General features: G+C 42.1%; 48 protein-coding genes and 4 pseudogenes (1 of these 52 running past the window's edge). 30 read left to right on the top strand and 22 right to left on the bottom strand.

Going from position 1 to position 57,671, the window contains the following annotated elements; genetic code table 11:
- Positions 1 to 181: the end of an MFS transporter gene (locus RMY32_RS15805; RefSeq protein ID WP_322711834.1), read on the top strand. It extends 1,088 nt beyond the left edge of the window; 181 of the gene's 1,269 nt are visible here — the last part of the coding sequence; the start codon falls outside the window, past its left edge; the stop codon is at positions 179 to 181.
- 43 nt (positions 182 to 224) lie between these two features.
- Here the strand turns inward: RMY32_RS15805 and RMY32_RS15800 are convergent, their stop codons facing one another.
- Together RMY32_RS15800 and RMY32_RS15795 are read right to left on the bottom strand one after the other, a co-directional pair.
- On the bottom strand, positions 225 to 3,506 hold the full coding sequence (locus tag RMY32_RS15800) for a tetratricopeptide repeat protein (RefSeq protein ID WP_322711833.1): 3,282 nt from the start codon (positions 3,504 to 3,506) through the stop codon (positions 225 to 227).
- A gap of 41 nt (positions 3,507 to 3,547) precedes the next feature.
- Positions 3,548 to 4,606 (bottom strand): trypsin-like peptidase domain-containing protein, encoded by a 1,059-nt coding sequence (locus tag RMY32_RS15795; protein WP_322711832.1) that lies wholly within the window; start codon positions 4,604 to 4,606, stop codon positions 3,548 to 3,550.
- Positions 4,607 to 5,265: 659 nt separating this feature from the next.
- Between RMY32_RS15795 and RMY32_RS15790 the strand changes: the two genes are divergently transcribed.
- Positions 5,266 to 5,457 (top strand): Dyp-type peroxidase domain-containing protein, encoded by a 192-nt coding sequence (locus RMY32_RS15790; RefSeq protein WP_322711831.1) that lies wholly within the window; start codon positions 5,266 to 5,268, stop codon positions 5,455 to 5,457.
- 139 nt (positions 5,458 to 5,596) lie between these two features.
- Positions 5,597 to 6,271: a VOC family protein gene (locus tag RMY32_RS15785; protein WP_322711830.1), complete on the top strand. Its 675-nt coding sequence runs from the start codon at positions 5,597 to 5,599 to the stop codon at positions 6,269 to 6,271.
- Between the two features lie 5 nt (positions 6,272 to 6,276).
- Here the strand turns inward: RMY32_RS15785 and recN are convergent, their stop codons facing one another.
- On the bottom strand, positions 6,277 to 8,025 hold the full coding sequence (recN, locus tag RMY32_RS15780) for a DNA repair protein RecN (protein ID WP_322711829.1): 1,749 nt from the start codon (positions 8,023 to 8,025) through the stop codon (positions 6,277 to 6,279).
- 325 nt (positions 8,026 to 8,350) lie between these two features.
- Between recN and RMY32_RS15775 the strand changes: the two genes are divergently transcribed.
- Positions 8,351 to 10,342 (top strand): AarF/ABC1/UbiB kinase family protein, encoded by a 1,992-nt coding sequence (locus tag RMY32_RS15775; RefSeq protein ID WP_322711828.1) that lies wholly within the window; start codon positions 8,351 to 8,353, stop codon positions 10,340 to 10,342.
- Between the two features lie 166 nt (positions 10,343 to 10,508).
- Here the strand turns inward: RMY32_RS15775 and cysC are convergent, their stop codons facing one another.
- Positions 10,509 to 11,081: an adenylyl-sulfate kinase gene (cysC, locus tag RMY32_RS15770; RefSeq protein WP_322711856.1), complete on the bottom strand. Its 573-nt coding sequence runs from the start codon at positions 11,079 to 11,081 to the stop codon at positions 10,509 to 10,511.
- Between the two features lie 898 nt (positions 11,082 to 11,979).
- Here cysC and RMY32_RS15765 point away from each other — a divergent pair.
- Positions 11,980 to 13,083, top strand: coding sequence for a TIGR03032 family protein (locus RMY32_RS15765; protein ID WP_322711827.1), 1,104 nt, complete (start codon positions 11,980 to 11,982; stop codon positions 13,081 to 13,083).
- A gap of 64 nt (positions 13,084 to 13,147) precedes the next feature.
- Positions 13,148 to 17,878, top strand: coding sequence for a beta strand repeat-containing protein (locus RMY32_RS15760; RefSeq protein ID WP_322711826.1), 4,731 nt, complete (start codon positions 13,148 to 13,150; stop codon positions 17,876 to 17,878).
- A 105-nt stretch (positions 17,879 to 17,983) separates the two neighbouring features.
- On the opposite strand, the gene RMY32_RS15755 is transcribed toward RMY32_RS15760, so the two are convergent.
- Together RMY32_RS15755 and RMY32_RS15750 are read right to left on the bottom strand one after the other, a co-directional pair.
- Complete coding sequence (locus RMY32_RS15755; protein ID WP_094348415.1) at positions 17,984 to 18,418, bottom strand: hypothetical protein; 435 nt, start codon at positions 18,416 to 18,418, stop codon at positions 17,984 to 17,986.
- Positions 18,419 to 18,582: 164 nt separating this feature from the next.
- Positions 18,583 to 21,567 (bottom strand): valine--tRNA ligase, encoded by a 2,985-nt coding sequence (locus tag RMY32_RS15750; RefSeq protein ID WP_322711825.1) that lies wholly within the window; start codon positions 21,565 to 21,567, stop codon positions 18,583 to 18,585.
- A gap of 194 nt (positions 21,568 to 21,761) precedes the next feature.
- On the opposite strand from RMY32_RS15750, the gene RMY32_RS15745 reads away from it, so the two are divergent.
- From RMY32_RS15745 to RMY32_RS15730, 4 genes are read left to right on the top strand one after another with little or no spacing between them, the layout of a single operon-like run.
- Positions 21,762 to 22,067, top strand: a complete 306-nt coding sequence (locus tag RMY32_RS15745) for a hypothetical protein (protein WP_322711824.1) — start codon at positions 21,762 to 21,764, stop codon at positions 22,065 to 22,067.
- Positions 22,068 to 22,074: 7 nt separating this feature from the next.
- On the top strand, positions 22,075 to 23,337 hold the full coding sequence (locus tag RMY32_RS15740; protein ID WP_322711823.1) for a glutathionylspermidine synthase family protein: 1,263 nt from the start codon (positions 22,075 to 22,077) through the stop codon (positions 23,335 to 23,337).
- A 30-nt stretch (positions 23,338 to 23,367) separates the two neighbouring features.
- Positions 23,368 to 24,639 carry an MFS transporter gene (locus tag RMY32_RS15735; protein ID WP_322711822.1) on the top strand — a complete coding sequence of 424 codons (1,272 nt, stop codon included), beginning with the start codon at positions 23,368 to 23,370 and terminating at the stop codon, positions 24,637 to 24,639.
- Positions 24,640 to 24,653: 14 nt separating this feature from the next.
- On the top strand, positions 24,654 to 25,610 hold the full coding sequence (locus RMY32_RS15730) for an N-acetylglucosamine kinase (protein ID WP_322711821.1): 957 nt from the start codon (positions 24,654 to 24,656) through the stop codon (positions 25,608 to 25,610).
- Between the two features lie 26 nt (positions 25,611 to 25,636).
- On the opposite strand, the pseudogene RMY32_RS15725 reads toward RMY32_RS15730, so the two are convergent.
- A pseudogene (locus RMY32_RS15725) lies at positions 25,637 to 25,906 on the bottom strand (dienelactone hydrolase family protein); the annotation flags it as partial.
- On the opposite strand from RMY32_RS15725, the pseudogene RMY32_RS15720 reads away from it, so the two are divergent.
- Positions 25,898 to 26,203: pseudogene (locus RMY32_RS15720) on the top strand (IS4 family transposase); the annotation flags it as partial. The pseudogenes RMY32_RS15725 and RMY32_RS15720 overlap by 9 nt on opposite strands.
- A 589-nt stretch (positions 26,204 to 26,792) precedes the next feature.
- Here the strand turns inward: RMY32_RS15720 and RMY32_RS15715 are convergent.
- Positions 26,793 to 27,107: pseudogene (locus RMY32_RS15715) on the bottom strand (FGGY-family carbohydrate kinase); the annotation flags it as partial.
- Between the two features lie 147 nt (positions 27,108 to 27,254).
- Complete coding sequence (gene mnmA, locus RMY32_RS15710) at positions 27,255 to 28,310, bottom strand: tRNA 2-thiouridine(34) synthase MnmA (protein WP_322711819.1); 1,056 nt, start codon at positions 28,308 to 28,310, stop codon at positions 27,255 to 27,257.
- A gap of 352 nt (positions 28,311 to 28,662) precedes the next feature.
- Here mnmA and RMY32_RS15705 point away from each other — a divergent pair, with 352 nt between their 5' ends.
- The 4 genes from RMY32_RS15705 to RMY32_RS15690 all read left to right on the top strand — a co-directional run bounded on the left by RMY32_RS15705 (position 28,663) and on the right by RMY32_RS15690 (position 32,167).
- Positions 28,663 to 29,580, top strand: coding sequence for a hypothetical protein (locus RMY32_RS15705; RefSeq protein ID WP_322711818.1), 918 nt, complete (start codon positions 28,663 to 28,665; stop codon positions 29,578 to 29,580).
- 145 nt (positions 29,581 to 29,725) lie between these two features.
- Positions 29,726 to 30,700, top strand: a complete 975-nt coding sequence (locus tag RMY32_RS15700) for a cysteine synthase A (RefSeq protein WP_322673363.1) — start codon at positions 29,726 to 29,728, stop codon at positions 30,698 to 30,700.
- A gap of 152 nt (positions 30,701 to 30,852) precedes the next feature.
- The gene (locus RMY32_RS15695) at positions 30,853 to 31,185 is read left to right on the top strand and encodes a (2Fe-2S) ferredoxin domain-containing protein (protein ID WP_322711855.1); all 333 of its coding nucleotides are present in this window, start codon (positions 30,853 to 30,855) and stop codon (positions 31,183 to 31,185) included.
- Between the two features lie 49 nt (positions 31,186 to 31,234).
- On the top strand, positions 31,235 to 32,167 hold the full coding sequence (locus RMY32_RS15690) for a DUF5331 domain-containing protein (protein WP_322711817.1): 933 nt from the start codon (positions 31,235 to 31,237) through the stop codon (positions 32,165 to 32,167).
- Between the two features lie 94 nt (positions 32,168 to 32,261).
- Here the strand turns inward: RMY32_RS15690 and RMY32_RS15685 are convergent, their stop codons facing one another.
- From RMY32_RS15685 to RMY32_RS15665, 5 genes are all read right to left on the bottom strand, one after another.
- Positions 32,262 to 33,257: a folate-binding protein gene (locus RMY32_RS15685; RefSeq protein WP_322711816.1), complete on the bottom strand. Its 996-nt coding sequence runs from the start codon at positions 33,255 to 33,257 to the stop codon at positions 32,262 to 32,264.
- Positions 33,258 to 33,599: 342 nt separating this feature from the next.
- The gene (locus tag RMY32_RS15680; RefSeq protein WP_322711815.1) at positions 33,600 to 33,929 is read right to left on the bottom strand and encodes a Txe/YoeB family addiction module toxin; all 330 of its coding nucleotides are present in this window, start codon (positions 33,927 to 33,929) and stop codon (positions 33,600 to 33,602) included.
- Between the two features lie 9 nt (positions 33,930 to 33,938).
- Positions 33,939 to 34,226, bottom strand: coding sequence for a type II toxin-antitoxin system Phd/YefM family antitoxin (locus RMY32_RS15675; protein WP_094347188.1), 288 nt, complete (start codon positions 34,224 to 34,226; stop codon positions 33,939 to 33,941).
- A 150-nt stretch (positions 34,227 to 34,376) separates the two neighbouring features.
- Positions 34,377 to 34,559, bottom strand: a complete 183-nt coding sequence (locus RMY32_RS15670) for a hypothetical protein (protein WP_322711814.1) — start codon at positions 34,557 to 34,559, stop codon at positions 34,377 to 34,379.
- A 38-nt stretch (positions 34,560 to 34,597) separates the two neighbouring features.
- Complete coding sequence (locus RMY32_RS15665; RefSeq protein ID WP_322711813.1) at positions 34,598 to 35,086, bottom strand: hypothetical protein; 489 nt, start codon at positions 35,084 to 35,086, stop codon at positions 34,598 to 34,600.
- A gap of 163 nt (positions 35,087 to 35,249) precedes the next feature.
- Between RMY32_RS15665 and RMY32_RS15660 the strand changes: the two genes are divergently transcribed.
- Positions 35,250 to 37,178, top strand: coding sequence for a serine/threonine protein kinase (locus tag RMY32_RS15660; protein ID WP_322711812.1), 1,929 nt, complete (start codon positions 35,250 to 35,252; stop codon positions 37,176 to 37,178).
- Between the two features lie 430 nt (positions 37,179 to 37,608).
- Here RMY32_RS15660 and RMY32_RS15655 read toward each other — a convergent pair whose 3' ends face one another.
- From RMY32_RS15655 to ndhL, 4 genes are all read right to left on the bottom strand, one after another.
- Entirely contained in the window at positions 37,609 to 38,277 is a 669-nt protein-coding gene (locus RMY32_RS15655) for a heterocyst differentiation related protein (RefSeq protein ID WP_322711811.1), read from the bottom strand.
- Between the two features lie 218 nt (positions 38,278 to 38,495).
- Positions 38,496 to 39,341, bottom strand: coding sequence for a tryptophan synthase subunit alpha (gene trpA / locus RMY32_RS15650; protein WP_322711810.1), 846 nt, complete (start codon positions 39,339 to 39,341; stop codon positions 38,496 to 38,498).
- A gap of 155 nt (positions 39,342 to 39,496) precedes the next feature.
- Positions 39,497 to 39,808, bottom strand: a complete 312-nt coding sequence (locus RMY32_RS15645; protein ID WP_322695024.1) for a DUF3007 family protein — start codon at positions 39,806 to 39,808, stop codon at positions 39,497 to 39,499.
- Between the two features lie 24 nt (positions 39,809 to 39,832).
- A complete protein-coding gene (gene ndhL / locus RMY32_RS15640) occupies positions 39,833 to 40,045 on the bottom strand; it encodes an NAD(P)H-quinone oxidoreductase subunit L (RefSeq protein WP_322695023.1) in 213 nt (70 codons plus the stop codon).
- Between the two features lie 1,075 nt (positions 40,046 to 41,120).
- Here ndhL and RMY32_RS15635 point away from each other — a divergent pair.
- On the top strand, positions 41,121 to 42,437 hold the full coding sequence (locus RMY32_RS15635; protein ID WP_322711809.1) for a hypothetical protein: 1,317 nt from the start codon (positions 41,121 to 41,123) through the stop codon (positions 42,435 to 42,437).
- A gap of 18 nt (positions 42,438 to 42,455) precedes the next feature.
- Here RMY32_RS15635 and RMY32_RS15630 read toward each other — a convergent pair whose 3' ends face one another.
- A complete protein-coding gene (locus RMY32_RS15630; RefSeq protein ID WP_322711808.1) occupies positions 42,456 to 43,376 on the bottom strand; it encodes a lysylphosphatidylglycerol synthase domain-containing protein in 921 nt (306 codons plus the stop codon).
- 342 nt (positions 43,377 to 43,718) lie between these two features.
- Between RMY32_RS15630 and RMY32_RS15625 the strand changes: the two genes are divergently transcribed.
- A complete protein-coding gene (locus RMY32_RS15625) occupies positions 43,719 to 44,285 on the top strand; it encodes a DUF6658 family protein (RefSeq protein ID WP_322711807.1) in 567 nt (188 codons plus the stop codon).
- 99 nt (positions 44,286 to 44,384) lie between these two features.
- A complete protein-coding gene (locus tag RMY32_RS15620; RefSeq protein WP_322711806.1) occupies positions 44,385 to 44,975 on the top strand; it encodes a hypothetical protein in 591 nt (196 codons plus the stop codon).
- Positions 44,976 to 45,706: 731 nt separating this feature from the next.
- Here the strand turns inward: RMY32_RS15620 and RMY32_RS15615 are convergent.
- On the bottom strand, positions 45,707 to 46,579 hold the full coding sequence (locus tag RMY32_RS15615) for an S-methyl-5'-thioadenosine phosphorylase (protein WP_322711805.1): 873 nt from the start codon (positions 46,577 to 46,579) through the stop codon (positions 45,707 to 45,709).
- Between RMY32_RS15615 and RMY32_RS15610 the strand changes: the two genes are divergently transcribed.
- Entirely contained in the window at positions 46,578 to 46,862 is a 285-nt protein-coding gene (locus RMY32_RS15610) for a hypothetical protein (RefSeq protein ID WP_322711804.1), read from the top strand. The genes RMY32_RS15615 and RMY32_RS15610 overlap by 2 nt on opposite strands.
- A gap of 120 nt (positions 46,863 to 46,982) precedes the next feature.
- Positions 46,983 to 48,110 (top strand): metallophosphoesterase family protein, encoded by a 1,128-nt coding sequence (locus RMY32_RS15605; protein WP_322711803.1) that lies wholly within the window; start codon positions 46,983 to 46,985, stop codon positions 48,108 to 48,110.
- 238 nt (positions 48,111 to 48,348) lie between these two features.
- Here the strand turns inward: RMY32_RS15605 and RMY32_RS15600 are convergent, their stop codons facing one another.
- Complete coding sequence (locus tag RMY32_RS15600; protein ID WP_322711802.1) at positions 48,349 to 49,581, bottom strand: FIST N-terminal domain-containing protein; 1,233 nt, start codon at positions 49,579 to 49,581, stop codon at positions 48,349 to 48,351.
- Between the two features lie 363 nt (positions 49,582 to 49,944).
- Between RMY32_RS15600 and RMY32_RS15595 the strand changes: the two genes are divergently transcribed.
- The 9 genes from RMY32_RS15595 to RMY32_RS15555 all read left to right on the top strand — a co-directional run bounded on the left by RMY32_RS15595 (position 49,945) and on the right by RMY32_RS15555 (position 56,963).
- A complete protein-coding gene (locus RMY32_RS15595; protein WP_322711801.1) occupies positions 49,945 to 50,190 on the top strand; it encodes a Calvin cycle protein CP12 in 246 nt (81 codons plus the stop codon).
- Positions 50,191 to 50,669: 479 nt separating this feature from the next.
- A complete protein-coding gene (locus tag RMY32_RS15590) occupies positions 50,670 to 51,266 on the top strand; it encodes a DUF3177 family protein (protein WP_322711800.1) in 597 nt (198 codons plus the stop codon).
- Positions 51,267 to 51,303: 37 nt separating this feature from the next.
- The gene (locus RMY32_RS15585) at positions 51,304 to 51,600 is read left to right on the top strand and encodes a hypothetical protein (RefSeq protein ID WP_322711799.1); all 297 of its coding nucleotides are present in this window, start codon (positions 51,304 to 51,306) and stop codon (positions 51,598 to 51,600) included.
- 193 nt (positions 51,601 to 51,793) lie between these two features.
- Positions 51,794 to 52,084 carry a hypothetical protein gene (locus RMY32_RS15580; RefSeq protein ID WP_322711798.1) on the top strand — a complete coding sequence of 97 codons (291 nt, stop codon included), beginning with the start codon at positions 51,794 to 51,796 and terminating at the stop codon, positions 52,082 to 52,084.
- Positions 52,085 to 52,212: 128 nt separating this feature from the next.
- Positions 52,213 to 52,485 (top strand): hypothetical protein, encoded by a 273-nt coding sequence (locus RMY32_RS15575; protein WP_322682313.1) that lies wholly within the window; start codon positions 52,213 to 52,215, stop codon positions 52,483 to 52,485.
- Positions 52,482 to 52,859 (top strand): clan AA aspartic protease, encoded by a 378-nt coding sequence (locus RMY32_RS15570; protein WP_322682314.1) that lies wholly within the window; start codon positions 52,482 to 52,484, stop codon positions 52,857 to 52,859. Before RMY32_RS15575 ends, RMY32_RS15570 begins: the two co-directional genes overlap by 4 nt.
- 142 nt (positions 52,860 to 53,001) lie before the next feature.
- Complete coding sequence (gene cbiD / locus RMY32_RS15565) at positions 53,002 to 54,111, top strand: cobalt-precorrin-5B (C(1))-methyltransferase CbiD (RefSeq protein ID WP_322711797.1); 1,110 nt, start codon at positions 53,002 to 53,004, stop codon at positions 54,109 to 54,111.
- A gap of 228 nt (positions 54,112 to 54,339) precedes the next feature.
- Positions 54,340 to 55,962, top strand: coding sequence for a glutamine-hydrolyzing GMP synthase (gene guaA, locus RMY32_RS15560; protein ID WP_322711796.1), 1,623 nt, complete (start codon positions 54,340 to 54,342; stop codon positions 55,960 to 55,962).
- Positions 55,963 to 56,558: 596 nt separating this feature from the next.
- The gene (locus tag RMY32_RS15555) at positions 56,559 to 56,963 is read left to right on the top strand and encodes a response regulator (protein WP_322711795.1); all 405 of its coding nucleotides are present in this window, start codon (positions 56,559 to 56,561) and stop codon (positions 56,961 to 56,963) included.
- A 356-nt stretch (positions 56,964 to 57,319) separates the two neighbouring features.
- Here RMY32_RS15555 and RMY32_RS15550 read toward each other — a convergent pair.
- Positions 57,320 to 57,532 (bottom strand): annotated as a pseudogene (locus RMY32_RS15550) (cation transporter dimerization domain-containing protein); the annotation flags it as partial.
- Between the last annotated feature and the right edge of the window lie 139 nt (positions 57,533 to 57,671).

Here is a 57,671-nt window from a genome sequence, read left to right as displayed (position 1 = left end):
TAGCGTGTTTATTAGTGCCTCGAATGAATTAGGGGGCTTTGAATCAGGCTTGACTGCTGCCTTGTTTGGCCCAGTAATTTCTGTTGTAGGTGGTGGAATTGGCACAATTGTAGTAGTGATTGCTACGGCTATGATTTGGCCGGGAATTCGTAAATTAGGAGCTTTGCAGGAATATAAATAGAAGTCTTGATCTATATTGTCTAAATTGCATCTCTCACATTATCTCAATCAAATTCAACTTGGGAGAATAAGATGGCACGTAATCGCAAGAAATTTCCTGAATTTGGGTCAATTATTAGTGCCCGATCGCAATACTCCAATGCTTCTTCTCGTTTTCCTAACTTAGTTAAAGCAGAAGTTAGATTAGGGGTGACAATTCTTAAACCACGAATATTAGACAAACTTTCATCAATTTCAAAGCCTTTAGATAATTCCTCAATAGCCCGATCAAAAACTTCGTGAGCTAAAAATGCTTGTCCCATTGCTGTATGTGCCTGAGCAAGATGTTGCCGATCGTCAAGTTCTTCTCCTAACTTGATACTTTGACGAAAGTACATTTGTGAAAGCTCAAAGGCTTTTTCCCCTTCTTGATGAGCCATAACTTGACCTAAACTATTGGCTATGATGGCTTGTCCTCGTTGGTCTTTAAGTTTTACAGCTAAGTCGTAACTTTGTCGGAGAAATTTTTCAGCTTCATTCCATTTCTGTTGTTTTTCTAAAACACCACCCAAGGTATTCAAGACCTTGGCTAAACCCGGCAAATCTTTTTTATCCTCAAAAATTTCCTGACTATGTTTAAGAAGTATTTCGGCTTTTTCAAATTTCCCTTTTAATTTCCAAGCTCTACCAAGGCTGTGCAACACCCATGCTACTTGAATATTAACATTAAGATGGGTAAAAATTTCTTGGCTTCTTTCTAAGACTTCAATTGCTTTGTCTATAAGCATTCGTTGCTCCAAAAGAAAATTCCCATATTGGTGAATTGATATCCCCATTTTATTCAAAATGGAATCTGAAACTTCTTTGTTACCATAGTCTTTTGAGATTTCAATAGCACGATCGTAATATTCATTGGCTAGATCAAACTTCTCTTCTTTTAATGCTACATAACATAAGCTATTTAATGTCAATAGCATTCTTTCTTGATTATTCAACCTCTTTTCAATACTAAAAATACGCAGCAATGTATTATAAACCCGATCAAAATATCCATGATCTTCTGGCAGAGTAGCCAAGGAATTAAGTGTGATGGCTAATCCTCGTTGATTTCCAAGTTCTTCCTCAATCTCAGCAATACGTTCAAGAGTTGTAATTGCTTCTGGAACCTGTCCTATTTCTTTCAGAAGTTGACTAACTTGTGTTAATGCCATAGCTAGCCCTCTGGAAACACCAAGTCCTGTTTCAATAGCAACACAACGTCTAGCTATTGCCAGTGCTTCTTGTAATTTGCCCTGTTGCTGGAGTAATCCCCCTAAACAGTTCAACCCAATCGCAAGTTGAAATTGGTTATTTAGGACTTCGGCGATCGCAATTCCTCGTTCAAAACTCTGCTGTGCTTCTTCTAGTTTGCCCTGTTGCTGGAGTAATCCCCCTAAACAGTTCAATCCAATCACAAGGGATGATTGGTCATTGAGGACTTCGTCAATAAGAATTTGATATCTAAAAGTTTGAATGGCTTCTTCTTTCTTACCTTGTTTCTGAAAGACACGAGCTAATACATTGAGCACTTTAGCTTCGCGTTTTTTCCGAATATCTAGATCCTCTATCTTTTGCAGATCAGTATGTGCAGAATGTAAAATTTCTTCGGCTCGTTCAAATTCTTCTGCAAAAGACCAGTAGCGAGCCTCATGCATTTTGCATCTAACTACTGTATGCCAATCCTGAAGTTGCTCTGCCCAGAACTGAAACCGTGCCATCAAGGTGATTGCTTTTTGCCAGTATCCATACTGCTCAAATAATGGCTGTAGCTTTAAAGCAAATTGGTAGGTTTCCATTTTACTCTGTGCTGTTTCAGCTTCATTAGTCTGCAACCACTGTGCTGCCAGAATTACATCATCTAAATTCGCGGCAACTTCAGCAATAGTAGTTTCATCTCTCAATTCATCAGACTGTAGCCACTCTACAAAAAATTTGGCATGACGTTCTTGTGCTACAGCCAGCAACTCTTGCTTGCGAGCCAACGCCTCCGCATACACCCGCACTAACGGATGCAGCACAAAACGGTTCTCTCCAGTATCTACATAATTCAATAGTGACAAATCATAAAGTTTCTTCAAACAACGTTGAGCTTGCAGATTCCTCTTGCATCCTGTTGCTGCCATTGCTGTTTGCTTAGTAAAGCCTTCTGCTGCACATACGCTTAAGCAAGCAAAAAAATCAACTTCATCCCCTGAAAGCGACTTCAAGCTTAAATTCAATGAAACTTCTACGTTGAGATCTCGATCGCCCTCTACTTTGAGTTCTTCAAACAGTTCATCTTTCTCTTCTTCCAGAGCTTTTGTATAGTCATCCAAAGGCTCACGTTGCCCTCGTAATGCTGCGCCTAGCACCTGCAACGCTAAAGGCAAATTACCAACTAATTTCACCAGTCGCTTCGTCGCCGCCACAGCATTTTCAACTCGCTCAGATCCTAAAATCTTCTTCAACAATTTCAGCGCGTCTGCTTCAGGCAACGGGGGTAAATCAATGGTTTTCTGCTCTCCAATATCTAGAGAGAAAGGCAAATTCCGTCTTCGAGTCGTCACAATTACTGCACAGCGAGTCCCTCCAGGGCGCAATCTTTTAATGCTTGCTTCCTCAGCATTGTCAAATATCAGCAACATTTGACGGTGAGCAAACACCTGTTGCATCAGAGTCGCTGCATCCCGATCATCTTCCGAATCTAGTTTCTCTCCACAACGTCTCACAAACTCACGGGCAATAGTATCCACATCCTTACCATCCACCCGTAACCCAATTATTCCATCTGGAAAATGGTCTTGATGAATCGTTGCAAAGCGGCATGCTAAAGCAGATTTGCCAATACCACCACCACCAGATACCCCGACAATACTACAAACTTTAGAACCCTGTAAATTTAGTAATAGTGCTTCTAGTTGCTGGAGTTGTTCTTCACGCCCTGTAAAATTAGGTGTATCTGACTGTGGCAGAAAAAAAGGGACATGTGATGAGGATTCCGTATTGGAAACTCCCCAAAACTCTTGCTCCCATTTCTCAGTTGTTAGCGCTTGAACATTGTCTGCAAGAGCAGTAAGGATAAGTCTGTCCTCCAACCCTATCCAACCACTCTCGACTAGGTTTCTTAAAAAAGAAACCAGATTTGCCTGCCCTTCAGAGCGCAACTGTTCGATTAATCCAATAAAAAATACAGGCTTAATTCCCTCGTAGCTGATTTGGCTCTCTAGGCGATCAAACCCTAGCGTAGCTAATAATGCTTTACGCTGCGGAACTGTTTCTATATTCGGGATTCCTGACAAAAACTTCAACAGTTCCGGTTTCAAGGGCATCGTAAAGGCTTCCTAGTCAATGGATTTGAGACTTTGAGTTTCTAATTGGCTGCTAAATTCACCAATTCTCTAATCTCTGAGGGCAAATCCGCTAAAATCCTCTCTATTACTATACCTTCGTTTCTAAAGTAACGTCTCTGGGTTGTGGGTTCAGGGATATTACCACCTGCATGATGAAGGGCAACAACCTCCCATCCATCGTTTAAGACTGGCGATCCAGAAGAGCCGTTTAGGGTAGAGGTAACATACTGCACTACATTGCCTCCAATATACTCAACAAAATTATTTTGAAAGGAAATTTCTTTGGGTCGTCCTGCTGGATGCTGAATGATGTTCACTCGCTCTCTGCGCTTGATATTTCTTGATAATAAGGGCAACCATCCCCATTTCTGCCCAGGTTCCCCATCAAGTTGAACCAGGGTATAGTCTAGATTCTGATTGGTATGGAACAATCCACTAGGCTTTGCGTGATATTCTTGACTAGGCTGAGAATGTCCTTGAAAATCATCTTCGTAGTTAAAGCGAAATATGGAATTTAATAATAAATCTGAACTCGGCAAAACATGATTATTTGTAAGCAATAAATCTTCAGCCACTAAAAAGCCTGTTCCTGACCAACGCTCATAACTAGACTGGACTCCAATATAAGCAACTGATCGCGCGACCTCTTGTCCTCTTTGTAAAAAGGCAATGGGGCGTAGCGTATTTTCGCCAATAATCTGTTCCAGAACATCTGCTGTCGTTTCTCCACCTTTCCACTGACCAATATCAGGGAGTGCGGCGATCGGTGTCATCATGTCGTACTTTGTTAGCAACCCATTCAGGAATTCTTGCTGCTGAACCCCTACAAAGCCCTTGAGAGTGTTGAGAAATAGCCCTAGTACCTTATGACTATAAGTTAAACGCCCATAGTTTGATAGATAGCTAACAATTTCACTGACTGCTACAAAGGAAGCACCCGACAGATCGATCATGGGTGCCAACTGCTTCAGACCAGCCAATTCCAGGATTTGTAGACGCGATCGCTCTGTTGCTAACTCTGGTAGATCCTTAAGCAAGGTAATTAAGGACTTGCGATCGTCGATATCTAAATTGATCATTGTCTAATGCTCCGCAGCTCAAAACCTTTACCAGGTTACTCAGCTATATATTTATACTATAAATAAATTTAACCCTTTTTCTATTAAAGGCATTTTGAGTTGCAGATATAAAGCCTGTTTTACTTCTGACTCTTGACTTCTAAACTATGCTGCAATTTGCAGGGTAAGCTGATTTAAATTTATATAAATCTGGCTTGACAAATGGGCATAATTCACGAATTGCCCCGACGACATCTTTATTAAACGAACCGCATACTAAACTTCAAGATTTGCATCTAGGCGATCGCACACATATTACACTGTCGATTGAGATATATAGTAATTTTATTTTATTTGTGAAAATTACAACACTTAGATCCTCGATTTCTCTAAGAAGTCGAGGCTCTCGTTGTTCACGGTTGCAGGAGTTCTTTTATTGGCAATACCTTCGCCAATTTACGAGGCTGAGTTGATATATTAACGTCCTGTTCTCAAAGGTTTGGCATAAACAATAAGTCCTAAAAATTCCTTCAAGGTTTCCTGCAAGCATTTTTTCAGGTATTCCCAGCAGTATCAAGGGTTTTAGCTGACAAGCTACCTTGTATGAGTCATTTTGTCGTTTTTGCCAAAATTTTTGTAGGCTCTTATTTTGGCAAAGGTATTGCTGTTATCGCAGTATTTTGGAAACTGCTGAAGACCCATCTGAAGAGACTGTGCCATTTTTTGGTATTCACCAAGCAGGTATTATTACCCCTGTCCCGGCTTCGGCTCTGATGGTGGCATTTGACACAACAGCTAAAACCAAAGCGGATTTGGTGCGGTTGTTTCAAATTCTGAGCGATCGCATCACTTGCAGATTTACCACCAGCTAACTGCGCTAGTTTTTCCACCTAGTAGTTACCGCGATCGCACTTGAGATTGGCTCAAAGTAATCTTAGTTATGATGGTAGATATAAGCCTTGTTGTTGAGTCTCAATTTTAAATAGTAGATCGTTTTTATAGGTGAGCATTATGAGCAATAACCTTCCAGCAGACGCTGCAAAAGGTTTTAACTTAGGTGAGACTTCGATAAATCAGGAGTCGCCTTTTGTGGAAAGTGACGGATTGCTCTTATATAAACAAAAGTGCAAGACTCCAGAATTCTTAAACTCATGCTTTTACATACATCTATTTGGTGAACGAGTTGTCGTAGATCACTATGTACTGTTGTTTCCTGATTCAGACACTCTCACAGACTACGCTAAGACTCTGATTGACTACGATGCCAAAATCACAGAAGGGCCAGGAAAATGGCCTGATGATTTTTGTCCTGAGCAAAACCTATTGCCCGAAGATGCTAGTATGTACTTTCTCTCAGCTTTAATGCCGTCAGGCATGATTTTGGTACTGCTTGCGCCGAATGCGCCAGATGAAAAGATCGCCAGCTTATTTGAGGAGAAAGGTTTTAATACTGTCCATCACGTTGCCATTCTTGTTGATGATATCTATACAGCAGCAGAGGCATGGCAGAAGAAAGGCTTTATTCCTCTGTCTATGACTCCTCAAGAAGATGGTTCCTTGTGCCAATGGTTTTTCCGCAACTGGGCAGGGCAAATTATAGAGCTAATCTGCCGCCGACATATGGGTAGAGAGACTTTTTCCTGCGAGAATATCGCTGGTTTACGCCTTTCAGAATTGGCAGCCTAAACTTGTCAAGTATCCTTCGCGCGACGGTGGTTAGCAGCTTGTAATAATAGAGATTCTGCAAAAGCGATCGCATCAGTTGCAGATTTACCACCAGCTAACTGCGCTAATTCTTCTCGACGGGTGTTTAAATTATCCAAGGTAGTAACTCTGACAACGGTACGCTGTTCGGCATTATCATTGTTGGCTTTTTTACCTTTTCCTTGATTGATAGTTTGCTTATCTACGCGAAAATGCCGATCCGCCATTGCCGCAACTAAAGGTTGATGGGTAACACATAACACTTGGTTGCGTTGACTTAGTTGGTATAATTTTTCCGCGATCGCTTGGGCTACCCTTCCCGAAACCCCGACATCAATTTCATCAAATACCAATGTCCCGGCTACATCAACTTGAGAAAAACAAGCTTTCAGCGCCAGTAAAAAACGGCTCATTTCGCCACCAGAGGCAACTTCTGTTAAAGGTTGCAGTGGTTCACCGGGGTTGGAACTAAATGTAAAGGTAATTTTGTCTGCTCCCATCGCAGTTGGGAAAGCTGGTAATATTTCAACCAGAAATTTCACCTTTTCCATCGCTAGGGGCTTGAGTTCAGCTATCAAACGCGATTCTAAATTAGCAGCCGCCTTACTCCGCAATTGAGTTAACTGATTACTTGCTTGAGTAAGTTTCTCAAAACACGCTTTTTCTTGCTGTTCTAACTTTTCGATAGATTGTTCACTGTCGTTAAGTTGGGCTAATTCCCCTTGGATACGTTGGTAATAAGCGATCGCTTCTTTTAGTGTCGGCCCATACTTGCGGCAAATTTGCTTTAATTCCTGAATCCGTTCTTCCACCTCTTCCAATCGGTGCGGATCTGCTTCTAAACCATCTCCATAAGCATTAATTTGCCTTCCCACTTCCATTACCGCAGCTTGCGCTTCCCGTACCAACTCCAATAGAGGTTGTAGTTGGTTATCGTATTCCACCATGTCATTTAATGTCGCCTCACTGTCTCCCAATAAATCACCTGCGGCGGGAGTTTCATGATCGTTTTGATACAAAGCCTGATAAACCTTGTAACTCATTTGTTGCAAATCGACGACATGATTCAGGCGTTCCCGTTCTTGTCCCAACTGTTCCAATTCATTAGGTTCGCCCAGATTCGCTGCTCCCAATTCCTGCACTTGATAAGTAAGCAAGTCGAGTTGTTGCAATCGTTCCCGTTCCGATGTCCGGCGTTTTTCTAGTGCTAAATGCGCCTGTTGGTAAGCACTGAAGCTTGCGGCGACTTGATGACGCTGTTGCATCAGGGAGTCACCCCCATATAAATCCAACCAATCGCGGACTTGGGCAAATTGTCCCACTTGTACAGTTTGACCTTGGGCGGTGATTTCCACCAAGCGATCGCGCATTCCTGCCATGATCTGCCGATTTACCAACACACCATTCACCCGCGATCGACTGCGGACATTACTCGTAGTGGCTGTGATTTCTCGGCTAATGACTACAGAATTTTCATCAAGCAAATCTATTTCTTGTTCGGTCAACCAAGCGGCTAGGGGAGGGTTTGAGGTGAAAGTAGCTTCTACCATCGCCCGACTTGTCCCCGTGCGAATGACTCTACTAGAGACTTTACCGCCCAAAGCAGCATCAATGGCATCTAAGATAATCGATTTTCCAGCGCCGGTTTCACCTGTTAACACATTTAGTCCCGCGCCAAATTCTAATTCCAATTGGTCAATTAGGGCAAAGTTTTCAATTCGCAAGCAAAGCAACATCAAGCCAAATTCTCCATGAGGGCAGATGCCGGATACTTCTAATTTACAGGATAATAAGTCTCATCTTTGAGCAACTAGCAATACCTAATACTATTGAACTAGTATGCCCGTTTAAGTGTAGCAGACTAGTGGGGAGTGGGGAGCAGGGAAAGAAGCAAGGGAGCAAGCTTGCCGTGAGCGTAGTCGAACGAAAGCAGGAAGCAAGGGAGAATTTTCCCCTTTGCCCCCGCACCCTGCCCCTCTGCCTCTTTCAATTCCCAATTCCCAATTTCTAAACATATTGTTACAATACTTAATGTGATCGTTCTGACTGGTGGCCTTCTTCATGATTGTTAAGACACTTCCCCCTAGTTCCCGACCGATTCAGGAGGATAGTCGCAACGGCACAAATCGCCGAGGCGACGAACCCGACGTTATTGATGTAGTGCCAGAAGATGGTACATCAACGTTAGTTGTACGCTCACCAAGACTCTTAGCAGCCCAAAAGGTGAGAACAGCAGCCCAACCTGAGACGCTTTACGATCCCGTGGGCATAGCGGCACATTATCAAAATAGAAAAGTACAAGTTTTACGGCGGATTTTTGCCGTGTTGCGGCCAACTCTATCCTTTGTGTTTGGATTGTGGTCAGATAGTAAACGGGGAATTGTCGTCAAAAATGACCGCCGCCGAGCCACTCAGCTACGAGTATTGCTGACCCAATTAGGGCCTGCTTATATCAAAATTGGACAAGCTTTATCCACCAGACCGGATCTAGTTCCTCCCGTATACCTAGAAGAATTAACTAAATTACAAGACCAATTACCGCCTTTTCCCAACGAAATTGCTTACCAGTTTATTCAAGAAGAATTAGGCGCACCTCCAGAAGAGGTTTACGCCGAACTCTCGGCGCAGCCAATTGCTGCGGCTTCATTGGGGCAAGTGTATAAAGGTAAGCTAAAAACTGGTGAAGAAGTCGCTGTTAAAGTTCAACGCCCCGACTTAAGAGAGGGAATCACCATTGACTTGTATATTTTGCGTAACCTCGCCGCTTGGGTGCAGAAAAAAGTCAAACGGGTAAGAAGTGACTTAGTTGGGATTCTTGATGAATTAGGCGATCGCATTTTTGAAGAAATGGATTACATCCATGAAGGTGAAAATGCCGAGCGATTTTTCGAGTTATATGGTCATATAAAAGACGTATACGTACCGAAAATTTACTGGGAATACACCAATCGTCGCGTCCTGACGATGGAGTGGATTAACGGCACTAAATTAACCCAGACAGAAGAAATTAGTGCCCAAGGGATAGATGCTCGTTATCTCATTGAAGTGGGTGTGCAGTGTTCCCTGCGCCAGCTGCTAGAACATGGATTTTTCCATGCAGATCCCCACCCTGGTAATTTGTTAGCGACAACCGATGGCAAATTAGCTTATCTCGACTTTGGGATGATGAGCGAGATTAAGCCACCACAGCGTTATGGTTTGATTGAAGCGATCGTCCACGTTGTCAACCGCGACTTTGAAGGATTAGCAAAAGACTACGTGAGGTTAGATTTCTTATCACCAGAAACCGATTTAACACCAATTATCCCAGCTTTTGCCAGAGTTTTTGCTGATGCCCAAGGAGCCAGCGTTGCCGAACTCAACATTAAAAGCATCACCGATGAACTATCAGCCTTGATGTATGAGTATCCTTTCCGCGTACCGCCCTACTACGCTTTAATTATTCGTTCCCTGGTGACGCTCGAAGGTATTGCAATATATATAGATCCAAACTTTAAAGTTCTCAGCGAAGCTTATCCCTACGTTTCTAAACGTCTGTTAACAGACCCAGCACCGCAATTAAGAGCATCATTGCAAGATTTGCTATTTAAAGATGGCAGATTTCGCTGGAATCGCTTAGAAAACTTGTTAAAAAATGCGCGTAATAGTCAAGACTACGACTTTAATTTATTGCTAAATCAAGGGATAGAATTTCTATCATCTGAACGTGGTGCTTTTATTCGTGACAAGCTAGTAGATGAATCTGTTAACGGACTCGATGCTTTCGGGAAAAATGTTTTACATAACTTTACCTCCTTGTTACGAGAACGGGTAGGATTGACAGCAGTTAATAAAACTCCAGCAGCTACAGTTGAGCAACAACAAACCTTCGAGCATATAAAACGTATATTAGGTATTCTCCGAGAAACAAGAGGCTTTGACCCAGTGCAAATTACATCCCAAATTACTCAGTTATTGGTAAATTCAGATGTACAACGTTTAGGTCAACAAATTGTCAACCGCTTCACGCAGAAAGCTGTGGCCAGGTTAATTCGGCAATTATTGGCATCTTAATAAAAGTTATGAGTTAAAAACTTTATTTAACTCATAAATCATTCATTCTAGAACACCAATCCAGTAATCCTCGAAGAACCTCTCCCCCTACCCTCTCCTACAAGGAGAGGGGAGTTTAGCTCTCCCAACGCTAGTAGGGAAGGGGGCTGGGGGATTAGGTTTTTGATTACTGAATCGATGCTCTAGTAACTATATAACCCAACTCTTCTAGCTTTTCTAAGACTTTAGTTGCACTTTGAGCAACGCTTTCCTGGTTAGTTTTACATTCGACTTCAGGGCAGAGTGGTATTTCATAAGGATCGTCAATACCAGTAAAGTGCTTAATTTCTCCTGCTCTTGCTTTTTTATATAACCCTTTTACGTCTCGCTGTTCACAAACTGCCAATGATGCGTTGACGTAAACTTCAATAAAAAATGGAGTCATTTGGCGCACTTCTTCCCGAATTTCGCGGTACGGTGAAATTGCCGAAACCAATACAATGACATTATTTCTGGCAAGAAGTTGAGCTACAAAGCCAATGCGCCGAATATTCTCTTTTCGATCCTCTTTACTGAAACCCAATCCTTTGCATAGGTTTTGACGTACCGCATCACCGTCCAGAACTTCAACTCTGTATCCCTGTATCCGCAGTTCCTTTTCCACGAATTGACAGATAGTAGTTTTACCTGCACCACTCAAACCAGTGAACCATACTGTCACACCACACTCTTGTTGTCTCATCCTACTTTCGTCGTAAATTTTAAATGGCACACTAAAAAAGTTTTTTAAGTAATTGTGAGTCAAATAGTAATTTTATTTTTATAATCCTTTTTTAGCAGGAATTTCAGCAATTGCAAGGCACCCTATGTCAACCTTGCTACTTTTACCTTTATTGATTTCGAGTGAAAAATCGCATAGTTATACGTATTTAGGCTAAATATTTAATACGAAGCATGAGGATGTATACGACAAGCTACATCTACGCATTTTCTCTACCCTAACAACATAATTTGCCGTTATAGTAACAAAACTTGCCGATCGAGTTTTTAAATTATTGAAGTTTTAACTAATTTTTACATTCAGTATATATACAGTTTATTTTTAAAGAAAAAAGTCTTTATTATAACAGTAGATTACCAAACAATATTTAACGCTAGGACATTATAAAAAACTAAGTTCAAAATATCTGCAAAGTTAGATCCAGTGCAGCTTTATGGCGGTGCGACCTATTTTCTGGGGTCGATTCCTTTAAGTACTGTTTCTGGTAGAAGCTTGTTTATTGACAATGATGGCACGCTTAGTGGTCTGTGCCATCAATTCTGAAAGTTTCGTAGTGAACGATTTATCAGTCAATTTCAAGGGTTTTAGTCCTGACTACAAACTTTCACAACTCATCAAAACTAATGACATCAATCACTAGTACACTTTGGCATAAATTTGTTCACCTTTAACCAGTTGCTTTGAGCAACTTGTCTGCTTAATTGAGGTGATAGCTGGATTTACGCCATGCTGTACTAGTGCTTTGTGCCAGTAATTTTCGAGGTTCGTAGTTGGTAATTAACCGCTCAATTTTAAGGGCTAGAGCCACTGAGTACATTTTGTATTTAACTAAGTCTAAAGTTCCTCAACAAAATTTGAAATTTAATTCAACTGATTTATGTTGTCCACTTTTCCTACTACTACGCCAGAAGAGAATAACTTAATTCAATGTGATGCCGATCAGGGATTTATTTCCTGGCTAAGTCAAACCGGAGGTTCAATTGCCATCACCACCTACCAAGCTGGAAAACTGGCACTAGTAGGCTGGAATGGGGAACAGATAACCATGCTGTTACGCCAATTTTCTAAACCAATGGGATTGGCAGTGAATGGTTCACAACTGGCGCTGGCTACCCATCACGAAGTCTGTTTATTAGCCAATGCCCCCGCCTTAGCTTATGAGTTTTTAGAAGACCAGCCCGGACGCTACGATGCCCTTTATCTGCCACGGATGACATATTTTACAGGCGACCTTAATATTCACGACCTGGAATTTGGCAGAGAAGGGCTGTGGATCGTCAACACCCGCTTTTCGTGTCTTTCTGCTTTGAGTCCAGACTTTAGCTTTGTACCGCGCTGGCATCCGAAATTTATTTCTGAAGTAGTGCCAGAAGACCGATGTCACCTGAATGGATTAGCGATGGTGGATGGCAAACCCAAGTATGTGACTGCCCTCGGTGCGACAGATACCGTCGGAGGATGGCGGTCGGGCAAAGCCAACGGTGGAGTCGTAGTGGAAGTAGAGAGCAATGAAATTATTGTAAATGGATTATCAATGCCCCATTCTCCAATTTGGCATGACGGGTTTTTGTGGTTACTCAACTCTGGCGCAGGAGAAATTTGGCGCATTCATCCAGAATCAGGAGACCAACAAGTAGTTTGTGTACTCCCTGGATTTCTGCGGGGGTTGTGCTGCGTAGGATATTACGCCCTAGTCGGACTATGCCAGATTCGGGAACGGCATATTTTCGGAGGGTTGCCCATAACCCAACGGTTTGAGAAGTTGCTCTGTGGTGTGGCAGTCGTGGATTTACGAAATGGGCAACAGGTGGGAATGCTGAAGTTCACCGCAGGCTGTCAAGAACTTTATGATGTACAGTTTCTTGCTGGTGTACAGCGTCCGATGGTTTTGAATCAGGAACGAAAAGAAATCCGCCAAGCATTTACTGCACCAGAGTTGAATTATTGGCTGCGACCGAGTGCAGTGATTCCTAATGACTAAGAAATCTGTTTAATCAGGCTGTAATTGTTGAAATCAAATTTTTAGTTTTTTCAGAGGTTTTTTCATGAATGAATTCAAAGTCAATACTTACACCAACAATAATCAAATTAATCCCGCAGTCGCAATGGATGCTGATGGGGACTTCATCATTTCCTGGACTAGCAATGGTCAGGATGGGTCTGGCTATGGGGTGTATGCTCAACGCTACAACAGCACTGGTGTGGCTGTTGGGGGCGCATTCCAAGTCAATACCAACACCAGCGGCAATCAAGTTAACTCTACAGTAGCGATCGATGCCGATGGCGACTTTGTTATTTCCTGGCAAAGCCAAGATGCTTCTGGCAGTGGGATATATGCCCAACGCTACAACAGTTCTGGGGCAGCTATTGGGGGCGAATTTCAGGTCAATACCTCCACTAACAACAATCAAGTCAACCCCACAGTAGCGATGGATACCAATGGGAACTTTGTCGTTTCCTGGCAAAGTTATGGTCAGGACGGATCTGGCTATGGAATATATGCCCAACGCTACACCAGTGCTGGGGCAGCTATTGGCGCCGAATTCAAAGTCAATACCCAGACCGCAAACCCTCAATATAACCCCACAATAGCGATGGATGCAAATGGGGACTTTGTTATTTCCTGGCAAAGCTATTATCAGGACGGGTCTTATTTGGGCATATATGCCCAACGCTACAGCAGTGCTGGGTTAGCTATTGGGAACGAATTTCGGGTTAATACCTACACTCAAGGCAATCAATTTAACCCTACAGTAGCAATGGATGCCACTGGGGACTTTGTAATTTCTTGGCAAAGCTATGGTCAGGACGAATCTGGGAATGGCATATATGCCCAACGCTACAACAGTTCTGGGGCAGCTATTGGGGGAGAATTCAAAGTCAATACCCACACCGACGGCAATCAATTTAACCCCACAGTAGCGATGGATGCAGATGGGGACTTTATCATTTCCTGGACTAGCAATAGTCAGGACGGCTCTGGGGATGGCATATATGCCCAACGCTACAACAGTGCTGGGGTGGCTATTGGAGGCGAATTTCTGGTCAATACCTACACTAGCAACAGTCAAACTAACCCCACAATAGCAATGGATGCCACTGGAGATTTTGTAATTTCCTGGCAAAGCGATGGTCAGGACGAATCTGGGAATGGCATATATGCTCAACTAAACAACAACAGTGGGGCTCCTCCGACAATCACCCCTAGTTCTGCTTCTGCCCTGACATACACCGAGAACGCCACTACAGCTATCGACTCAGGTATCACCGTCAGCGACACAGACTCCGCCAACCTGGCTAGTGCCACCGTCAGGATTACCAGTGGTTTTACCTCTGCTGAAGACATCCTCGCCTTCACCAACCAAAATGGGATTACGGGCAGCTACAACAGCAGTACAGGAATCTTAACCTTAATCGGCAGTGCCACCGTTGCTAATTATCAAACTGCACTGCGTTCCATTACTTATACCAACAGCAGTGATAACCCTAGTACTACACCTCGTACTGTTAGCTTTCTAGTTAATGATGGGACTGCTAATAGTACCGCTGTTACCCGCAATATTAATATTACGTCGGTAAATGATCTAGCCATCGCTATTGCCACGAGTTCTGCCTTATCATATACCGAGAGCGCAACTACAGTACTTGACTCAGGCATTACCGTCAGCGATGTAGACTCCCCCAACCTGGCTAGTGCCACCGTCAGCATTACCACTGGTTTTGCCTCTGGCGAAGACATCCTCGCCTTCACCAACCAAAATGGGATTATCGGCAATTACAACAGCAGCACAGGTGTTTTAACTTTAACTGGCAGTTCCACCGTTGCTAACTATCAAGCTGCACTACGTTCTATTACTTATACCAACAACAGTAATAACCCCAGTCTTACACCTCGTACTGTTAGCTTTACAGTTAATGATGGGACTACTAATAGTACTGCCGTTACCCGCAATATTAATATTACGGCAGTGAATGATGCACCTATTGCTACTGCCACCAACTCTGCCTTGGCATACACCGAGAACGCCACTACAGTCATTGACTCAGGTATCACCGTTAGCGACGTAGACTCCGCCAACCTGGTTAGTGCCACCGTCAGCATTACCAATGGTTTTGCTTCTGCTCAAGATACTCTCGCCTTCACCAACCAAAATGGTATTACAGGCAGCTACAACAGTAGCACAGGCGTTCTAACCTTAACTGGCAGTGCCACCGTTGCTAACTATCAAACTGCACTGCGCTCCATTACTTATACCAACAGTAGTGATAACCCCAGTACTACACCTCGTACCGTTAGCTTTGTCGTCAATGATGGGACTGCTAATAGTGCTACAGTTACCCGCAGTATTAATATTACGGCGGTGAATGATGCTCCTGTTGCTGTTAACGACAAAATCACCACAAACAAAAACACACCCGTTATCATTAGCGCTACAAGCCTGTTAAGCAATGATACAGATGTTGATATTAGTGACGTATTGAGCATTACTGGCTTCACCCAACCTAGCCAAGGAAGCTTAGTTAACAACAACAACGGTACTTACACTTATACACCTAGCCAAAACTATTATGGCTCTGACGGCTTTACTTACACCATAAGTGATGGGCATGGAGGCAGTAGCACTGCTACTGTCAACTTGACCATTAGTGAAATCACCCCTCCGATTAATGGCACTTCAGGTGCAGATAAGCTGACTGGTACAGTGAACAGCGATAGCATCTCAGGATTGCTAGGCAATGACACGCTCCAAGGATTAGGTGATAGTGACACACTTGATGGCGGTGATGGCAATGATTCCTTAGATGGTGGTACAGGAACTGATAGCCTCATCGGTGGTAAAGGCAATGATACTTATATTGTGGACAGCATCGACGACACCATTACTGAAGGCTTAAATGCGGGCACAGATTTAGTCAAGTCTTCGGTGAGTTGGGTGTTGGGAGTTAACCTGGAAAACTTGACTCTGATTGGAACCGACGCAATAAATGGTACTGGTAACAGCCTTAATAATATTCTGACCGGAAATACTAGTGCTAACATCTTGAGCGGAGAAGTTGGCAATGACACCTTATTAGGTGATGCAGGCAATGACACATTATTGGGCGGTGTAGGCAACGACATCTTGGATGGAGGTACAGGAGCTGATAGTCTTAATGGTGGAGTCGGCAATGACACTTATATCGTAGACAATCTCGGTGATACGATTACTGAAGGCTTAAATGCAGGCACAGATTTAGTTAAGTCTTCCGTGAGTTTTGTGTTAGCAGATAACGTGGAGAACTTGACCCTGACTGGAACCGGAGCAATAGATGGTACTGGTAACAGCCTTAATAACATCCTGATTGGAAATACTGGTGCTAATAAGTTGAGCGGAGGAGATGGTAACGATAGTCTCTTTGGTAGCTCAGGCAATGACACATTATTGGGCGGTGCAGGTAATGACACCTTGGATGGAGGTTTAGGAACTGACAGTTTTGATGGTGGAGCCGGCAATGACATTTATACTGTAGATAACCTGAACGATTCTATTACTGAAGGCTTAAATGCAGGCATAGATTTAGTTAAGTCTTCGGTGAGTTTTGTGTTAGCAGATAACGTGGAAAACTTGACCCTGACTGGAACCGGAGCAATAGATGGTACTGGTAACAGCCTTAATAACATCCTGATTGGAAATACTGGTGCTAATAAGTTGAGCGGAGGAGATGGTAACGATAGCCTCTTTGGTAGTTCAGGTAATGACAGTTTGTTAGGCGGTGCAGGCGATGATACTTTGGATGGAGGTGCAGGGATTGATACTCTCAATGGTGGAGCCGGTAATGACATCTACACTGTAGACAATGTTAGCGATATTATTACCGAAGGCTTTAATTCAGGCACAGATTTAGTCAAGTCTGCTGTGAATTGGGTATTAGGAGAGAACTTTGAGAACTTGACCCTGACTGGAAGCGCGACAATTGGTACTGGTAACAGCCTTGATAATATCCTGGTCGGAAATGCTGCTGCGAACACCTTGAGCGGAGGAGATGGTAACGATAGCCTTTTTGGTAGCTCAGGCAATGACACCTTGTTGGGTGGTACAGGCGATGACACCTTGGATGGAGGTACAGGAATTGATAGTCTCAATGGTGGAGTCGGCAATAACACTTATATCGTAGACAATGTTAGCGATATTATTGTTGAAGGCTTAAATGCAGGCACAGATTTAGTTAACTCTTCGGTAAATTGGGTCTTGGGAGATAACCTAGAGAATTTGACTCTGATTGGAACTGGGGCAATCACTGCTACTGGTAACGGTCTTAATAACATCCTGATTGGAAATACTGGTGCTAATACGTTATCAGGAGGAGATGGTAGTGATAACCTCTTTGGTGGTTCAGGTAATGACAGCTTATTAGGCGGTGTAGGAAACGATAGCCTCTTTGGTGGAATTGGTAAAGATACGCTGACTGGTGGAGCTGGACAAGATAGCTTATATCTGACTGATACCCGCACTGGAGGCTATGATACTATTACTGATTTTACTGTTGGAGATGATACTATCTTCATTTCTAAGGCGGAATTCGGGCTGACCCAATCTCAGGATACGACACTCGATTCGGGCTTATTCCGACTTGGTACGATCGCTACAGCTGCAAGCGATCGCTTCATCTACAATCAAAGTACGGGTAATCTATTCTTTGATAAAGATGGATTGGGTGGTACAGCGCAAGTTCAAATAGCCCAGTTATCGAATAAAGCACTGCTTAGTAATGCAAATATTACTGTGATTGCCTAACTTTACTAAGACAATTAACCTAGCATAAACTTATGTAGAGACGTGAATTTCGCGTCTCTATACGCCTTTGGGGTGCTGTGGCTTTATAAGCAACACAATTAGCTTTTAACTTTCCTCTTGAGAATAACCGTTTTTTTCGCGTTTGAGGCTTTCTTCTAAAGCTTGAATTTGTTCGCGACGAGCTTCCAATTCTAAGGAACGCCGCGCTAAGTCTTGATTTTGTAATGTCAGGGATTGTCGCCAATGTTCTGCTCGTTCGGCTTCGTGCTGCAAAAATTCCGGGGTAATGCCGATGGTGAGGTAGTTTTGTACCAGGTGGAGTACCCAGTTGGTGGCGTCTTCTAGTCTTTCAATGTCGCCTGTAGGGGAAAGTTCTACTAGAACAAGCAAGTTCTCACTCATGATCTTTCCCTTTCCCAACAGAATGAAAGCTTCTTCGGGAATTATCGCCCACAAGTTATCAGCTTCTTGACGCGCCAATAAGCGTAACTGGTGCTGGTCTAAAAAATCGTTTTTACGCACCTGGGCTAGATATAGCATGAGGGTCGCTTCGCTCCAATTCAAAATTCAAAATTCAAAAAAAATTTAATAAAAAAATAAGTGCCAGAATGGATATTTGGATCTTGTTAATTGGTAATGGGTAATTGGGAATTATTAACACTTCCATTACCCATTACAGTTATCCTAAGCCACGCAGACTATGCCTACGATAACCCCTTGAGGCGATCGCGCAAAATTTCAGCTTGCTTCTGTGCTTCTGCTAAGGCATCCCGCGCCCCTTGTACCACATCAGCTCTAGCTCTATCTACGAAACTAGGATTGTTTAATCTGGTATTCAGGGATTGAACTTCGGCTTCAGCTTTACTTAAGCTTTTTTCTAGCTTGGCACGTACAGCTTCAATATCTACCACACCGCTTAGAGGAATTAGCACCTGTATTGTACCAATTACACCTGCGATCGCATTTTCTGGTTCTTGTGGTTGTTCTAATTCTTTCTGCGGAAAAAACTGTCTCCATAACTTTTGTCTAGCTTGAGCAGTGAGTAAATTTTGGCTAACAAACCACGCTGTGTAACCAAAACCAACTAGTTCAAAGAAAGTTCCGATGATGGGAATATCATCAATGGCATTTCCCGCAGCTAAAGCCACTCTACCAAAGACAATGGCCACGATAATTAAGCCAATTGTCTTCAAACCTCTTTGAGGTTTTTTCGCAGCAACAGTTTGGTTTTCTTGCTTGTCGGTAATAGTTAAAGTCTCAACCTTCGCCAAATCTTTAATATAAGACTGTCCAGCAGTGAGAATTTCCCGCTCCTTCTCGCTTTCAGTTTGCAAATTCGCTGTCACTTTTACCCCTGGCTTAATATCCGCCTCAGCCCGCAAATTCCGAATTGTGCGGATAGTAGCAATCAGTAATTCAAACTGTTCTTCTAAAGCTGAATCAATTAAATTTGCATCTACCTGGGGATAGATTTGTAATGGCAGAGTTTGCGGTGAATCTGCTGAATGTTGGGTGAGAGTTTGCCAAATTTCTTCGGTAATATGAGGCATAAAGGGATGAAGCAGTTTCATAATCCCTTCCAGTATGTAGCCGAGGGTTTGCTGTGCTACCCGCCGCGATACTGGATCGGCATCTGCTTGCAATCTGGATTTCACTAGTTCAATATATTGATCGCAGAAATCACCCCAAATAAACTCGTAGAGTCCTTTTGCTGCTTCCCCTAAACCGTAATTATCGATGTAATTAGTGGTTTCTTTGACAACTTGATGATACCGCGAGATAATCCAGCGATCGCTCAATTCGGTAGCTACTGGATTCCCCAATTGTTGCGGTGTCTGTCCATCCAAATTCATCATCACAAATCGGGCAGCGTTCCACAACTTATTTGCAAAGTTGCGGGATGCTTCCACTGATGCTGATTCATCCTTTTTGCGATCGTATTCTAAGCGGATATCTTGACCAGCACCAGCCACTTCTCGAATTAAGGTATACCGCAGGGCATCAGTACCATATTTGTCAATTAATAACAACGGGTCAATGCCATTACCTTTGGTCTTTGACATCTTCTGACCTTTTTCATCCAGCACCAAGCCGTGGATGTAAACCGTTTGGAAAGGCATTTGCTGCGTAAAATGCCCAGCCATCATTGTCATTCTGGCTACCCAGAAAAAGATGATGTCAAAGCCTGTTACCAAAGTGGTAGTCGGGTAGTAAGTTGCTAAATCTTGAGTTTGTTCCGGCCAGCCCAAAGTCGAAAACGGCCACAGTCCAGAAGAAAACCAAGTATCCAGCACATCTGGGTCTTGTTCTAGCTTGACATTTTCGCCAAATTGTAATTTTGCTTTATCCCAAGCTTCGGTTTCGGATTTCGCTACTACAAACGGCGTATTATCGGTAATTTGTCCATCCGTTTCACTGACAGCGTACCAAGCCGGAATTTGGTGTCCCCACCATAATTGACGAGAAATACACCAATCAGTGAGTTTTACTAGCCAATCACGATAGACCTTTGTCCAGCGTTGAGGAACAAACTCTGGAGAAGTTTGCTGGTCGAGGAATTCGAGAGTTTGGTCAGCTAGCGGGCGAATTTTGACGAACCACTGAGTCGAGAGGAGGGGTTCAATAGGTACTTTACCGCGATCGCTGTAGGGAACGGTATGTTTATAATCTTCTATCTTCACCAAAAAGCCATCTGCTTCTAAGCGAGAAACCACATTTTTTCTAGCAACAAAGCGGTCTTGTCCTTGAAACTCCCCAGCGTTGGCGTTGAGAGTGCCGTCTTTGTTCATAATGTTGATGAACGGCAGATTGTGACGCTTACCCATATCAAAATCGTTCGGGTCATGGGCGGGAGTTATCTTTACGCAACCCGTGCCGAAAGTGGGATCAACGTATTCATCCCCAATAATCGGAATTTCTCGTTGTAGAATTGGCAGAGTTAGAGTTTTGCCAATGAGATGTTTGTAGCGATCGTCATTGGGATTAACCGCTACAGCTGTATCGCCCAGCATCGTTTCTGGTCGAGTTGTCGCCACCTCTACAAAACCGGAACCATCGGTGAGGGGATAGCGGAAGTGCCAGAGATTTCCATTCACCTCTTGATTTTCCACTTCTACGTCAGACACAGCCGACCCAGAAGCAGGACACCAGTTAACTAAATATTCACCACGATAAATTAAGCCTTCCTCGTAAAGGCGAGTAAACGCCTCCACAACAGCCTTAGATAAACCCTCATCCAGGGTAAACCTTTCCCGTGACCAGTCCACCGAGACACCCAAGCGTCGTAGCTGATTCAGAATCGTTCCCTCAGACTCCGCCTTCCATTGCCAAGCGCGTTCTAGGAATTTCTCGCGCCCCAACTCGTAGCGAGTCTTACCCTCTTTTTTGAGTTGCTTTTCCAGCATAGTATGCACCGCGATGCTGGCGTGGTCAGTTCCGGGTAGCCATAGGGTATTACGTCCCTGCATCCGGTGGTAGCGCACGAGGGTATCAATCAACGCACTTTCAAAAGCGTGACCCATGTGCAAACTGCCAGTGACATTCGGCGGGGGAATGACGATGCAGTAGGGTTCGCCGCCTTTGTTGGGGTCAGCTTTGTAAACTTGGTTGTCTTCCCAGAATTTTTGCCACTTGGCTTCAGTGGAAAAGGGGTCGTAGAGACTGGGGAGATTGGGAATAGTTGCGGTCATGCGGGGCAAACTAACTATGGAAGGACTCTAATAAATTTTGCCACAGGGTTGGAGAGGGTTTGTTTAGCAATTCTCTAAATCGTGGATATACCCCTTAAAAAATCTATCTGGAAATGCGAAATCTATTTTTGACCCTTGTAGTTATCTTGCATAAATTCCGTAGCTGACATCTGTATATTCATCCAGAAAGACTCATGAAATTGAAACCAGGTTTATTTCAACTCATAGTATTCGTTATGACTGTATCGCTACTTGCTTCTTGTGCGACAACCCCAGAAGCAAGACAGTCAGATTGTATCTCCACAACGTCGCCAAATAAACAAGCTAATAACTGTTCTCCCTCATCTAATGGTAGCGGCAGATCAAGTGGTTACTCTGGTGGGAGTAGCATTAGAAGATTCGGTTCTGGTGATTCATCGGAGGCCGGGACTTCTAGGGGTTCTGCCAAGGGCCGTAGTGGTTTTGGTAGTTTCGGTCGCGGTGGTCATGCGGGTGGATAAGAGAGTTATGAATATTTTCAACAGTCCTCAACGAAAGCGTCTATTTCAGTCGATGAAAATGGGTTGGTACAACTTTGCTCCTATTGAAGAAGGAACAGGCATACCTCTAACTGACCAAGAAACACCTTACGCTCTTTATTATTGCCATAAAGTTTTACCGCAGACGATACAAGAAATTCAGCAAGCATCGGAATTAGTCGGTAGTGTTTTAACGCAAGTGTGGCAAATTATCCGCACTCTTGATGAGGATACACTACTTTACTATGGATTTCCGGAAGCTACCATCAAGTTAGTTAAATATGACTTCCTCGCACCATTTTGTATGCGTCTTGACTGGTGCTGGAATCAAGAAAAAGGGATAAAAAAAGTAGTAGAAACTAATCCCCAAACTCCTAGTTTTTGGTTTGAGTGTACGGATGGCAATAATAAAGTCGCCAGACATTTTGAATTGCAAGAACCAGATTTAGATGCTCAAAAACTCTTAAAAATAACACTTAATCAGCATGTAAATAGAGCCGCATTAAATTTGGGTAAACCAGTTACAGACTGTCGCATAGCATTTACAGCTTTGAATAATGCCGAAGATTTAGGTACTATGCGATGGCTAAGAAATTACTTGGAGTGCAAAAGTACCATTTTACCCTTAGAATATCTTGGCATCAAAGATGGTGAGTATCTATTTGACCAGAGAACAAAAAAACCCATAGATATACTCTTTATGTGGTATCCATTGGAATGGCTAATCCATGATACTGATGAAAAAGGCGAAAGATTATGGCCGGCTCTCGAGCAACTAATTTTTGATAATAAAATTGTGATTGTGAACTTTGGTTCTGCTTTTGCACTGCAACCAAAGAGTATATTTGCCCTAATTACAGACTTGGGATATGACTTTTTTTCTAACAAAGATGCTGGTACAGTCTGGGAATATTTTCCGAAAACATCACTGAGTGCAACAGCAATAGGTAATTCATACTTTGCTAAACCTATTTTAGGAAGAGAAGGTGAAGGAGGATTTGCAGTTAATTCAGGAAATATCTCTGTGCGTAGTAGTAATAATGACCCTTGGTATACACAACAGAATTATGTCTATCAAGAGTTATTAGAATTTCCTAAATTAGAAATTGATGGCAAGTCAATGACTCAAGTTTGGGGAGCTTGGCTATATAACAATGGTAATGACAAATTTATATCTGGAGGTGTAGGAATCCGCCTTTCTGAAGGGGAAATTACAGATAACTTATCCTATTGGTGTCCTATTGGATGCTAATTTTAATAACACCAATAATTAGAGGCAAACATGAAACCTCAAACTACCACCCCTTCGCCCTGGATATACATACCCACCCTCTACTTTGCCTCTGGCATACCTTACATCATTATCAATACAGTTTCAGTAATCTTTTACAAAAAGCTCGGAATAGATAATACTCAAATTGCCTTGTGGACAAGTTTTCTCTATCTACCTTGGGTCATCAAAATGTTTTGGGGCCCAATTGTCGATATTTATTCTACCAAACGTCAATGGATACTTTATACCCAATTTGCGATGTTCGCTTGTTTGGGTTTGATAGCTTTCTCCTTGCAACTGCCAAATTTCTTTTTCATCTCCCTTGCAACATTAACAATAGGAGCATTTATTTCTGCAACTTATGACATTGCCACAGATGGCTTTTATCTGTTGGCTTTATCTCCAGAACAACAAGCCTTATTTGTTGGCATTCGCTCACTGTTTTATCGAATGGCTGTCATTTTTGGCTCTGGAATATTAGTAGTCTTAGCAGGTCAGCTTGAAGTGTTTCTGAATAATATTCCTTTAAGCTGGACTATAACTATTGGTTTCTCAGCTTTAATTTTAGCAATCCTGTTTATTTTTCATCGCCTAATTTTACCCTTACCTGAATTAGATAACCAACGACAAATAGAAGCTAGGGAAAATATACCTTTTTGGTCAATCATCAGCTCATATTTTGCTCAAGATAAAATTCTAAATATTTTAGCATTTATATTGCTTTACAGACTTGGCGAAGCAATGCTTGTGAAGATAGCCTCTTTATTTTTATTGGATAAACTGGAAGTAGGAGGCTTAGGGTTATCAACATCAGATGTCGGGCTAGTCTACGGGACATTTGGGGTAATATCCCTAATCTGTGGAGGAATTTTAGGAGGCTTGCTAATTTCTAAATATGGATTAAAAAAATGTTTATTCCCTATGGCTTTAGCATTGAATTTACCAGATATTTTTTATGTGTATATGGCTTACACGAAGCCTTCACTAACATTAGTCTATCCCTTGGTTTCCTTGGAGCAATTTGGCTATGGTTTTGGATTTACAGCTTTTAGTGTTTATTTAATGTACATTTGCCAAGGCGAATATAAAACTTCTCATTTTGCCATATCTACTGGCATTATGGCTTTAGGAATGATGTTACCCGGATTAGTTAGCGGTTATCTGCAAAAAGCACTTGGCTATCCATTATTTTTTGTCTTGATTTGTTTGCTGACCATTCCTGGGATGATTGCTCTCTTTTTTATTCCTTTAAAAGAAGAAACAAAGCGTCAAAATAATTAAGATTATTGCAATCCATGAGTTATGTTTTGGGAATAGATGGCGGCGGTAGCAAGACTGTTTGTGTCTTGATGGATGATTTGCGTCAAGTGCTAGGTCGTGCTGAAGCAGGCCCATCTAATTATCAAAGTATAGGTATCGAAGCAACTTTACAATCTATTCAATGTGCAATTCACAATGCGGTTGAGGCAGCAATAATTACAAATTCTGTGAATATTGATGCGATATGTTTGGGTTTAGCAGGTGTAGGTCGTGTAGCAGATATCGAAGTAGTAAAAGGTTTTGTTAAAGAGTTAGAGAATAACAAATTGCCTATTAATTGGGCGTTACAGCCAGCGAATATTGTAATTTGTAACGATGCTTTAATTGCTTTAGTTGGTGGAATTGGTCAGCCTGTAGGAATTGTGGTTGCAGCAGGTACTGGTTCGATAGTTTTCGGACGAAATCATGAAGGAGAGACTAAGCGAGTCGGCGGCTGGGGGTATATTTTAGGAGATGAAGGTAGCGCTTATAAAATTGCGATCGCAGGCATGAACGCAGCATTAAAATCTTATGATGGACGAGAAATATCAACGAGTTTGATAGAGGGTTTCAAACAGCATCTTGATTTGGAAAATATAGAAGATTTAGTAGAAGTAGTATATCGCCGAGAATGGGGAGTTAAAGAGATAGCAGCTTTAGCACCAGTTGTAGATTTTGCAGCAGCGTCAGGTGATATAGTAGCGAATATGATAATTGATGATGCTGTAAAAGAGTTAGTAAAAGCTACATCTACAGTAATTGATGCAATTTTTACTGCCGACTCAGTTTTAGAAGTAGTCACAACGGGAAGTGTCTGGCGCGGTAGATGCAATATCCATGAAAGATTTGCAGCATCTCTTGTTAAGAAGTTTCCTAATGTAAAGGTAATTTTTCCCAGGTATGAACCTGCTTATGGTGCTGGTTTGTTAGCGTTGCAGACAACTCAAAATTGACGCGAAGAAAGCAATAATATAAGTTTTCAGTCTGCAAATATGCGCCCCAAGAAAGTTACTATTTCAGACCAAGCTGCGGTGCTAGCACTAGAATCATAACGATAACCGTCGTCGCGCATGAATGTATGTTCTGCTTCATACAAGAAAACTTGGTGAGGGATGTTAGCATTCTCAATTGCTTTGATTATGGTTTGGCGATCGCTATCTGGTATATGAGGGTCAAGAGTACCAAACACCATTAGCATCTCACCTTTGATTTCATTTACCCTCTGGATTGTATCGGCTACCTCTTTACCGTTGAAGCGCTAGAAATCCAACCATCCGCAGGACAAGAACCAATTCATTGGTGGTTGTTGACCACACATGAAGTTGTGTGTTTGGAACAGGCACTGCGAGTGATTCGGTGGTACGGATGGCGATGGAAGATTGAACAACTTTTTGCCACCCTCAAAAAAGCTGGATTAAATTTAGAAGCAATACAGTTAGAGTCTAGTATTGCTGTCCAACGCCTCACAATCCTTGCTTTATCCGTAGCCGTGCGAACCTTACAAATGGTTGAAGGGCACGACAATACTCAGCTTTCTGCCGAGCTTACCTAAACCCATCTGAATATGCCCCGGTCGAAGCCTGATATTTCCCAGAGTCCTCTGTAGTTGCGAACACTTTCGCCGCTCCACCCCCGGATACTCTCATAGCTTCTTCTTCACCTAGCTCGCTAATAATGCCAAGGTCGCTAATATTGTATAAACTCGCTGGCGCCTGTTTTTGATGCATTACTAGTTCCTCACAAATTATATTTCAATATAAAATTAACAGTTTATTAAACGCTTGTAAACTGCTTTTTTCAACCATCCTACCTTTCCCACTTTTACAAACAAAACTTTAACTCACTGCTTTTTTCTTTCATCTTACTAAACCCACTTTTTTACACAAAGCGACTAGTCTGACGAATTCACCCGTTAAAAAAGCGAGGCTAGACTATCTTAAACTCCCACCGATAATAATAAAGGGGATAGATGACATTCGCTTGCTGCGAAGCACCCATACCCGAATAGCTGCCCAGATCATGAACCTGGAATCTATAGTCCGGTATCTAATAATCACAGTATCGACCGAGATATGTAGATTGTCACTGGGATAGATACTGATTTACGAAATACCTACGAAAAGATTGTTACACAATTACTCCTGTTCACCCTTAATTCCGCCTCCCATAGCCAACAGCGCCGTTCCATAAGCTGCTTCTGTGTACACTGACGCTACTACAGGAACCTGCAAATGACGCGTCCTAATCGCAGTCCAAGTGTCATTCGCCGCACCACCGCCAGCAGTATAAACACGACTCAATTTGTCTGCTCCCATTTGTTGTAATAATTCATACCCTCGCGCTTCTATGCGGGCAATGCTTTCTAATAAACCATGCAAAAATTCCACTGGGTTATCTGGGCGTGGTGACAAACGTGGGGCTAAATTGGGATCGTTAATCGGAAAGCGATCGCTTTAATACACTGTATGTACACCGTAGCCTTAAAAGGCGATGATTACGAAAATTATGGTTTTGTTGATGAAAAGAGTGTATCATCCAAGACGGTTTGGTTAAGGGAAGAGACGCGATAAATCAACGTCTCTACAAAGGGGTGATTCTTAACTAAACTGTTCAATAATTCCGCCACCTAACACTTTCTCGCCGTCGTACCACACCGCCGCTTGTCCGGGGGTGATACTGATTTGGGGTTCATCAAACACCAAACGCACACGGGAGTTTTCCAACGGAATTACTGTCACTGGTGTAGCCGTTGAACGATAACGAATTTGCACTTCGGCATGAATTGGGGTGGATGGTTCGGGAATGGAAACCCAATTTACCCGATTTACAGTGCATTCTGGCTGAGTTACCTTGGTGCGATCGCCTACTACTACTTTATTATTTTCCGCATCTAATTCAATCACATAGAGCGGTTCAGCAGCAGCAATCCCCAAGCCTTTGCGCTGCCCAATAGTGTAATGATGCACACCATCATGCTGTCCCAAAACTTTGCCTGTAACATCGACAATATCGCCTGTTTTGGGAGCTAAATATTTATCCAAAAATGCCCGCATGGAACCGTTACTTTCCACTAAGCATAAGTCTTGACTTTCTGGTTTATCAGCAGTTTTGAGTCCGTATTCAGTTGCAATGCGGCGCGTGTCAGTTTTTTCTAGTTCGCCTAGAGGAAATATCGTTGCTCTTAGTAAATCTTGAGACAAATCATAAAGGAAGTATGACTGATCTTTGTTGCGGTCAACAGCCCTTAATAACTGGTAACGTCCAGTTGCTTCGTCATAGCTAATTCGGGCATAATGACCAGTGGCAATGCGATCGCACCCCAATTCTTCACGAGCATACTGCACCATTGGCCCAAACTTCACCGTTTTATTGCACTGGGAGCAAGGCAAAGGCGTAATCCCAGCGCTGTAACCAGTTACCAGGTAATCGACAATATGCGTCTGAAAGACATCTCGAATATCCACAACCTGATGGGGAACACCCAATTGTTCACAGATATCAGCCGCGTCGATCATACCTTCAGAGCAACATTGACCTTTGCCTTTCATTAGCCAAAGAGTCAAACCAATCACTTCATAGCCCTGATGGTGCAGGATAGCTGCGGCGGTGGAACTGTCAACGCCACCAGAAAGACCAACGACGACTTTTTTCATACAAAGCACGACACGATATGCGTGGTTGTCCAATTGTAGCATATACTCTTCAAAGCCTTGCTACTAAAGCGCTTCAGTTTTAACGTCACTGAATTAGCGTCGGCATAGCCATCCTAGACATCGCTATTTACTCTTTCATCTAAGATTAATTACAGATGTATTTTTTGCCACGCAGATGAGGTAACTTTACGTTAACGCTATATAGTTGCTACAACGGTGAACTAATTAGTTCTTGATGAAAATTACTTAAAAATATTTTGATTACTTTCTAACTATTATGTCGAGAGGAATATCAAGTCAATTTATCTCATTTCAGATGTTGCGCCGAAATTCTCAGGGTTGGAAGCCCACTATGGCAGTTCTCTTTTTGTTAGTGGGAGGATTGTTAGTACTGATTCCCGACTCTACCCCAGCACAAGCACAAATTTCCAACAGCAACCTCTTACTGGCTCAAGAAGGTGAGATTTTACCGCCACCACCAATTCCCTTTGGTCAACAGCCATCACCGCAGTTACAACCAGCTCAACCACAGGACTTCAATCAACCGGAAGCGAACTTTCAGCCTATCCAAACAGTACAAGACACTCAATTTGAGCAGAATTTTCAGCCTTCCCAACCATTACCGAACAATCAATTTGAGCAGAACTTTCAGCCTTCTCAACCATTACCGAACAATCAATTTGAGCAAAATTTTCAGCCCTCTCAACCTCCACAATTTAGTCAATATAACCAGAACTTTGAGCGCTATTTAGTTTATGTTGATGGTAGTGATTTCCAGACACTACAAGCCATACGGCAGATTGAACCCAGTGCTTACATTCGCCAGTTCCAAGGTCGGACTGTAATTCAGTCAGGAGTTTTTAACAGAGTAGCCAACGCCCAACAACGGGTGAATGAGCTACAGTCACGAGGCATATATAACGCCCGAATTATCAGCTTTGGTAACGGACAAGAAATAAATGCAGACAATGGCAACTATAACTATAGAGACGATCGCAATAATATAAACGCTAATAGGCGAGTCTCTAGATATTATGTCGCCATTCCCACCACTTCCGAACAGTTAGGAGCGATCGCAGCACAACTTAGGCAGAATTTAAGCCAATTTACGCAAGATTTAGGACGATCCGGCGGAGTCATCGAAAGGACGCAACCACGAGGCCCGCACGTAGCAGTCGGGCCTTTCCAAAATCGATTTCAAGCTGAGGAATGGAACAAATATATCCGAAATATCGGATACGGTAATGCCAGAGTTTACTACGGAAAGTAAATAAGTCAGGAGTTAGGAGTGAGGGAAGTACACCAACGGCAAGCGCTCCAATGTAAGTATTATAGAATTTTAGGCAAATCAGTTGTAAATCATGTGACAGCTATCAGCCAAAATTTTTATAGAGACTCACACAAGTACAGTCAAAATGGATATAAAGAATGGCTTCGTTGGCGCTGTTGGCAACACCCCTTTAATTCGCTTAAACAGTTTTAGCGAAGAAACAGGGTGTGAAATCCTTGCGAAAGCAGAATTTCTCAATCCTGGAGGTTCCGTCAAAGACCGCGCCGCACTTTACATCATCGAAGATGCCCAAAAGAAAGGTTTACTTAAACCTGGTGGCACGGTTGTAGAAGGAACCGCTGGTAATACTGGCATTGGATTAGCACATATTTGCAACGCCAAAGGCTACAAATGCCTAATTATTATTCCCGATACCCAGTCACAAGAAAAGATAGACGCGCTGACAGCATTAGGAGCAGAAGTTCGTCCCGTCCCCGCTGTACCTTACAAAGACCCCAACAACTACGTCAAGCTATCGGGCAGAGTAGCTGCTGAGTTGGAAAATGCCATTTGGGCAAATCAGTTTGATAATTTAGCCAACCGCCTCGCCCACTACGAAACCACAGGGCCGGAAATTTGGACGCAGACAGATGGTAAAATAGATGCATGGACAACTGCAACCGGTACTGGTGGTACTTATGCTGGTGTAGCATTGTACTTAAAAGAACAAAATCCAGCAATTAAATGTGTTGTAGCCGATCCGCTAGGTAGTGGACTTTATAGCTATGTCAAAACTGGCGAAATCAAAATAGAAGGAAACTCCATCACTGAAGGTATCGGTAACGGTCGTGTCACAGCCAATATGGAAGGCGCACCTGCTGATGATGCCATTCAAATCGATGATCAAGAAGCTTTGCGAGTAGTTTACCAACTGCTGAGGAAAGATGGGTTGCTAATGGGCGGCTCAACGGGTATTAATGTTGCGGCAGCTGTTGCCTTAGCAAAGCAATTGGGGCCAGGACATACCATTGTCACCATCTTGTGTGATAGTGGTTCCCGGTATCAGTCGCGGATATTCAACCCGGAATGGCTAGCCTCAAAAGGACTTTCAATAAATTAGTTATTAGTTATTAGTCATTTGTCATTAGTTATTAGGCATTAGTCACTTGTACTAAGCCTAATCGTTGGCGCAGCCTTTCCAAGAGTTGATTGGTCATGAGCTTCCGACTTTTGACAAAAGACAAATGACGAATGACAAATGACAAAGAACAAATGACAACTCAACCATCAAACTTCCCCACAATAGACCAACCCTCTTCTTCTAAATGTGTGCGGGTTTGTCAAAATCGTACTTGTAAAAAGCAAGGTGCGGCCAAGGTTTTAGCAGCTTTTACAGCTTTGCCAATCCCTGGTGTAACTGTAACGGCTAGCAGCTGTTTAGGACAATGTGGCAATGGCCCAATGGTGCTGATATTACCCGATATGGTTTGGTATAGCGGCGTTCACCCTGATGAAGTATCTCTACTGATAGAAAATCATTTGCTAGGTGGTCAAAGAGTCAAACAGATGCTCTATTATCGGTTTCATCCCCAGAAAGAAAGCTAAATTTTTAATATTAAGCTCTGCAATCTTTTTGACTGAAGTGAGGCATCCAATGAATATCCAGCAGCTGCGTCAATCCTTAAAACAAAAGTGGCTTATTTACTACAAGCAAAATATTTCCTGGCTGGTTAAAATGCGAATTTGGGCCACTTACGATGGTCTGCGCCGCCCTTTGTCCGGTTTTATTTTGGCAACACTGTCTGTTTTAGAACCCCAGTTTGATGAAATACTTGCTTTTATGGTGGATCTCAATAACGATCCAGATAAAATAGTCGCTGCTTTAGGTCTTAACTTCAATCCCGATGAAGAGTTACGTTTAATCAAATCAGACCATTCTATGGCTATAAGCCAAGTTGAAAGCGAGCCGCCAGATGAGAAGCATTCTGAGGATAAACATCTATCATCGGCTGTAACTGCCAGCAAGATTGCGCTTCATTCTCTTGCTAAGACTCTAGATTCCAACTTGTCACGCACCGATGAACTTGTGCCATCAATTACAGCTACCACTGAAGTAGTTCGCACACGCAAACTTGAGTTGATAGTAGCAAATGCAACTAAAATTGCTCCAGATACTCCGGCAAAAACTTCATCCTCCGGTTTACTAAGGAAATATCAACCAGTACGCTGGCACTCTGGTCAGTTACCTTCAGGAGCATCGGCGACAATGACTAGTGAGGTTAACAGCAAAGCCAAAACTATGCCATCTGTGGCGTTAGCTACTGAGGTTAAAAGCAACGCACCACCTGTCCGAATCCCTGTGGGTGCATCGTTGGCAATTACCACTGAGATTTCTAGTAATGGTAAACCAGGGCGATCGCTAGCAACTACTACTGAGGTTAAAAGTAACGGTAAACATCCGAATATTAACTTACAAGAGGTTAAGAGCAAAATAAATTTACCAACTACAAATGCCCGTAGTATAGCTTCTTGGGTAGATGAATTTTGTTACGGCGCTAGGGAGAAAGAGAAAGATATCTTGATTTGAGTTACAGCAAAAGCCTTGGTGATTAGGATATCAACAGATGATAAAACTTAAATACAAAAAGACTTTCCACCCAGTCCCCAGTCCCTTGCTATAATTACGGATATTCGTGAGAAACAAACGGGATTTCTATGACTTCACCCTCAGTTTCTCCCACTTTGACTTTTAAACCTACACCACCAGCTTTGGTGCGAATGTAACCTAGTCCAAAGTAACCATCAGCGGTTTGGGTGTAACTAGTAAGTTTGCCAACCTTTTCATCTGCAACCGCGATCGCACTTCCAACTTCCACAGGGGCATTGAGGCGGATACCCAAAAGGTGTTGTTTTACACCTTTATATGTATTTAACCGAGCAATAGTTTCTTGCCCAATATAGCAACCTTTAGTAAAAGAAATTGTTTGCCACAAACCCACTTCTAGAGGATTGTAATCATCTGTGAGTTCCGCATCTGGGGCGGGGCGGCCTTGTAAAATTCGCAAAGCATCCCAAGCGCGATCGCTCATTTCTACCGCTCCTGCTTCTAACAGTTTGTTCCACACTGTTTCTTTGTCAGTATAAGGGAAAGTTAAGGTGTATCCGGGCGCAGCTAACCCGCTACCTACAGCAATCCGCACTCCTTCAGCCGGAGCGATCGTGTATACTTGGTGACTACCGTAAGGTTGTCCAATAAGTTCGCCAATACCCAACTTTTCTAAAACAGCGTCGCTTCCTGGGCCAATCAGGCTGAAGGTATTGGTGTATTGGGTAATATCAGATAATTCCACCTTGTCGGCATAGAAAATATATTTATCCAGCCATTCCATCAAAAACTGGCGACGGTTAGGTGAAACTAGCAAGATTACCGCATCTTCTCTAACGTAGGCGGTTACTAAATCAATTGTTCTGGCTGTGGAAGTAACAAAAACCGTATCACAACCTTGTCCTGGCTTGAGTATTTGGAAATTATTAGTACTTTGGTTGTGTAAGAAATTGAGGCGATCGTCGCCAGCTACTTTAATCCGTCCCCAAGCGGTGCGATCGCATATTGCAACCCCAACTCTGGCGGCTTGGATAGCTGCTGCGTCTTTATCGTCAAGTATAGATGTTGGCATAGCGATCGGAAATTGCCCTGTTTGAATGTTGTCGCACTGGAAATCTTAGCAAATAAGCGTTTGCGGCTTCAATCTACCTCCGGTTTTCTTCTAGCCTATAATCAAAATCTTATCAACATCGCGATTTTGTGAAAAACATTAAAGCTGTCGTTAGCAAAATCATTCTTTTGTTGATGAAAATCATTATTTTGTGAAGAACGTTAAAGCTGTCGTTAGTAAAATCATTATTTTGTTAAGAACATTAAACCTGTCGTTACGACATTAAGTTCTGTCGTTATGAGAGTGATAACGGCGATTCATGGCGATCGCTCTTTTTTAAGATTAGATTATTTCATGATGAAATTAGCGATCGCTATAATGGTATCGTGCCTGAATAAACTCGATTCGGTCATCACTTACTACGTAAACAATCCGGTCAGTTTGAGTGATTCGGCGCGACCATACATTTGCATCATAGTATCTCAATCTTTCAGGATTGCCTGTACCTTCAAAGGGATTCCGCCTAATCTCTTCAACTAAAGATAAGATGCGGAGTGCAGTTTTTCTATTTGTCTCTACCCAGTAGGTAAGGTCTTCTAGAAATCTCCGGTCAAAAACAAGGTTGCGTTCTAAATTATTCTCTTGAGAAACTTCAGATTGGGGAAGTGCATCTGGTTCTAAATTATCCGACATTGAATTTATTTACTCTTCTTCGTAGAGCGAGAACTCTTTACGCAACTCGTCTATAGTTTGGGGCATATTAGTCTTAGCCTTAACACGTTGTAAAGCATCTAAAAGACGTGCTGCATTCTCAGGTGACTGGAACAAATATGCTGTCTCTATAATGCTATTAAGTTCCGCAGTAGGTATGACGGATACACTTTCTGCACCTTCACGATTAACAACTACAGGTTCACGAGTGCTAATTGCCTCTTCGTAAATTTTTTCAAAATTATTGCAAGCTTCGGTATAGTTTGTTTTATTAGACATTTTTTGTTCCTTAATTTATCTGTTACTCTTTGCTGGCAGGTAACTAAGAGTTGCTTCAGCTAGAATTTCTTGAATGATGGTTAAAATTTCCTCTTTCGATTCTATGTGCTTTGCTAGAATTTGAGCGGTTTATTCCAGTACTTACTCAGATCATAACTTGGCTAAATCTTGCCGCAAACTCTGCCCAATATAAAACTTGAGCAAGGCTTCAGGTGACATATCTTGACTGGCTGCTACTTTTTCGAGCGATCGCAATGTATCTATTGGTATCTTTATTGATACTGTTTCTGTAGCACGGGGTCTTAAATGTAGTTTTTGTTCTTCTTCGCCCACACAAGTGGGCTTTGTTCGTGTATTCTATTGTCAGGGCTTTAACCTTCTGGCAATTTAGCAAACGCCTGCTCAACTAACTTCTTTGACTTAGCATCCAAACGCAGCCAATCGACTTCACCGAATTCATCGATTAAACTAGTATCAATATCAGCAACTTCTTTCTGTGGGGTGTATTCAATAAAACACACCTGATAACACAGTTCCCACAAATCGATACTCGCTTCTTGCTGTTGACGCTGCAAACGTAGATGATATCCTGGATGGGGCATCGGCAGACGAGCCAGAGTTCCTCTGATTTCATCTGCTTCTTGGGGCGTTGCAGTTTCGATTGCTTGCAATAGCTCACTCACCAATGCTTTGATTTCATCAGTGGTGCTAGGCGGCCAAATCAGGACATCATGGTAAGTTCCCGTCCAGGAAGATTCATCAAGCTGCTTGCGGATATTGTCGATAACGCGAATGAAAGCAGGTTGCATGAGGATTTCAGCCTGCTGCCATGCAACTGGATTTGTTATTTTAGGTGGCATTGGTAATAAACAGGGGCACTAAAAGAAAAATAAACAGTCTGCGTTTATTAAAAAGCTGCGTTTTTAATCTAAATCTTTTCTCAAGATAGCGGATTTCAATGAAGAAAATTTGGAGATATTTATTACCAGCTGGAAAATTAGGTAATAACTCTGGGGAGGGAATATGATCGGCAAGCTACTAGACCATCGTTACCAAGTAATTAGAGTCCTCGCGATGGGAGGATTTGGTCAAACATACATTGCCCAAGATACTAGGCGACCAGGCAATCCTATCTGCGTTGTCAAGCATCTCAAACCCGGAACTGACCCCAGAGTTTTTGATACTGCTAAACGCCTGTTCAGCAGTGAAGCCGAAACTTTAGAAAAACTGGGCAACCATGACCAAATACCGAGGTTGCTAGCGTACTTTGACGAAAACCAAGAATTTTATCTAGTACAAGAATATATTGAAGGACATACCCTAGCTGAGGAACTTATACCTGGTAAGCGCTGGAGTGAAAGCCAAGTAATTCAACTGTTGCAAGAAGTTCTAGAAATTCTGGAATTTGTCCATCGCCAAGGCGTAATTCACCGCGACATCAAACCGGATAATATCATTCGCCGTGCCTCAGATAATAAGTTAGTTTTAGTTGATTTTGGAGCAGTGAAGCAACTGCGTACACAACTGGTAACAGTGGGCGGACAAGCATCTGCGACAGTGGTTATCGGTACTCCTGGCTATATGCCTACAGAACAAGGGCAAGGTAAACCCCGTCCTAACAGCGATATCTATTCCCTTGGCATCATCGCCATTCAAGCATTAACAGGATTACAGCCAACAGAATTGCAAGAAGACCCGGAAACGGGCGAAGTTATCTGGCAGCATTCAGTAACCGTGAACCATCGACTGGCGGCAGTGTTGTCCAAGATGGTGCGTTATCACTTCAAAGACCGCTATCAAAACGCCACGGAAGCACTGCAAGCGTGTAAAGAAGCGATTAATCCAGTATCTGTACTTTCCACACCTGAAGAAGCCGCCAACAATTTTAGTTACCAAACAGCTAAATCTCAGCCTCAAGTATCTCGGCTGCAAACTATTGCAGTTGCACCAGCAAATCCTATCCCTGCCAAACCTGAGCGTAAAGACTCTAGTAAATCCGACCCCTGGCCGATATTAATTGGTATATTACTGGCGGGTGGTGCAGCTGCCTTGGTAGCAAATGTATATCCAAATGTGAAAAATTTTGCTTTAAATCTTACAGGTAAGGATACGGCTTTAGCAAACAAATGCTCGGCTGTTGTTGTCGGAAATTCTAATATCCGTTCTGAACCTAGTTCGATAAATTCTGATAATATTGTGCAAACTGTTGCTAATAACACCAATTTCGAGGTGACTGGCAAGCGAACAAAAGCAGGTTGGATAGAAGTTAAGCTTAAATCTGGTCGTTTGGCTTGGGCACACCCGACCGTGATAACTAATAATCAGGAATGGGGTTCTTGCCTACGGGAAAAGGGCATTGCAACTAGGATTGTAGATGATAGTAGCTTGATTGCGACTCGAACTATTCCGCAGCCAAAACCAAAATCGAAGGATGTGGTAACTCCACTACCAGAAAAGCCGAAGAAGTCAACTGACGATGCTGAAAAATCACAACGATCGCAGCCTAATGATAACAGTGCCAATATTGTAGAACAAGCAAAAAAGAAGTATGATTCCGGGGATATAATTGGAGCGATCGCACTTTTAAGATCGGTTCCGGCAAATGCTGCTTCTGGTATCCAAGAGACGAGCAAAATGATTGCCCAGTGGCAGTCAGATTGGGCAAAGGCGGAGACAGTATCTAATGAAATTAATAAAGCAATAGATGATGGTAAATGGGATAAAGTTTTAGATTATAGAAACCATCCAGAAAAGTTGCCTAATACTAAATACTGGCGAAATAGAATAGAACCATTATTTAAACAAGCAGCCGAAAATCTGGCAAAACAGGCACTAACTCAGCTAGAAAATCAAGGTAATCAAAAAAATACCCAACAGAAACTTCCCGATCCTAAGCAACCTGAAACCACAGAGAGTCCCAATACCACACAAACTCCTAAAAGCAGCTTTTAAAAGTTATCAGTAAACACAGTTCTCCTCGTCTCCAGCTTCTTCTGACTGGGAATGACTAATACTAATTCTGTATAAAGATGCGTCAAACTATATGAGGAACGAACCGCATAGATGCCAAGAGCGAACTTACAGAGTAGGGCGCATTCGCGCAGCGTCTCGTAAGAGTTAAATACAAAGAAGAAAAAATTTGGTGCAGCCTCACAAAGAAATGGTATAGCAACAGTCAAGGTGGTTAGGACATCAACAGACGATAAGACTTAGACACAAAAAGGCTTTTCACCCAGTCCCCAGTCCCCAGTCCCCAGTCCCTTGCTATATAAAGTAGGGCTGCCACCGTCCAGATTAGCAGTATTGGCCTAATAAATCTCGTTCCCAAGTTATACCTGAAAACGAGATTTTAAATAGGTATTTATCTGTGGTTTTATTTTCCCTATCCGTGCATTTCGTCGTATTCTTGGGCTTCAACTCGTCTTGCTTCCATCCGCGAAGCAGGCAGAAACTCAGCACGACGGACTGGAACCAAAGGCGGTGTATTTCCTTGGTAAGGGTGAATAACTTGTACAGTCCGGGCTGGACGCTGCCGTGGTGAGAACAAAGCCAATACTCCAGCGACAACAACACCACCACCAATAGTGAGAGTTGCGCCTCCCACAGCCCAAAGCACAGGTGAAGACCACCAATTATTTTGCGGCTGGAATGTTGCTGCTGTTTTTGGTTGGTTATTTTGCTGGGCTAATTGCCACTGCTGCTGAGTATTGAAATTTTGAACTTGGCCTTGGAGTTGTTGATTTTGCAACTTTAGCTGTTCATTGTCGTTTTTTAAACGCTCCAGTTGCATCTGCGTGTTCAGCTTCTCCATCTCTAGGCGCTGGTCATTATTAGTACCAGTCGGTGGTTGAACCTGATTGGGATACATTGGTTGACCATAAGGCCCGTAAGGATACATTTGTGGTTGCATTCCTTGAGGCGCGACTACACCTGGGATTTGTGGAGTAACAGCAAAGTTAGGTTGTAGAGGGGTATTTGTTCCTTTGAGCAATACGAGAGCCGCCAGCCCAGCTACGGCAACCCCACCGATAAACGCCATACTCTCACTCATCGCCTTTGCTCCTCGATTGCGACGTAACTATAATCATTTGTGACCGACTCACTCTCACACTCATAAATTATGCCTAGTTAATTTCACATAATACTCAAACTATAAGCAACTCTATCAGCTAGTTTTTTTACATCATCATATCTGATGTTAATATTCAAGACCATAATGGTCAAATTGTCTACCAAATAAGGAGATAAAAACTATACTGTTATACTTTTTTAATCTACTTTCTGGGTCTCATCAAGAGGAGTATTTGTGCTGGTGTTAGTAGTCTTGATGGCTGCCTTGAGACTTTGGCAAAATTGGGCGATCGCCGAAAGTCCTTGCTCTGGTGTGCCTTGGGCTAACCGTTTGACAACAGCGCTACCCACGATCGCACCATCTGCGCCCCATTCCCTTACCTGTCGGGCTTGTTCGGCTTCAGATATGCCAAAGCCGACTGCAATCGGTTTATCAGTAACACTACGAATTTGTTTGAGTAAATCAGACACGCGGTTTTCCAGTTGCGATCGCACCCCTGTAACCCCAGTCACACTGACTAAATAAATAAATCCTTGAGAAGAACGAGCGATCGCTTCGATCCGTTGGGCAGAACTGGTGGGAGCTACCAACAAGATTACGTCAATTCCCATCTCACTAGCTGCTTGCAACAATCCTGTTGCTTCTTCTAAGGGCAAATCAGGTATTACCAATCCTGCAACTCCAGCAGCAGCAATTTGCTCAAGAAATTTTTCAATCCCTCGATGCAAAATTGAGTTGTAATAGATCAACAGAACAATCGGCGATCGCAATTTGGGGGTAATCCCTTGCAGCATTTCTAGCACCTGCTCTAACTTCGTACCCCTTTGCAAGGCGCGGGTAGCAGCAGCTTGAATGACTGGCCCATCAGCCAGAGGATCGGAATAGGGTATACCCACTTCTATAATGTCGGCTCCACTACGATCTAGAACCTGCAAGGCTTTTGCTGTGGTTTCTAAATCTGGATCGCCAGCAGTGACAAACGGAATCAGAGCGCACTCACCATTGTGCCCAAGAGTTTTAAAGCAATCAGAAATCGCAGTCATTGGTCATTGGTCATTGGTCATTGGTCATTGGTCATTGGTCATTGGTCATTGGTCATTGGTCATTGGTCATTGGTCATTGGTCATTGGTCATTGGTCATTAGTAAAGGACAAATGACTAATGACAAAGGACAAATCACAACTGACCAATGATAACTTTACACCTGAGATTGCTTTTCTTGTTCTATTTCGGCTTGAATTCGTGCTAGTTCTTCGGGAGTAAGCTCGTCTAGCCGCTTTTGCAGAAAGTCTTGCTCATACTGTTCCCGCTGTTGGTGGTAGGTCATTTTTTGTCCCACCGCACGGAAAAAATAGGTGGCTAACCAGCCAACTAAGGCACTGACTAGCAAGACTTGGCTCCAGATGCCAGCTTTTTGATTATCCAAACCAACTAGCTGTAATCCTAAGTATGCCAAACCGCCAGCAATAAAAACACCCAAGCCAATTCCAATCGCGTCAATCCGTCGCATGAGAGTTATGACCTACCAATCTCGTTAAACTTGAACTTGTCGCCGTTGGGGTCGGAAATTTGCAAACGGCGATAGAACCAACAGACCCGGAAAGAAGAAAAACACCAAAAAGTACATAAAGACACGCTCAATGGAGCCACTCACATACCAACGCTGCTTCAGATACAGCAAAACAGCAACGGGGATTACTAGAAGGTAAGCTCCAGCCAAAATCAGATATAGCAGGGCGACAATCATAACTTTCAAGTCTTAAGCATCTGTTTTCCATCATAGGCTGAAGAGACAAACTCAGAGAAGTATAGTCATAATGCTTTCAACATAACTGCGCCAAAATTCCTCGAAACCGCTAACGAAGAGGCGAAAGCGCAGCTTTGGCGGGCTGAAGTACTTTTACTGAGGACGATTCAACGGATTTCATGACAAAAGCTAATATCATGCTATTATGTGAATCCACTAGCAAAAAATGCTCTAGTCAAACAAAATCGAAAACCTCTCTGAAGCGATCGCCCAATCTGGAAAAAATATTTTCAATCTAGTTGGACAAAAGACACAATTGATGGTGGAATAGATAAGGAGGTATTTGCTACCTCTAAAAAATAACTAGTTACACTAGTTGCCAAACACCTTTGGGGGTGTGGCGGAATGGTAGACGCTACGGACTTAAATAATTGAGCCTTGAAGGAGAAATCCCTCAAGTGGAAGCTCTCAAACTCAGGGAAACCTAAATCTGGTGACAGACATGGCAATCCTGAGCCAAGCCCAAAAATTTTAGATTTGCGATTTTAGATTTGCGATTAGTCTTCAATCCAAAATTCAAAATCTACAATCCAAAATTGAGGGAAGGTGCAGAGACCCGACGGGAGCTACCCTAACGTTAAGTCGAGGGTAAAGGGAGAGTCCAATTCTCAAAATCTGAACAGGCTATTGTCATCAGGTAGCAGTGAAAACTGCGGGAGAATGAAAATCCGTTGACCGTAAAAGGTCGTGTGGGTTCAAGTCCCTCCACCCCCACTAAAAATTTAAAATACTTAAAGGCTTCGGTAGAAAATATGGGCGGGTTGTATCTAAATGTATAGATCGACTCGCTCATATCTATTTATGTATGATATTTTCTGGTTATAAATAAGTAATTTTACTGAACTATTTGATGAAGAATTAAACAATTTATCTTTAATACTTTATTTATAACCCTAGTTAATCAAATTTATGTAAAAAGATGACTGAATTTCTGAAGAAGAGATTGATGCTCCTGTTCGCCAAGGTTAAGCTGGTAATAATATGAACAGGAAGCCTTTTTGTCCTGATAACTGAAATGACCGCTAATCGTTTATCAATTAGTCAGGAAAATTCCGATTGTGTTACATCTAATTCTAGACAATTAGATGTGCAAACTGCCCAAGAAGAGGTTTATAGCTTCTTTGTGGAAATTGTCAATAAATTGCCACCAGAAGATGTTTTACGAGAAGTCAAAACTTTATTTATAGATGGTCTTGATTGCGAATATTCCGATTATATACCTGGAATATATAGCGTATTTTTAGATGATAATGAAGAAGAATTATACAATACACTTAAGCGGTGTTGCTACATCATAATTAATAACTGGAAAACTAACCGAAAAGACAAATATATCCAAGATTTAGTTAATTTATTTGTTCATGAAAATCTGAAAATAAAAGACAGTAATCCTCCAGTAGTAAAAACTTGTAAAATCTGGCTAGAGAAGTTTGCCAACAGCAAAGATTACAAGGATCTGAAATTATTTGTTACTAAATATGAAGAATCATCTAAAGGTCATTGGGCTAATCGCTATACTTCGTATTTATTGATCGATCAATCTGTTAATAATAAGAACCCTAAAGAGCAACAAGAAGCTGCTAGAAGGCTTTCTAAACAGATGAAAGACAAATTTAAGTTTGAACTAGCAATGTATATTGCTCGTTCTCAATCTGCTGTTTCAAGCACAACACGCTATAAAAATCCCAGTATTTTGGGAGATCAAGCTCTGCGCTTAATAAAAGCAATTGTCTTAAAGAAAGGCGTATTTAGCCATGATAATATCGCCCATATATTTATTAAGCAAACGGAAAATAAAACTCTGAAAGAATTTAAAACAAGTCTAGAAAAATACCTATTTTTTCCTGTAGAAAATCAAGAATCAGTCGAAACTTGGCGGCGGCAGTTTGCACATAGTTTATCGTTATGGAAGACAGATTATAATCAAGAAATTATCACTAAAGAATTGTTCTTGAGAACCTGTAATCGAGTGATTGATTACTTGACAACCGAAAACTCTAAAGAACCTTCGCAATTATTTATTTTATTAATTGGTCAAGGTCATGCTCTCACCCTAGTAATTATATTATTAAAGATTATTTTGATTTGTAGAAATTCTCGGAGACATTTAGAAACCCGGATTGCTCATTTGATTCGTTTTTACGAAAAATATTCCGAAGAGGAATGCAAAGGAGTAATAAAATTTATCGAGATTTTTAATATTACGTTCGCAATTTATGCAGAAAATGTAGAATATAACTTGATTAAGATGGAAGAAGAGGAACAAAGCAGTAATCAGCAATTAAATCTGGATAGTTATCGTGTGTTTTCACAAATGAAAGTAGATAGATAAAAATGAGTTTTGCTTGATTCAGGATTTCGCAAGGCGTTCATCTAACCAAGCTAAAGCAGCACCCGCAGTTTCAGCTAGAATACTAATGAGGCGATATAGAGCGATCGCACTAAATACTAAGGCAGATGGAAAGTGGTGTCGTAAAAGTTCATACGCAGTCGCTTCAAACACACCTAACCCACCAGGCGCACCAGGTATAACAAACCCCAACAACCAAGCGCAACTAAAAGCCCCGAATAACAAAGGAATTTGATTCGCATTCAACGAACCCAAGGCGAACATAGTTAGTATAAACCCAGTGGCGCGTAGTCCCATAAAGCCCACTTCTCCCAACAAAGGGCGCAAAGGGTAGCTTTTAACACTGAAGGGAACGGTTGATTGAGTGTTAGCAGCAGACTTTTTTGCTTTTAATTTATACAAAAAACGAATAACGGGGTTCAAAAACCACGGATGAATTGCACCAAGGACTACAGCTAAACTCAGAAATTGTAGTATTTGGATAACAAGGGTACTATTAGCTGCTGCAAATTGGCTACTGCATAAGACAATGATGATTAAAGCAGCTGCTAGCATGAGTAGCGGTTCTAGCAAAACGCTTAAGGTGGCCGCACCTGTAGGAATATCGGCATTTTTAGCAGCGACAATTCGTCCGTAGTGATGCCAGATATTGCCTGGTAAATACTTTGCGATGTTCGTTTTTAGGTAAACTTGGATGAATTGAATAGATGATACAGGTTGATTTAACTCTTGCAAAATCCAAGTCCAGATCCAGCCTGCCCAAGTATGAGCTAGTAAAGTTACCCCTGTTGCGATCGCCATAATTGCCCATCCGACATCATCAATGCGGATAGCTCTCACCTCAATCCAATTATCCTTCAGAGCTTTTCCTAAAAAAAACAGCGTTCCCCCCAAAATTATCCAGCGTAAAAATTGCTTCATAAATTTAGTCATTTAACGTTAAGAGCAACAAAAGCTGAATACCTCAAATCTTATGGTGTATCAGCTATATATCCAAATATTTTGAAGTATCAAACAACAATATGTAGTTCTTTTTACGAGAATTATATTACTTTATTTTATATCTCTCTGGAGTTAGATAAAAATATTATTTTTGTACTCATTAAAATGTAGCCTGCGCTAGAGGCAAAGAGCATTTTACTATTCATATCCTGAATACAGGTTATCAAAAGTGAGCGAACCAAAACAAGCACAATAACTTGCTGACCAATCCAAAGATTCAGCAAATTCTTAGTTTATTAATATTTTGGTAAGGAGGGCTAAGTGAACGCAGTGAGAGTATTCTTCAAACAAATAAGATTGCGCCAGATATTAACTATCTTTTTAGCTGGACTATTGTTGATAGTTAGCACTGCTTGTAGTGGGGCAAATGCTCAAGGTGCAAATCCACAAAATCCTGCTGTACAAGCCGGTGGAGCAAACAACCCTTATAAGAATGGTGGAGACAAGTATAGCAACTATAGAATGTCTACCGATCCGAAAATAGCAAACCCAAAAGCCAATCAGGGACGTGACCAAGCTAGCTTACAACCAAGTTCGCAATTGTTGATTGCTACAAATACAGAATCTGAGATCCTTTATCCTGGTGGCGAGACACCAGCAGGTCGAGTCCAGAAAGAAGCAGAACTGCCATTCATCACAGATAAAGATTTCCGCCAGCCTGAACCCGGTGGTTTGATTCAGAATGAATCAAATGTAGGAGAGCGGGTTAAAAATCGGCTTGAGACTGTAAAAGAAGCTGTTGAAGAAGCTTCCGGCTTTTTGAACAACAAGGCAGATGAAGCTAAAGCAAGACCTGAATTACAGCCAAATCCAGCAGTAAACAGATAAAAATCTTGTTTTTTCTGAATGCTTTGGATGTAAAATTAATTCCTAATGCCATCTTGGTTGAAGTTTAACTTAGTCACAAAAATGCAAGGACTTAGAACTATGAGAAAAGCAATGAATTGGCTGAAAAATATTCGTCCCTTGAAAGTTGTAACTGTTTTTTTAGCAGGAATCTTTCTATTTATGGCACAGGCTTGTGGTGCTCCAGGAATAGCAACACAGCCACCACAACCTGGCGATCAAGCACCTAATGTTGAACGATACGATGCCACGAAAGATTATCCTCTGAATTCTCCCACCGGTGGAATAAATAACTTTAGTGATGTAGATCCCAGAGCGACAGATGAAAAGGCAGCTAATGACAAAGCTGAGGCATTAGTGAAAAATGCTCAAAAGAATATTGACCAGAAAGGGGTTAACAGTCCAGGTGAATATATCCGTAACTTCAAGGAAGGTACACCCTTAGGTCAAAGAGGGAAAAATCTGGGTGAAGATATAGGTAGTTCAGCGGAAGAACTTGGCAAAGGTCTTGTTAAGGGAACTCAGCGAGGAATTGAAAATATCAAGGGTAATACCCAGAATGCTGCTGAAGACGTGACGACAAATGTTCAGCGTGGAACTGAGGATGCTGGTAAAAATATTAAGCGCACAGCTGAGGATGCAGGCAAAGCAGTTAAGAAGACAGTCGATTGAAATTAAGCTGATGCGCTTCTAGATTGTACATTTTGACGTTAAGACTGTCCTAAGTCAATTGGTCATCTGTCCTTTGAAAACAAATAACTAATGACAAGGCTCACTCCTTTAATATACAACTTGAATGCGTAACAGCTTAGTCATCGAATCTCTGGTAAAAATATAAAAGCGCCCACAGATTAAAGTCTGGGGCTACTAAAATAAAGCCTGCATAAGCAGGCTTTATTTTAGTTTTATGTGGGCAGGATTTAAGATCGCGTGAGTTCGATGAACCTCTCCCTGCCTTGAACTAAAGTTTAAGTCTGTCCCTCTCCGACTCGGAGAGGGACGGTTTTGCGTAGTAAAACCAGAGAGAGGTCTTTTGATTAGATTTTAGTAATGAGCGATCGCCTGTATGATAGGTAATAATGGTGCGTCACTCAATAGCCTGTCGTAGCGATCGCTCTTGCTCTAATCTAAATACAGCATTTCATTAATTCCTAGCGAATTAATGAAAGGCAATACCTTGCATTGTTAATGCGGTGGCCGCCTTGTTAATACATCGGCTTGCATTCTTAATACGTTCTTTTGCATTAAAAACGCTACGCTTTTACGCAAAACTGTATTAAGTAAGAAACTGCGTAAGCGTAGCCCTTCTCCTGTCGCAGACGCTCTTGCTAGCTTGCTTCCACGAAGAGTACGGCTGCGCTCAGGAACCACCCGTCATAAACATCGCTCATTCATCAGCAACACTACAAATACTTCTGCAACAATAACCCTAACTTTTCCTTCGTCGCTGCTGGTGCTTTATCCAATTGAGTCAAAATCGCATACTGTAACGCCGAATGCGCCTCACTGGTTGGCGGATTTTCACTCAAGCGCTGCACAGTTTCTTGAATCACCTTTTGAGCATTCACAGCATTTCGCAGCAAATTACCAATCACCATCTCCACCGTCACACTGTCATGGTCTGGATGCCAACAATCATAATCTGTCACCAGCGCTAAGGTTGCATAAGCAATTTCCGCTTCTCTTGCCAACTTCGCCTCTGGTAAATTCGTCATCCCAATGATTGTTGCACCCCAACTGCGGTAAAGATTCGATTCTGCCTTAGTAGAAAAAGCTGGCCCTTCCATGCATACATAAGTGCCGCCGCGATGGAGAGTAACTTCTGGTAAATTGAGAGATGCGATCGCATCTGCCAACACAGCAGCCAAGTTCTTACAAATCGGATCGGCAAAGGCAATGTGAGCCACAATTCCCTCACCGAAAAACGTTGAAATCCGATTTTTCGTTCTGTCGATAAACTGATCTGGCACTACCATATCCAGTGGTTTCGCCTCTGACTTCAAGGAACCCACAGCACTAGCTGAAATTAAATACTTCACACCCAATTGCTTCATCGCATAGATATTAGCGCGAAACGGTAACTCAGAGGGTAAAAGCGTGTGATTGCGGCCATGACGCGCTAAAAAAGCTACCCGTGTACCATCCAAAGTCCCCAGAATCAAAGCATCAGATGGTGAACCAAAAGGAGTCTCGACTTGCACTTCTTCGATATCTTTAAGCGCATCCATTTTGTAAAGACCGCTACCACCTATAATCCCAATACTAGCTTGAGCCATGATTCCGAACCTGTTTTTTACCGATCTGCTCAGTTATTTTATCGAAAAGGGAAGTAGCAGAAAACAAAGCGATATCTACGATGAGATATGCGATCGCATTTCGTGCCACTTAACACTATTGAATTATTATCCATTCATTTCATTATTTATTCAGGTACAGGTAGTAGCGATCGCCCAGTTATTCAAGGGTTCATTAATAATTTTTACCAATCAAATTTACGATAATTTTTGGAAATTAATGGTTATGATTAGCCCTGAAGTTAATCGTCACCATAGTATGTAATCAATGCTTAATGTATATAAATGTTAAGTATACGCACTCCTACGCAGGGAAACAAAGCAAGCGTTATACTTTTGAGAAAAGGCTTATTTTAACCCCTGCTTTTAACATTTTCATAAATCAATGACTCTCAATTTTCGCTTTGCGGTAGTCAGCGACTTACACCTGGCACTTCCTCACACAATCTGGGATCACCCTAGCCGGTTTCATCTGGTAGAAGTAAGTATCTCAGCATTTAAAAGTGTACTAGAACATTTAACACAACTCGATTTAGATTTCTTGTTGTTGCCAGGAGATTTAACCCAGCACGGCGAACCAGAGAATCACGCCTGGTTACAACAATGTTTAGCCCAGCTACCTTTTCCCGTCTATGTTGTTCCTGGTAATCATGACGTTCCCGTGCTGTTGGGCGATCGGCAATCGATTGCTTTTGCCGATTTTCCCTACTATTACACAAAGTTTGGCTACGAAGATCCGCAGCAGATTTACTACATTCGTCAGTTATTGCCTGGAGTTAAGCTGATTGGACTGAATTCTAACTCCTTTAATGACCGGGGAGAGCAAGTGGGGTATTTGGATGCCAAACAGCTACGGTGGTTAGAAGAGGTGCTAGCGGCATCTGGCGATGACTTAGTTTTGGTGATGGTGCATCATAATGTAGTGGAACATTTGCCCAATCAATCGAACCATCCACTGGCAAATCGCTATATGTTGTCCAATTCAGCAGAACTATTGCAGCTGCTGAGGCGCTACGGAATCAAGTTAGTATTTACAGGGCATTTGCACGTTCAGGATATTGCTTACTCTGATGGGGTATATGATATTACCACTGGTTCTTTAGTTAGCTATCCTCACCCTTATCGAGTGCTAGAGTTTCATCGAGATAACCAAGGTAAAGAATCGTTGCAAATTTTATCCCATCGCGTAGAGTCACTGCCTGAGTTCCCCAACTTGCAACAGTCATCAAGGCAGTGGATGGGCGATCGCTCTTTCCCTTTTTTAATTAAGCTACTAACTCACTCTCCATTAAACTTACCGTTATCACAGGCAAAAGAATTAGCTCCTGGTTTGCGCGACTTCTGGGCAACTATTGCCGATGGGGATGCGGTGTTAGATTACCCTCATTTTCCTCCAGAAGTGCGGCGCTACATTCAGACATATAGTGCATTACAATCCCATCCAGGCATAGCCACTGCTGGAAATTTGACGATGATTGATAATAACAGCACACTTGTACTGAATAAGAGTTAGGAGTGATTCAATTTTGGATTTTAGATTTTTACAAAGAAAGGCAATCCAAAATCCGGCGTTGCACTGTCAGCATACCAAAGGTGCGGCCAAAATCTAAAATTGTCTGAATTAGGAGTGAGGAATTATATCAAGTCCGGTTGAACACATAATTATTAGGGCTGACGCAGGGCAGAAGGGAATAATTAATAACCGACGCCCAATGACAAATGACAAATGACAAATGACAAACTTAAACTTATTACTGATTTTGGCGACAAATTCCAAATGCTGAGGTGTAGGCGTGTAAAAAGGTTCTGCCACCAACAGGGCCGATTTCACCGCCACAGAAAAAGCCACCTATAGGAATATCGTTAAGGTAGCGCTGAAATAATTCAGAATCGAAGTTAGGTTTACCATAGAGTCCTTCACCTCGTCCCAGACAAGAAAACATCAAAGCAGCTACAGCTGAGGGTTCAGATTCTCGTTGGTGTTGATAACTTTGGAGGAGTAATTCGAGGTCTTCAGCAGAGGCTTGGGCATCGCGGAGGTGGAATTGCAGTCTTTGACCAGGACGGACGCGATCGCCAATTGCGATCGCCCCAGCATTTGGATCGACTCCAAGAATACCACGTATTAAAAAGTCTCCTTGCTGCAAAGCCAGCTTAAATTCATCCATCGCCACACCAACAAACAGAGAATGCTGTGCTAAAATCCGTTCTTGTTCGCTGAGACTAGCAATCAAATCTCGCAACACCACTAGAGGCACTTGCTCATCTAACTCTAGAATGATATTGCGATCGGCTTTTGTAACTTGCAATGGCTTGCCAATCGGTCGGCATCCTTGAGCGACAATCGTTTCCAAAACAATATTGCCAGTCAAAGCTATACCAACAGTGCCCTCACGATACAAGTTTTGCTGTTCTTCACCGTTAGTATCGTTACAAAAAAGGGCAACACGACCACCCATACCTCCACCACTAGCCTGTCCCCCGACGATCGTCGATCCTGGATAAGCAAAATCCAGCCCCTGCAACAAATCATTGATTCCAGAGGCGAAAGAACTAGACAACAAGATGAACTGCGGTGTCGGTGATGGTGGTACACCAATCAAATCAAGCCAAGCATCTGGCGAACTGTCTAAATCAGGTAATTCTTCAGCAACAACATGAAAAACTTGAATCTTCACCCCTGGAAGGTGTGCTAAAGTCAAGCTAATAGCTGGTTCAGCTTCTAATTCTTGGGTTTCTCCGTTAACTGTTGTCCCAATTACACCACCACCACTACAGCCAATTAGCACAGGGACAGAAAGTTTCTCAGCTAACAAGGGTAACAGTCGGGAATACTCGCTCGTAAAAGCAGACGAAATGAACACCAGTCCTAAATCCGCAGGTGCTGTCAACGATGAAACAGATCGTTCTACCACATCTGTAACAGCGGCTTCCAGAGAATGACGGGTTGATAGGGCATTTGCCCACTGCATTTGGTCTGCCATGAGTTTTGAGCTTCTTTCTCTTTTTGGGCTAGTAGATTTTGACTTTTTATTTTGGGAAGAATTGCATCTTACAAGATATTGATGCCAGCCCTTTGTCTCCTCCATCCCAAGAAGCTGGGGTTGTCATTCCCTAATATAGGCATCTAAATATATTGTATGATTATTTATCTATGCTACTAATTTCAGAAAATCTTAAAAAATAAAGGTAAATGCATTATAGATAAAGTAGCTTGCTGTATTGGTTATAAATCAATGGCTAAAAAACTAACTTACCATCGGCTAAATGGTTAGAATGGTTATTAATCAAGCGAAAAACTGCCATTTTCTATACTAGTATTAACAACACATAACGAGACTAAAGCAATGACCAACATCCAAGAAACAGCAAAAAGCGACATCCAAGACCAAATCCAACAAGAAGTGGAACAAGCGCGTACTGTCTGCGATATTAACGGTAGCAACTCACCAGAGTGTGCTGCTGCTTGGGATGCAGTAGAAGAATTGCAAGCCGAAGCTTCCCATAAGCGCCAAAGCAAGCCAAAAAATTCTCTAGAACAGTATTGTGATGACAACCCAGATGCCATTGAATGCCGGGTTTACGACGACTAGAAATTGAGGTAACTGGATTTTATGTTGCTTGGTTAGCAAACAACCAGCATTGACTAAAGAAGACGCCCAGAGTAGAGGACGTGGAAACTCACCAATGTCCTCCACTCGCAAGCGTTTTATTTGGAGCTACCGATTTTAGTCGTGGAAACAAAAAATAAATTCCTTATTTTAATCAATAGGCTTTTTCCAAAGGGATAAGTTGCGATTTTCATAAATTAAACAACCAATTAATTGGCACTAGGGGCGTACATATGTACGCCCCTATAAATTTTTTGTAATACTCGTGACTTCTAGTCATACGAGATTCAATAAACTATTATCAAGAAGAATTCAGGATGAATTGGAGTCCAACTGACTCTTGAATAAAAGGGTTTAATAGCCCTGCCTTATTTAGCAGTCTACAATCAGTTAGTGGTATAAAATCACACTTAATTTATTCAGACTCCTAACTTCTTTTTATCTATTGTTTGAGAAAAAATATGGACTTTGATATTTGGTTTCGACCTTTCGTCTGGATTGATTACCGACTGGCAGTATTATTCTTGGTAATTATTCCGTTAATTCTTCTGATTTGGGCATTTGTACAAAAAGCAGAAGGTATACAACGCTTATTGGCTATATACTGGCGAGTATCAAGCTTGGTAGCAATCACGGTTTACTTAATGATTGCCCAATATCCAGTTAGCTTTATCTCTGGGTTAATAGCTCAGATTTTGATCCCGATTTCGCTGTGGTTCTGGGTGGATATCAACGATGAAATCGAGTATCAAACCAGTGGTTCTTTGAAATTGATTTTTACCTCTTGGCGCTGGGCGACAACTGTTTATTGTTTTTTGGGCGCACTAGCATTTATACCTTTTTTGGGTTGTGCTTTTTCTGGCAATATGCTGAAGACTCCCTATTGTCGTGTCTGGTTCGAGGCTCCGTTGCTATTCAAAGAATATTTCCATGCTAACAGCAAGGCTGAATTTTTAGGTTTTCTTGGCATAACTAGTTTAGTAATTTATGTGCTTTACTTGAGCTATTTTGTTCTGATTAAGCTGGGCAAACAGGGACGTTCAGCCACACCACATTAACCATCGTTGCACCACCATACCCCTACTCTAAAAAAAAATGAATTCCATTGGTAAGCGACTGGAACAATACACTGCTAAACGCACCAAAGAAGTCCTAATTGTAACGGTGGAAATTGCCGATGAGCAAGATACAATTGCTATTTTCAAAGGCTTTTCCAGTTCTTTAATGCGTCCAACGGCATTTGATGCAGATGTACCAGTTCTACCAGATGGGGCAAACATCCTCAACATTGACCGAGTAGCCAGTCCTTACAATCCTGAAGCACCTCGTTATATTCAACAAGGAATTTCTTGGGAAGCGATGGAAGCTCTATTATCAGAAGTAGGAGTCTAACTAATTACTAATTCGTAATTCGGAATTTTGCTGTAATTAACTAAAATGCCTACTGCTGCTCAAGTAGTAAGTTTGCATCGTAGCCGAACAACTGTGCTGCACTTGAACGTAGTGACTATCGTTAGTTGAGATAAAAAGCCTGTTTGCGTCCGGTGAGCGTAAGCGTTAGACCGATAATAAGCATCTTAAAATTATGCCTGTTCATATTTATAACGACGAAAGTGATGACATAGGGACAATAGGTGAGTGTAGTCCCGGAGAGTGGGAGCTATCTACACAGATTGGCGAACTAGAAGAATGGCTCAAAACAAATCATAAAGTGATTCCTAAAGGAAAGTATGTAGCAGATATTGGATTTAAGGTACATAAGAATGCTACAGGTGGCGGTGCTGTAATTTCGGCAGAGATGATTCGTATTCTGGATGATTTAGGGATGGAAGTCTATCTATCTGAATATGGTTATGATTTTAGCGATGTGGAATGAAGTAGGAAAATTCCAGTCCTGATCCGTTTATTGGGTAGCTTGGCTCTATCTAACCGTAGGCCTGAGCGAAGCGAAAAACCCTTAGCCTAAAATAGAAAAATTAGAGGCGTGAACACGAGGCTATTTCTATGACAGTTCGCCAACCCTGCTACGGCAAAGAAGAATTCGCTCGACGTGGCGATGAGATTTATGAATCTCAGGTGCGCTCACAGGTTGAAGCAGATAATCATGGTAAGATTGTGGCGATCGACATCGAAACCGGAGCTTTTGAAGTAGATGCTAGTGAAATAGCTGCTTGCGATCGCCTCGAAGCCCGTCACCCAGACGCTCAAATCTGGATTGTCCGCATTGGTTCTCGCCATGTTCGTCGATTCGGCGGACGCGTGAAAAAAGCCGTATGATCGCCGGAATCGTTAACGCGGATTTTGAACCGATTATTTCACTTTCAGTTTGTGGTTCCGATGGCAAAATTTACACACAAGATGCGATTGTAGACACAGGCTTTAACGGTTGGCTTTCACTGCCTCCAGATTTGATTGCTCAGTTGAATCTGAGATGGAAGAGGCGAGGACGAGCCATTCTTGGAGATGGGAGTGAATGCGTTTTCAATGTCTATGAAGCAGTTTTAGTTTGGGATGAAGATATTCTGACAATCCCGGTGGATGAGGCTGATTCAGAACCACTCGTCGGGATGTCCCTGATGGAGGGTTATCAGCTAATGGTGCAAGTATTTGAAGGCGGTCGCGTCGAACTCAGCAAAGTAAACACAGTCTAAATTGCCCATTGCACGCCGACCGTATTGAGGGAGGTAAAGAGAGAACGTTATCCTAAAGGAAGTAAGCTACAGTTGATGTCTAAATTGCCGTCTAAAACTGTCTTTATTTTTGAAGAATTATTTTGACTTTTAAATTTATAAAATGTCCCGTTCTGGATACACACTACCAGTATTTGCGTGCGCTGCTGCTGTTGCAGCTTTACATTGGTTACACGATCGCCAATCCCTAATTTTAGCATCTATAGATTTGATTGAACCCGCTCAAATCGCAGAAATCCCCATTGAACAGGTAGCAGGATTATCTGAGAATACCGCTTTAGCAATAACTCGCAGCGATCCCGGTGATAATCTCGATTTGACTAAAGATACACCGATTTGGGCGCTGGTGGAATGGCGCGAACAGGGTGACGATCCAGTAATTATTAAAGGTGGAGAAGGAATTGGTAGACAATTAGATGACAAGCCGGCTATTTATGCTTATGCTCAAAGGCTGTTGCAAGAGAATTTGCAACGAATGCTAGCACCGGAAGAAAAAATCACGGTGACGATTATTCTACCTGAAGGGCGATCGCTTGCTGTTCGGACTTCAAATTCTGCCTTTGGTGTAGTTGAAGGACTTTCTCTTTTAGGCACAACAGGCATTTCTCAACCTTTGAGTACACCAGATCAGCTTGCAGTTTTTCGGGCTGAACTACAAAATAAAGCCAGTCGTTTTGAGAGTTTAGTATTTTGTATCGGGGAGAATGGCCTAGATTTGGCGCGTAAACTAGGGATTAATCCCGAACAATTGGTCAAAACCGCTAACTGGCTTGGCCCAATGTTAGTAGAAGCTGATGTGCTAGGCGTGAAAGAAATTTTATTATTTGGCTATCACGGTAAGTTGATGAAACTGGCTGGAGGGATTTTTCACACCCATCACTACTTAGCTGATGGACGGCGGGAAATTTTGGCAGCCCATTGTGCGATCGCAGGTTTAAAATCACCAGATGTCCAAGCTGTATTTAACAGTGCAACCGCTGAAGCAGCACTAACATACTTAAAATCCCTAGATGCTGCAACTAGTAGTAATTGGGTAAATAAAGTTTACAGTGCGATCGCCGAAACTATCGATCTTCGTGCTCAAGAATACATCCAAAGCCATAGCGAAAGCGGCACAAAAGTAACAGTCTGTGGCTCTATTCTCTTTGATCGCGATCGCAAAATTATCGTGAAGAGTAAAACTGCTGGTCTGTTGATGGGAAAATTATGTTAATTTATTATGAATAATCGTAAACAATCCAAAAAAATAATCCTTTAAGTAACCACTCTAGGGTAGATTTATCGTTTTAATACCATCTCCAACTCCGAGGTTTGACAAATGCACGTAAACTAGCGTTTGTCAAGGCTTTCTATACCATTATCAGCCTATCCAGGCTGGATAATAGCATCACCATAAACCACAAAGCATCTATTTATCCTTAACAGATATAACACTCCCGTCATGAATACAGCGGTGACTCTACTAACAGAACAAGCGCCCCAAACATTGGAAAATTTTGGGCGGCTTGATCGCCAATTGATTGTAATTTTGGATTTTGGCTCTCAATATTCTGAGTTGATTGCCCGTCGCATCCGCGAAACTCAAGTATACTCGGAAGTTTTATCCTATCGCACTACTTCTGAACATTTGCGCCAACTTAATCCCAAGGGAATAATTCTCTCAGGTGGCCCAAGTTCAGTTTATGGCGATAACGCTCCCCATTGTGACCCAGAAATCTGGAATTTGGGAATACCCATTTTGGGTGTTTGCTATGGGATGCAGTTGATGGTAAACCAACTTGGTGGGGAAGTGGCAAAGGCCGATCGAGGTGAATACGGCAAAGCCTCATTATATATTGACGATCCCACAGATTTGCTTACTAATGTTGAAGATGGCACTACCATGTGGATGAGTCATGGAGACTCAGTTATCCAAATGCCATCAGGGTTTGAATTGTTAGCACATACAGAAAATACTCCCTGCGCTGCGATCGCCGACCACGAAAAGAAACTTTACGGCGTTCAGTTCCATCCAGAGGTGGTGCATTCTGTTGGTGGCATAGCATTAATCCGTAATTTTGTCTACCATATCTGCGATTGCGAACCAACTTGGACAACAGCGGCTTTTGTTGAAGAAGCAATTCGAGAAATTCGTGCCAGAGTTGGTGAAAAGCGGGTGCTGTTGGCGCTGTCTGGTGGAGTGGATTCTTCTACCCTGGCTTTCTTGCTATACAAAGCGATTGGCGAGCAACTGACTTGCGTGTTTATCGATCAAGGCTTTATGCGAAAATATGAGCCAGAGCGATTGGTAAAGCTGTTTCGAGAGCAGTTTCACATTCCTGTTGAATATGTTAATGCCCGCGATCGCTTTTTGGCTAAAGTTGCCGGAATCACAGATCCTGAAGAAAAACGCCGCCGCATCGGACACGAATTTATCAGTGTATTTGAGGAAACATCTAAGCGCCTCGGTCACTTTGACTATCTAGCTCAAGGAACTCTTTATCCAGATGTGATTGAATCTGCGGACACCAATGTAGATCCCCAAACTGGTGAGCGGGTAGCGGTGAAAATTAAGAGTCATCACAATGTTGGCGGTTTGCCCAAAGACCTAAGATTTAAATTGGTCGAACCACTGCGGAAACTATTTAAAGATGAAGTCCGTAAACTTGGGCGTTCCATTGGTTTACCAGAAGAAATTGTTCAACGGCAACCTTTTCCTGGGCCTGGTTTAGCAATTCGGATTCTGGGGGAAGTTACATCTGAGCGGTTAAATATTTTGCGCGATGCCGATTTGATTGTGCGGCAAGAAATTAACCAACGCGGTATGTATCATGATTTCTGGCAAGCATTTGCTGTATTGCTACCGATTCGTAGTGTTGGCGTTATGGGAGATCAACGTACTTACGCTTACCCCATTGTTTTGCGGATTGTTACCAGTGAAGATGGCATGACTGCTGATTGGGCAAGAGTGCCTTATGATGTCCTGGAAGTGATTTCTACTCGAATTGTGAATGAGGTAAAAGGGGTGAATCGCGTGGTTTATGACATTACTTCTAAGCCACCTGGAACTATTGAATGGGAGTAATCAAGCTTTGAGTTGGTCTTTAAAGATGCGAGAAATTGCGTCTCTACATCTAGGTTTTGAGCCGATCTGAACTGTATTGATTTAAAAATGACAATGCCGACCTGACTAGTTTTAAGATTCGGCATTGTCTATTTTTTTGACTTTTTTCAAGCTCTATCAAAATCCAAACCCAATACTTTTCGGGTAAGGGTAAAAGGAGAAAGGCAAAGGGTTTTAATTTACCTTTCCCCTTTGCCCTTTAACCTTTCCCCAGACCAAAAAAGAGATTATTGGGTTTATCCGAAGAGTATTGAATCCAAACCTGTTAGTAATAAAGCAGTCAGTAGTTAGCAAGATTATTTTTAAACTTTAACTATTCGTTAAAGTTAATTTTTTAATGTAAAGGAATTTAAACAATAACATAATTTTATCCGGTCAATAATTATCAATACCAGTGAATAATTAAGTATCAATTAAATGGTAACTAGACAAATTGAGTTATATTCTAGGAAAATAGGCGCGATCGCAGTAAAATTACCAATGGTGTGGCGATCGAGATAAAAAATAAGTAGCTTATTGGAAATACATTTCATTCGATCAACATTAATGGAGATGTTATGGAACCTGCCCTTCCCCTTGCTGGCTTAAACATCCTCGTAGTTGATGATGATGATGATAGCCGCTTTTACATTACTACTGTGTTGGAAGCTGATGGAGCCACCATTATGGCAGTTGCATCGGCAGCGGTAGCATTGAAAGTATTACCTGAGTTGCAACCAGATGTCTTGATTTGTGATATCGCAATGCCTGATGAAGATGGCTACACCCTTATCCGCAAGATCCGGGCACTAAAGCCTGATATTTATGGAAAACTTCCAGCGATCGCTTTAACTGCTTATGGTGATAGCGAGTATCGTAGCCGTGCTATAGAAGCGGGTTTTCATACTCATGTGCCTAAACCAGTCGATCCCGGAGAATTAGTTGCGATCGTCGCAGATTTGGTTGCTTCTTATAAGAGTTAATACAAAGATGCAGTCATTTGTCGGTTCTTATTTGTTATTTGCCTTATCTGCCCCATGTTCCTCATCTAAAAGTGAATTGGTTATTTGAGAGTTACAGGTTTTTTTGGGTGTAAACCTGATGTATTTAGATGGAAGTTTTCTCATCTACACACCAACTAAAATTCACCTTTGATTAAAAATAAATAAACAATTATCTATTTAAGTCTGTTAGTTTATTTATCTGTATACTCTCCCATTTTTTTATCTGCTCGATTTGAAGCGATGTTATATTTGACAAAGATTCTAGACTAAAAATGAGTTTTCTTTTTCTTAGGTTTGCGAGCATTATAAAAAGCCGTAATTTTCAATTTCCTAAGCTATTTAAATCCAGTTTCAAAACTAATTTGCTCAGATTTATATGCTGGTGGTTCGACGTGAATTAAAATTCTCACTGGACGAAATCGTTCTTCTAATCGGCTTTCTACTTCTTCGGTGATGTGGTGGGCAGTTTCTACGTCTGATGCATCCACTATTAAATGCATTTCAATGAACACTTGACGACCAAGAAGGCCGCGAGAAGCGATCGCGTGATACCAATTCTATGTGAGGCTGCATAGAACTGTAGAATAAAGGGCGGGAAAGAATCAAAACTAGAAGTAAACAATGGCACGTCCTTTCAATCTAGAAATATCGGAGAGTGCTGAGTATTTGTCCAAAAGTCTTAGCAAG

The sequence above is a fragment of the Nostoc sp. ChiSLP03a genome (assembly GCF_034531215.2).
Lineage (GTDB): Bacteria > Cyanobacteriota > Cyanobacteriia > Cyanobacteriales > Nostocaceae > Nostoc.
Note: the sequence above shows the minus strand (reverse complement) of the source record. Positions and strands in the feature narration are given on the sequence as shown.

Bases quoted from the DNA above. Each gene is read 5' to 3' on its own strand.
- RMY32_RS15800 (WP_322711833.1), bottom strand. From the start codon at position 3,506: ATGCCCTTGAAACCGGAACTGTTGAAGTTTTTGTCAGGAATCCCGAAT.
- RMY32_RS15795 (WP_322711832.1), bottom strand. From the start codon at position 4,606: ATGATCAATTTAGATATCGACGATCGCAAGTCCTTAATTACCTTGCTT.
- RMY32_RS15785 (WP_322711830.1), top strand. From the start codon at position 5,597: ATGAGCAATAACCTTCCAGCAGACGCTGCAAAAGGTTTTAACTTAGGT.
- recN (WP_322711829.1), bottom strand. From the start codon at position 8,025: ATGTTGCTTTGCTTGCGAATTGAAAACTTTGCCCTAATTGACCAATTG.
- RMY32_RS15775 (WP_322711828.1), top strand. From the start codon at position 8,351: ATGATTGTTAAGACACTTCCCCCTAGTTCCCGACCGATTCAGGAGGAT.
- RMY32_RS15765 (WP_322711827.1), top strand. From the start codon at position 11,980: ATGTTGTCCACTTTTCCTACTACTACGCCAGAAGAGAATAACTTAATT.
- RMY32_RS15760 (WP_322711826.1), top strand. From the start codon at position 13,148: ATGAATGAATTCAAAGTCAATACTTACACCAACAATAATCAAATTAAT.
- RMY32_RS15755 (WP_094348415.1), bottom strand. From the start codon at position 18,418: ATGCTATATCTAGCCCAGGTGCGTAAAAACGATTTTTTAGACCAGCAC.
- RMY32_RS15750 (WP_322711825.1), bottom strand. From the start codon at position 21,567: ATGACCGCAACTATTCCCAATCTCCCCAGTCTCTACGACCCCTTTTCC.
- RMY32_RS15745 (WP_322711824.1), top strand. From the start codon at position 21,762: ATGAAATTGAAACCAGGTTTATTTCAACTCATAGTATTCGTTATGACT.
- RMY32_RS15740 (WP_322711823.1), top strand. From the start codon at position 22,075: ATGAATATTTTCAACAGTCCTCAACGAAAGCGTCTATTTCAGTCGATG.
- RMY32_RS15735 (WP_322711822.1), top strand. From the start codon at position 23,368: ATGAAACCTCAAACTACCACCCCTTCGCCCTGGATATACATACCCACC.
- RMY32_RS15730 (WP_322711821.1), top strand. From the start codon at position 24,654: ATGAGTTATGTTTTGGGAATAGATGGCGGCGGTAGCAAGACTGTTTGT.
- mnmA (WP_322711819.1), bottom strand. From the start codon at position 28,310: ATGAAAAAAGTCGTCGTTGGTCTTTCTGGTGGCGTTGACAGTTCCACC.
- RMY32_RS15705 (WP_322711818.1), top strand. From the start codon at position 28,663: ATGGCAGTTCTCTTTTTGTTAGTGGGAGGATTGTTAGTACTGATTCCC.
- RMY32_RS15700 (WP_322673363.1), top strand. From the start codon at position 29,726: ATGGATATAAAGAATGGCTTCGTTGGCGCTGTTGGCAACACCCCTTTA.
- RMY32_RS15695 (WP_322711855.1), top strand. From the start codon at position 30,853: ATGACAACTCAACCATCAAACTTCCCCACAATAGACCAACCCTCTTCT.
- RMY32_RS15690 (WP_322711817.1), top strand. From the start codon at position 31,235: ATGAATATCCAGCAGCTGCGTCAATCCTTAAAACAAAAGTGGCTTATT.
- RMY32_RS15685 (WP_322711816.1), bottom strand. From the start codon at position 33,257: ATGCCAACATCTATACTTGACGATAAAGACGCAGCAGCTATCCAAGCC.
- RMY32_RS15680 (WP_322711815.1), bottom strand. From the start codon at position 33,929: ATGTCGGATAATTTAGAACCAGATGCACTTCCCCAATCTGAAGTTTCT.
- RMY32_RS15675 (WP_094347188.1), bottom strand. From the start codon at position 34,226: ATGTCTAATAAAACAAACTATACCGAAGCTTGCAATAATTTTGAAAAA.
- RMY32_RS15665 (WP_322711813.1), bottom strand. From the start codon at position 35,086: ATGCCACCTAAAATAACAAATCCAGTTGCATGGCAGCAGGCTGAAATC.
- RMY32_RS15660 (WP_322711812.1), top strand. From the start codon at position 35,250: ATGATCGGCAAGCTACTAGACCATCGTTACCAAGTAATTAGAGTCCTC.
- RMY32_RS15655 (WP_322711811.1), bottom strand. From the start codon at position 38,277: ATGAGTGAGAGTATGGCGTTTATCGGTGGGGTTGCCGTAGCTGGGCTG.
- trpA (WP_322711810.1), bottom strand. From the start codon at position 39,341: ATGACTGCGATTTCTGATTGCTTTAAAACTCTTGGGCACAATGGTGAG.
- RMY32_RS15645 (WP_322695024.1), bottom strand. From the start codon at position 39,808: ATGCGACGGATTGACGCGATTGGAATTGGCTTGGGTGTTTTTATTGCT.
- ndhL (WP_322695023.1), bottom strand. From the start codon at position 40,045: ATGATTGTCGCCCTGCTATATCTGATTTTGGCTGGAGCTTACCTTCTA.
- RMY32_RS15635 (WP_322711809.1), top strand. From the start codon at position 41,121: ATGACCGCTAATCGTTTATCAATTAGTCAGGAAAATTCCGATTGTGTT.
- RMY32_RS15630 (WP_322711808.1), bottom strand. From the start codon at position 43,376: ATGAAGCAATTTTTACGCTGGATAATTTTGGGGGGAACGCTGTTTTTT.
- RMY32_RS15620 (WP_322711806.1), top strand. From the start codon at position 44,385: ATGAGAAAAGCAATGAATTGGCTGAAAAATATTCGTCCCTTGAAAGTT.
- RMY32_RS15610 (WP_322711804.1), top strand. From the start codon at position 46,578: ATGATTCCGAACCTGTTTTTTACCGATCTGCTCAGTTATTTTATCGAA.
- RMY32_RS15615 (WP_322711805.1), bottom strand. From the start codon at position 46,579: ATGGCTCAAGCTAGTATTGGGATTATAGGTGGTAGCGGTCTTTACAAA.
- RMY32_RS15605 (WP_322711803.1), top strand. From the start codon at position 46,983: ATGACTCTCAATTTTCGCTTTGCGGTAGTCAGCGACTTACACCTGGCA.
- RMY32_RS15600 (WP_322711802.1), bottom strand. From the start codon at position 49,581: ATGGCAGACCAAATGCAGTGGGCAAATGCCCTATCAACCCGTCATTCT.
- RMY32_RS15595 (WP_322711801.1), top strand. From the start codon at position 49,945: ATGACCAACATCCAAGAAACAGCAAAAAGCGACATCCAAGACCAAATC.
- RMY32_RS15590 (WP_322711800.1), top strand. From the start codon at position 50,670: ATGGACTTTGATATTTGGTTTCGACCTTTCGTCTGGATTGATTACCGA.
- RMY32_RS15585 (WP_322711799.1), top strand. From the start codon at position 51,304: ATGAATTCCATTGGTAAGCGACTGGAACAATACACTGCTAAACGCACC.
- RMY32_RS15580 (WP_322711798.1), top strand. From the start codon at position 51,794: ATGCCTGTTCATATTTATAACGACGAAAGTGATGACATAGGGACAATA.
- RMY32_RS15575 (WP_322682313.1), top strand. From the start codon at position 52,213: ATGACAGTTCGCCAACCCTGCTACGGCAAAGAAGAATTCGCTCGACGT.
- RMY32_RS15570 (WP_322682314.1), top strand. From the start codon at position 52,482: ATGATCGCCGGAATCGTTAACGCGGATTTTGAACCGATTATTTCACTT.
- cbiD (WP_322711797.1), top strand. From the start codon at position 53,002: ATGTCCCGTTCTGGATACACACTACCAGTATTTGCGTGCGCTGCTGCT.
- guaA (WP_322711796.1), top strand. From the start codon at position 54,340: ATGAATACAGCGGTGACTCTACTAACAGAACAAGCGCCCCAAACATTG.
- RMY32_RS15555 (WP_322711795.1), top strand. From the start codon at position 56,559: ATGGAACCTGCCCTTCCCCTTGCTGGCTTAAACATCCTCGTAGTTGAT.